This window comes from Undibacterium sp. Di27W (genome assembly GCF_049340345.1).
Classification (GTDB): Bacteria; Pseudomonadota; Gammaproteobacteria; order Burkholderiales; family Burkholderiaceae_D; genus Undibacterium.
This window is the reverse complement of sequence record NZ_JBMPOS010000004.1, coordinates 57,672-115,342: the sequence shown is the minus strand read 5'-3', so window position 1 is coordinate 115,342 and position 57,671 is coordinate 57,672. Positions and strand designations below refer to the sequence as shown.

The 57,671-nt window shown below is 50.8% G+C and carries 50 protein-coding genes (2 of these 50 cut by a window edge); 23 read left to right on the top strand and 27 right to left on the bottom strand.

The window, feature by feature from the left end:
* The 3 genes from ACO0LF_RS10120 to ACO0LF_RS10110 all read left to right on the top strand — a co-directional run.
* Positions 1–275, top strand: the 3' portion of a protein-coding gene (locus tag ACO0LF_RS10120; RefSeq protein WP_110255111.1) for an NAD(P) transhydrogenase subunit alpha. The gene continues 49 nt to the left of window position 1, outside the view; 275 of the gene's 324 nt are visible here — the last part of the coding sequence; the start codon falls outside the window, past its left edge; the stop codon is at positions 273–275.
* On the top strand, positions 275–1,708 hold the full coding sequence (locus ACO0LF_RS10115; RefSeq protein WP_422977585.1) for an NAD(P)(+) transhydrogenase (Re/Si-specific) subunit beta: 1,434 nt from the start codon (positions 275–277) through the stop codon (positions 1,706–1,708). The genes ACO0LF_RS10120 and ACO0LF_RS10115 overlap by 1 nt, the downstream gene beginning before the upstream one ends.
* Positions 1,709–2,060: 352 nt before the next feature.
* Positions 2,061–2,852: a tetratricopeptide repeat protein gene (locus ACO0LF_RS10110; protein ID WP_423013985.1), complete on the top strand. Its 792-nt coding sequence runs from the start codon at positions 2,061–2,063 to the stop codon at positions 2,850–2,852.
* Positions 2,853–2,914: 62 nt separating this feature from the next.
* Here ACO0LF_RS10110 and rocF read toward each other — a convergent pair whose 3' ends face one another.
* Both rocF and ACO0LF_RS10100 read right to left on the bottom strand, forming a co-directional pair.
* Positions 2,915–3,826 (bottom strand): arginase, encoded by a 912-nt coding sequence (gene rocF / locus ACO0LF_RS10105; protein WP_423013984.1) that lies wholly within the window; start codon positions 3,824–3,826, stop codon positions 2,915–2,917.
* A gap of 34 nt (positions 3,827–3,860) precedes the next feature.
* A complete protein-coding gene (locus ACO0LF_RS10100; RefSeq protein WP_423013983.1) occupies positions 3,861–4,940 on the bottom strand; it encodes an ornithine cyclodeaminase in 1,080 nt (359 codons plus the stop codon).
* 467 nt (positions 4,941–5,407) lie between these two features.
* Between ACO0LF_RS10100 and ACO0LF_RS10095 the strand changes: the two genes are divergently transcribed.
* Positions 5,408–5,863: an Lrp/AsnC family transcriptional regulator gene (locus ACO0LF_RS10095; protein WP_162057814.1), complete on the top strand. Its 456-nt coding sequence runs from the start codon at positions 5,408–5,410 to the stop codon at positions 5,861–5,863.
* A gap of 6 nt (positions 5,864–5,869) precedes the next feature.
* Here the strand turns inward: ACO0LF_RS10095 and ACO0LF_RS10090 are convergent, their stop codons facing one another.
* The 11 genes from ACO0LF_RS10090 to cyoA form a co-directional block, all read right to left on the bottom strand.
* Positions 5,870–6,772, bottom strand: coding sequence for a response regulator (locus ACO0LF_RS10090; RefSeq protein ID WP_423013982.1), 903 nt, complete (start codon positions 6,770–6,772; stop codon positions 5,870–5,872).
* Entirely contained in the window at positions 6,759–7,898 is a 1,140-nt protein-coding gene (locus ACO0LF_RS10085; protein WP_423013981.1) for an HD-GYP domain-containing protein, read from the bottom strand. Before ACO0LF_RS10085 ends, ACO0LF_RS10090 begins: the two co-directional genes overlap by 14 nt.
* Before the next feature lie 220 nt (positions 7,899–8,118).
* Positions 8,119–8,736 carry a LysE family translocator gene (locus tag ACO0LF_RS10080; RefSeq protein ID WP_423013980.1) on the bottom strand — a complete coding sequence of 206 codons (618 nt, stop codon included), beginning with the start codon at positions 8,734–8,736 and terminating at the stop codon, positions 8,119–8,121.
* A gap of 201 nt (positions 8,737–8,937) precedes the next feature.
* Positions 8,938–9,150 (bottom strand): hypothetical protein, encoded by a 213-nt coding sequence (locus ACO0LF_RS10075; protein ID WP_423013979.1) that lies wholly within the window; start codon positions 9,148–9,150, stop codon positions 8,938–8,940.
* A 113-nt stretch (positions 9,151–9,263) separates the two neighbouring features.
* A complete protein-coding gene (locus ACO0LF_RS10070; RefSeq protein ID WP_423013978.1) occupies positions 9,264–9,800 on the bottom strand; it encodes a response regulator transcription factor in 537 nt (178 codons plus the stop codon).
* A 208-nt stretch (positions 9,801–10,008) separates the two neighbouring features.
* Positions 10,009–11,322, bottom strand: coding sequence for an ATP-binding protein (locus ACO0LF_RS10065; protein ID WP_423014219.1), 1,314 nt, complete (start codon positions 11,320–11,322; stop codon positions 10,009–10,011).
* Between the two features lie 122 nt (positions 11,323–11,444).
* Positions 11,445–12,302 (bottom strand): SURF1 family protein, encoded by an 858-nt coding sequence (locus ACO0LF_RS10060; RefSeq protein WP_423013977.1) that lies wholly within the window; start codon positions 12,300–12,302, stop codon positions 11,445–11,447.
* A gap of 17 nt (positions 12,303–12,319) precedes the next feature.
* Entirely contained in the window at positions 12,320–12,889 is a 570-nt protein-coding gene (cyoD, locus tag ACO0LF_RS10055; RefSeq protein ID WP_423013976.1) for a cytochrome o ubiquinol oxidase subunit IV, read from the bottom strand.
* Complete coding sequence (cyoC, locus tag ACO0LF_RS10050) at positions 12,886–13,551, bottom strand: cytochrome o ubiquinol oxidase subunit III (protein WP_423013975.1); 666 nt, start codon at positions 13,549–13,551, stop codon at positions 12,886–12,888. The genes cyoD and cyoC overlap by 4 nt, the downstream gene beginning before the upstream one ends.
* On the bottom strand, positions 13,544–15,550 hold the full coding sequence (gene cyoB / locus ACO0LF_RS10045; RefSeq protein WP_423014218.1) for a cytochrome o ubiquinol oxidase subunit I: 2,007 nt from the start codon (positions 15,548–15,550) through the stop codon (positions 13,544–13,546). The genes cyoC and cyoB overlap by 8 nt, the downstream gene beginning before the upstream one ends.
* Positions 15,550–16,626, bottom strand: a complete 1,077-nt coding sequence (cyoA, locus tag ACO0LF_RS10040; RefSeq protein WP_423013974.1) for a ubiquinol oxidase subunit II — start codon at positions 16,624–16,626, stop codon at positions 15,550–15,552. The genes cyoB and cyoA overlap by 1 nt, the downstream gene beginning before the upstream one ends.
* A gap of 202 nt (positions 16,627–16,828) precedes the next feature.
* On the opposite strand from cyoA, the gene ACO0LF_RS10035 reads away from it, so the two are divergent.
* Both ACO0LF_RS10035 and ACO0LF_RS10030 read left to right on the top strand, forming a co-directional pair.
* On the top strand, positions 16,829–18,133 hold the full coding sequence (locus ACO0LF_RS10035; RefSeq protein ID WP_423014217.1) for an MFS transporter: 1,305 nt from the start codon (positions 16,829–16,831) through the stop codon (positions 18,131–18,133).
* Between the two features lie 348 nt (positions 18,134–18,481).
* Positions 18,482–19,066 (top strand): outer membrane beta-barrel protein, encoded by a 585-nt coding sequence (locus tag ACO0LF_RS10030; protein ID WP_423013973.1) that lies wholly within the window; start codon positions 18,482–18,484, stop codon positions 19,064–19,066.
* A gap of 82 nt (positions 19,067–19,148) precedes the next feature.
* Here the strand turns inward: ACO0LF_RS10030 and ACO0LF_RS10025 are convergent, their stop codons facing one another.
* From ACO0LF_RS10025 to ACO0LF_RS10015, 3 genes are all read right to left on the bottom strand, one after another.
* A complete protein-coding gene (locus ACO0LF_RS10025; protein WP_423013972.1) occupies positions 19,149–19,853 on the bottom strand; it encodes a MipA/OmpV family protein in 705 nt (234 codons plus the stop codon).
* A 75-nt stretch (positions 19,854–19,928) separates the two neighbouring features.
* Complete coding sequence (locus tag ACO0LF_RS10020) at positions 19,929–20,567, bottom strand: response regulator (RefSeq protein WP_423013971.1); 639 nt, start codon at positions 20,565–20,567, stop codon at positions 19,929–19,931.
* Positions 20,564–21,841, bottom strand: a complete 1,278-nt coding sequence (locus ACO0LF_RS10015; RefSeq protein WP_423013970.1) for a sensor histidine kinase — start codon at positions 21,839–21,841, stop codon at positions 20,564–20,566. The genes ACO0LF_RS10020 and ACO0LF_RS10015 overlap by 4 nt, the downstream gene beginning before the upstream one ends.
* 242 nt (positions 21,842–22,083) lie before the next feature.
* Between ACO0LF_RS10015 and ACO0LF_RS10010 the strand changes: the two genes are divergently transcribed.
* Positions 22,084–22,845, top strand: coding sequence for a hypothetical protein (locus ACO0LF_RS10010; RefSeq protein WP_423013969.1), 762 nt, complete (start codon positions 22,084–22,086; stop codon positions 22,843–22,845).
* A 10-nt stretch (positions 22,846–22,855) separates the two neighbouring features.
* On the opposite strand, the gene ACO0LF_RS10005 is transcribed toward ACO0LF_RS10010, so the two are convergent.
* Genes ACO0LF_RS10005 through ACO0LF_RS09990 form a run of 4 tightly spaced genes read right to left on the bottom strand, consistent with a single transcriptional unit; the run spans position 22,856 to position 27,217 of the window.
* Positions 22,856–24,037: an FAD-dependent monooxygenase gene (locus tag ACO0LF_RS10005; RefSeq protein ID WP_423013968.1), complete on the bottom strand. Its 1,182-nt coding sequence runs from the start codon at positions 24,035–24,037 to the stop codon at positions 22,856–22,858.
* Positions 24,038–24,041: 4 nt separating this feature from the next.
* A complete protein-coding gene (gene pepP / locus ACO0LF_RS10000; protein ID WP_423013967.1) occupies positions 24,042–25,409 on the bottom strand; it encodes a Xaa-Pro aminopeptidase in 1,368 nt (455 codons plus the stop codon).
* Positions 25,410–25,411: 2 nt separating this feature from the next.
* Positions 25,412–26,125, bottom strand: coding sequence for an N-acetylmuramate alpha-1-phosphate uridylyltransferase MurU (murU, locus tag ACO0LF_RS09995; protein ID WP_423013966.1), 714 nt, complete (start codon positions 26,123–26,125; stop codon positions 25,412–25,414).
* Between the two features lie 18 nt (positions 26,126–26,143).
* Positions 26,144–27,217 carry an aminoglycoside phosphotransferase family protein gene (locus ACO0LF_RS09990; protein ID WP_423013965.1) on the bottom strand — a complete coding sequence of 358 codons (1,074 nt, stop codon included), beginning with the start codon at positions 27,215–27,217 and terminating at the stop codon, positions 26,144–26,146.
* 147 nt (positions 27,218–27,364) lie between these two features.
* Between ACO0LF_RS09990 and ACO0LF_RS09985 the strand changes: the two genes are divergently transcribed.
* From ACO0LF_RS09985 to rsmA, 4 genes are all read left to right on the top strand, one after another.
* On the top strand, positions 27,365–29,671 hold the full coding sequence (locus ACO0LF_RS09985; protein WP_423013964.1) for an LPS-assembly protein LptD: 2,307 nt from the start codon (positions 27,365–27,367) through the stop codon (positions 29,669–29,671).
* 311 nt (positions 29,672–29,982) lie between these two features.
* On the top strand, positions 29,983–31,347 hold the full coding sequence (locus ACO0LF_RS09980) for a peptidylprolyl isomerase (RefSeq protein WP_423013963.1): 1,365 nt from the start codon (positions 29,983–29,985) through the stop codon (positions 31,345–31,347).
* Entirely contained in the window at positions 31,347–32,390 is a 1,044-nt protein-coding gene (gene pdxA, locus ACO0LF_RS09975; RefSeq protein ID WP_423013962.1) for a 4-hydroxythreonine-4-phosphate dehydrogenase PdxA, read from the top strand. Before ACO0LF_RS09980 ends, pdxA begins: the two co-directional genes overlap by 1 nt.
* A 30-nt stretch (positions 32,391–32,420) precedes the next feature.
* Positions 32,421–33,203 carry a 16S rRNA (adenine(1518)-N(6)/adenine(1519)-N(6))-dimethyltransferase RsmA gene (gene rsmA, locus ACO0LF_RS09970; RefSeq protein WP_423013961.1) on the top strand — a complete coding sequence of 261 codons (783 nt, stop codon included), beginning with the start codon at positions 32,421–32,423 and terminating at the stop codon, positions 33,201–33,203.
* 7 nt (positions 33,204–33,210) lie between these two features.
* Here the strand turns inward: rsmA and ACO0LF_RS09965 are convergent, their stop codons facing one another.
* Positions 33,211–33,651: a response regulator gene (locus tag ACO0LF_RS09965; RefSeq protein WP_423013960.1), complete on the bottom strand. Its 441-nt coding sequence runs from the start codon at positions 33,649–33,651 to the stop codon at positions 33,211–33,213.
* A 191-nt stretch (positions 33,652–33,842) separates the two neighbouring features.
* On the opposite strand from ACO0LF_RS09965, the gene pgi reads away from it, so the two are divergent.
* On the top strand, positions 33,843–35,489 hold the full coding sequence (gene pgi, locus ACO0LF_RS09960; RefSeq protein ID WP_423013959.1) for a glucose-6-phosphate isomerase: 1,647 nt from the start codon (positions 33,843–33,845) through the stop codon (positions 35,487–35,489).
* Between the two features lie 269 nt (positions 35,490–35,758).
* Here the strand turns inward: pgi and ACO0LF_RS09955 are convergent, their stop codons facing one another.
* Together ACO0LF_RS09955 and ACO0LF_RS09950 are read right to left on the bottom strand one after the other, a co-directional pair.
* Positions 35,759–36,178: a VOC family protein gene (locus ACO0LF_RS09955; protein WP_423013958.1), complete on the bottom strand. Its 420-nt coding sequence runs from the start codon at positions 36,176–36,178 to the stop codon at positions 35,759–35,761.
* 89 nt (positions 36,179–36,267) lie between these two features.
* Positions 36,268–38,640, bottom strand: coding sequence for an ATPase, T2SS/T4P/T4SS family (locus ACO0LF_RS09950; RefSeq protein ID WP_423013957.1), 2,373 nt, complete (start codon positions 38,638–38,640; stop codon positions 36,268–36,270).
* A 317-nt stretch (positions 38,641–38,957) separates the two neighbouring features.
* On the opposite strand from ACO0LF_RS09950, the gene ACO0LF_RS09945 reads away from it, so the two are divergent.
* The 3 genes from ACO0LF_RS09945 to ACO0LF_RS09935 all read left to right on the top strand — a co-directional run bounded on the left by ACO0LF_RS09945 (position 38,958) and on the right by ACO0LF_RS09935 (position 43,826).
* A complete protein-coding gene (locus ACO0LF_RS09945; RefSeq protein WP_423013956.1) occupies positions 38,958–39,722 on the top strand; it encodes a 3',5'-cyclic-nucleotide phosphodiesterase in 765 nt (254 codons plus the stop codon).
* A gap of 108 nt (positions 39,723–39,830) precedes the next feature.
* A complete protein-coding gene (locus ACO0LF_RS09940) occupies positions 39,831–41,471 on the top strand; it encodes a GAF and HD-GYP domain-containing protein (protein ID WP_423013955.1) in 1,641 nt (546 codons plus the stop codon).
* An 87-nt stretch (positions 41,472–41,558) separates the two neighbouring features.
* Positions 41,559–43,826, top strand: a complete 2,268-nt coding sequence (locus tag ACO0LF_RS09935) for a CHASE2 domain-containing protein (RefSeq protein ID WP_423013954.1) — start codon at positions 41,559–41,561, stop codon at positions 43,824–43,826.
* 19 nt (positions 43,827–43,845) lie between these two features.
* Here the strand turns inward: ACO0LF_RS09935 and ACO0LF_RS09930 are convergent, their stop codons facing one another.
* Positions 43,846–45,099 (bottom strand): benzoate/H(+) symporter BenE family transporter, encoded by a 1,254-nt coding sequence (locus tag ACO0LF_RS09930; RefSeq protein WP_423013953.1) that lies wholly within the window; start codon positions 45,097–45,099, stop codon positions 43,846–43,848.
* 88 nt (positions 45,100–45,187) lie between these two features.
* On the opposite strand from ACO0LF_RS09930, the gene ACO0LF_RS09925 reads away from it, so the two are divergent.
* On the top strand, positions 45,188–46,630 hold the full coding sequence (locus ACO0LF_RS09925) for a PLP-dependent aminotransferase family protein (RefSeq protein WP_423013952.1): 1,443 nt from the start codon (positions 45,188–45,190) through the stop codon (positions 46,628–46,630).
* Positions 46,631–46,633: 3 nt separating this feature from the next.
* On the opposite strand, the gene ACO0LF_RS09920 is transcribed toward ACO0LF_RS09925, so the two are convergent.
* Complete coding sequence (locus tag ACO0LF_RS09920; protein ID WP_423013951.1) at positions 46,634–47,563, bottom strand: LysR family transcriptional regulator; 930 nt, start codon at positions 47,561–47,563, stop codon at positions 46,634–46,636.
* Positions 47,564–47,715: 152 nt separating this feature from the next.
* On the opposite strand from ACO0LF_RS09920, the gene ACO0LF_RS09915 reads away from it, so the two are divergent.
* From ACO0LF_RS09915 to ACO0LF_RS09900, 4 genes are all read left to right on the top strand, one after another.
* On the top strand, positions 47,716–48,555 hold the full coding sequence (locus tag ACO0LF_RS09915; protein WP_423013950.1) for a phytanoyl-CoA dioxygenase family protein: 840 nt from the start codon (positions 47,716–47,718) through the stop codon (positions 48,553–48,555).
* Between the two features lie 10 nt (positions 48,556–48,565).
* A complete protein-coding gene (locus ACO0LF_RS09910; protein ID WP_423013949.1) occupies positions 48,566–49,390 on the top strand; it encodes a sugar phosphate isomerase/epimerase family protein in 825 nt (274 codons plus the stop codon).
* A gap of 80 nt (positions 49,391–49,470) precedes the next feature.
* Positions 49,471–50,544 carry a hypothetical protein gene (locus tag ACO0LF_RS09905; protein WP_423013948.1) on the top strand — a complete coding sequence of 358 codons (1,074 nt, stop codon included), beginning with the start codon at positions 49,471–49,473 and terminating at the stop codon, positions 50,542–50,544.
* 363 nt (positions 50,545–50,907) lie between these two features.
* Positions 50,908–52,029 carry a hypothetical protein gene (locus ACO0LF_RS09900; protein WP_423013947.1) on the top strand — a complete coding sequence of 374 codons (1,122 nt, stop codon included), beginning with the start codon at positions 50,908–50,910 and terminating at the stop codon, positions 52,027–52,029.
* 154 nt (positions 52,030–52,183) lie between these two features.
* On the opposite strand, the gene ACO0LF_RS09895 is transcribed toward ACO0LF_RS09900, so the two are convergent.
* Together ACO0LF_RS09895 and ACO0LF_RS09890 are read right to left on the bottom strand one after the other, a co-directional pair.
* A complete protein-coding gene (locus tag ACO0LF_RS09895; protein ID WP_423013946.1) occupies positions 52,184–52,741 on the bottom strand; it encodes a 2OG-Fe(II) oxygenase in 558 nt (185 codons plus the stop codon).
* A gap of 15 nt (positions 52,742–52,756) precedes the next feature.
* On the bottom strand, positions 52,757–53,326 hold the full coding sequence (locus ACO0LF_RS09890) for a 2OG-Fe(II) oxygenase (protein ID WP_423013945.1): 570 nt from the start codon (positions 53,324–53,326) through the stop codon (positions 52,757–52,759).
* Between the two features lie 156 nt (positions 53,327–53,482).
* Here ACO0LF_RS09890 and ACO0LF_RS09885 point away from each other — a divergent pair, with 156 nt between their 5' ends.
* The 3 genes from ACO0LF_RS09885 to ACO0LF_RS09875 form a co-directional block, all read left to right on the top strand.
* The gene (locus ACO0LF_RS09885) at positions 53,483–54,235 is read left to right on the top strand and encodes an NUDIX hydrolase (RefSeq protein WP_423013944.1); all 753 of its coding nucleotides are present in this window, start codon (positions 53,483–53,485) and stop codon (positions 54,233–54,235) included.
* 261 nt (positions 54,236–54,496) lie between these two features.
* Positions 54,497–57,448 (top strand): LodA/GoxA family CTQ-dependent oxidase, encoded by a 2,952-nt coding sequence (locus ACO0LF_RS09880; protein ID WP_423013943.1) that lies wholly within the window; start codon positions 54,497–54,499, stop codon positions 57,446–57,448.
* Positions 57,449–57,450: 2 nt separating this feature from the next.
* A protein-coding gene (locus ACO0LF_RS09875; protein WP_423013942.1) for a tryptophan 7-halogenase crosses the window boundary here: on the top strand, positions 57,451–57,671 show its 5' end (the start). Its footprint extends 883 nt past the window's final position; the window shows 221 of its 1,104 coding nt (coding positions 1–221); the start codon lies at positions 57,451–57,453; its stop codon lies off the right edge, out of view.

Below are 57,671 nucleotides of genomic sequence, written 5' to 3'. Positions count from 1 at the left end.
TTTATGTCGGTTACCATGTGGTGTGGACAGTAACACCAGCTCTGCACACGCCTTTGATGGCGGTGACCAATGCCATTTCTGCCATCATCATCGTCGGTGCCATGCTGGCCGCCGGTTTGACTGAGGGCGTACTGGCCCAGGTCATGGGCACGGCAGCTGTGGCTCTTGCGGCAGTGAATGTATTCGGCGGTTTTCTGGTCACCCAGAGGATGCTGGAAATGTTCAAGAAAAAAGAGCCTAAAGCGATTGCCCATGCTGACAAGGAGGGCAAATAATGAGCATGAATCTGGTAACGATGCTGTATCTGATCGCATCCGTTTGCTTTATCCAGGCCCTCAAAGGTTTGTCCCATCCTTCCACCGCACGTCGTGGTAACAGCTTTGGCATGATAGGCATGGCAATCGCAGTCGCGACTACCATCGCCCTGATCGTCAAGCTGAAAAACGAAAGTGCTGGTGCAGGTCTGGGTTACGGCCTGGTTGCCATTGGCGTCATCGTTGGTGGCGGCATAGGTGCGACGCTGGCCAAACGCGTAGAAATGACCAAGATGCCGGAACTGGTCGCAGCGATGCACTCATTGATCGGTTTGGCCGCGGTGTGTATCGCCGTGGCGGTTGTGTCTGAACCCTGGGTATTCAATATCGTCGCAAGAGACCAGCCTATTCCTTTCGGTAACCGCCTGGAATTGTTTATCGGTACTTTTGTCGGTGCGATTACCTTCTCTGGTTCTGTCATCGCCTTTGGTAAATTGTCGGGCAAGTACAAGTTCCGTTTGTTCCAGGGCGCGCCAGTCAGCTTCAGTGGCCAACATCAGTTGAACCTGGTATTGGCAATTGCGATGCTGGGTTGCGGTATTGCCTTCTGCGTCACGCAAAGCTGGACACCTTTCATCATCATGACTGCCCTGGCTTTTGTGCTGGGTGTGCTCATCATCATCCCTATCGGTGGTGCTGATATGCCGGTGGTGGTATCAATGCTGAACAGCTATTCTGGCTGGGCTGCTGCGGGTATCGGTTTCTCGCTGAATAACTCCATGCTCATCATTGCCGGTTCGCTGGTGGGTTCATCCGGTGCCATCCTGTCTTACATCATGTGCAAGGCGATGAACCGTTCTTTCTTCAACGTGATACTGGGTGGTTTTGGTGGCGAAGCTGCTGCCGCTGCTACCGGTGACCAGGCACAGCGTACCGTCAAATCCGGTTCTGCTGATGACGTGGCTTTCCTGCTCGGCAATGCCGAGACTGTCATCATCGTTCCTGGCTATGGTCTGGCGGTAGCACGTGCCCAGCATGCCCTGAAAGAACTGACAGAAAAACTCACGCACAAAGGTATTACCGTGAAGTATGCAATTCACCCTGTGGCAGGGCGCATGCCTGGTCACATGAATGTCTTGCTGGCAGAAGCTGAAGTACCGTATGACCAGGTATTCGAGATGGAAGACATTAATAGCGAATTTGGTCAGGCCGACGTGGTGCTGGTACTGGGTGCGAATGACGTGGTTAATCCTGCGGCCAAAGATCCTAAATCGCCTATCGCTGGCATGCCTATCCTGGAAGCCTACAAAGCCAAGACCGTCATCGTCAACAAGCGCTCCATGGCTTCTGGCTATGCAGGTCTGGACAATGAATTGTTCTACATGGATAAAACCATGATGGTGTTTGGCGATGCCAAGAAAGTCATAGAAGATATGGTCAAGGCCGTAGAATAAGCAATTTGCCTCTTGCTGCAAAAAGCCCGATTGTTTATTCAGTCGGGCTTTTTTTTACTACTTTGGTATAGACCCCTGTATATCTAAACATTGTTACTATGCTAGTGCGTGATTAAGCTCAGTTGTTGACGATGAGCAAGAACAATAAAAGGTAGATGATAAGCAAGTTATAAGCTTGTAATAAAGATGGCATGCCAGGCAAATATGGTCAGAACCTGCTGCCAAGCCTGAAAAATAAATGATTGAACTTGCTATAAAAAATAATAACAAGTAAATGGTAATAAATTAATTTTATTGCTATTATGTTTATTGGTGTTTGGTATGAGTCTGACGCAAAATCCAATGGAGACTGATGATGAAGAAATTGCCTATCCTATTATTACTAGCTTCGTTCGCGGCTTATGCGGATGATATGAGTGACGCAGCCCGCTTTTATGCTAACAAGGATTATTCCCGGGCCATACAGCTTTACAGCAAACTGGCACAGTCCGGTAATCCTGACGCACAGGAAATGCTGGGTGAAATCTACTGGTTTGGTGACGGTGTAGAGGCTGATGTAAATACTGCGGGCTTGTGGTTCAAAAAAGCTGCAGACAATGGGCAAAAGAAAGCGCAACAATTCCAGGCTGTAATACAGGAACGTCAGGTCAAGGCTGCCGAAATCAGTTATTACACGACAGGTTTTGATGGTCGCGATGTCAGTCTTAGCAAATTTAATTGCGTACAGCCAAGTATCCCTGCCGTTTCAAAAACCATAGAAGAAATCAAGACCATCAGTGCCAGTGTTGATGCATGGCATGCTTGCTATAACCGCTTTGTCAGCAATTTTAATTTATCCTTGCCAGCTGGTGCAGCGATTCCAAAAAGCGTCAGTGTCTTGATGAATGATGCTGAAGTTGCTCAAGCGACTGCCTTGATGGATAAGAAGTACACAGCCATTTCCAGCGATGCAAGCAAGATTGCGGTAGACATCGATCAAAAACAGCGTGCCTGGAAACAGACGACAGAAGAATTTATCGTGGCTGATGCTCAAAAAAGAAAAGTGGAAAGTGATCGGATGCAAAACGAAATTGCGGCTGAGAGTCTGAAAGGGCTGGCATATGTTTCTACAGCAAGAACTTCCTCAGCACCATCCAGGAAATAAAAAAACGCATGGCTTGCCATGCGTTTTTTCTTGTTGTGAGTCGTTTGTAAAAAATTACCTTCTTACATCCTGACCAGGGTGGATTTGCCGAACAGGCTTTCTATCAGATCTACTGCCAGTACCGCAGTCTGGTTGCGCACATCCAGGGCGGGGTTGAGTTCCACTACATCCAGTGAAGCCATCAAGCCGGTGTCTGCCACCATTTCCATGCACAATTGTGCTTCGCGGTAGCTGGGGCCGCCGAGTACGGCAGTGCCTACTCCAGGGGCGATGCCCGGGTCCAGACAATCCAGATCAAAACTCACATGCAAATGGGTATTGCTATCGAGATTGGCCAGCACTGAAGACATGACATTGCGCATACCGTATTCATCGATATAACGCATGTCGAATACCTGCATACCCATTTCATGGATGAACTTACGCTCGCCATCATCGACACTGCGTATGCCTATCAGGCGGATGTCAGTCGGTTGTATAGCGGGCGTCTGGCCGCTATAGTTGATCAGCTCTTTAGGACCGTGACCCATGAGGCAGGCGACCGGCATGCCGTGGATATTACCGCTAGGGCTGATAGTCGATAGATTACTGTCGGCATGCGCATCAAACCACAGTACGCGCAGCTTCTTGCCAACGCGGCGGCAATGTGCTGCCACCGCACTGATGGAACCTATCGCCAGACAATGATCACCACCGAGCATCATGGGCATGTGGCCATCTCGCAAGGCCTTGTCGACGGCATCATACACGGCCTGGTTCCAGTCTATCGCCTCTTTCAGGTGGCGCAGGCCATTCACTGGTTGTTCCCAGGGATTGGCAGGACCATGCAAATTGCCATGGTCGATGACTTTCAAGCCGCGTGCCGTTAATGCCTCGTTCAGGCCAGCCACACGTAATGCGTCGGGCCCCATGCCCGCGCCTCTGACGCTTGCGCCTACATCGGTAGGCGCTCCAATTAAGGAAATGGTTTTCATTCGTTTCTAGTGTAATGCCCTGTCAGGATAGACTTCAGGCGTTTATTGGTACTGCACATTCTGTATTGCTACGGGCAGGGCTGGCAACATTTGTGCTTGTTGCTGCCATTCCCATACCAAACAGGTCTTTCGGGTTCATCATTTCAGGTATCAGATCCAGTACCGGTGAATTGGCCTGCATGACATATTTTTCCAGATAACGCATGGCAGAAAAATCTTCCAGCGCAAAACCTACAGAATCAAATACCGTCACTTGCTCTGCATTACTGCGACCAGTGGCATTGCCTGCCAGGATAGTCCACAACTCGGTTACCTTGAAGTCCGCCGGCATTTGCTGCAATTCGCCTTCTATACGCGATTGTGGTTCATATTCCACCACCACGTGTGCCTTACTTAAAATATCTGCATGCAATTCTGTCTTGCCTGGGCAATCACCGCCTACGCCATTGATATGCATGCCCGGTTCTATCATGTCCGGGGTCAGTATGATGGCATTGGTTTTGTCTGCTGTCACCGTGGTCACGATGTCCGCGCCCTTGACTGCCTCGGCAGTGGAATTGGCGCGTATCACGCGTAATTCTGGATACATACGCAAATTATGAATTAATTTGTCAGTTGCTGCAGGGTCTATGTCATATACACGCAACTCCTTGATGCCCAGCATGGCATGAAAGGCTACTGCCTGGAACTCACTTTGCGCACCATTGCCTATCAATGCCATGACACGGCTATCTGGTCTGGCCATATAGGTAGCCGCCAGGGCGGAAGTGGCGGCAGTGCGTATGGCGGTTGTCAGTGTCAGTTCTGATAACAGGCGAGGATAGCCGGTATTTACATCAGCCAGTACGCCAAAGGCAGTTACCGTCAACAAACCAGCCTGGGTGTTTTTTGGGTGACCATTGACGTATTTGAAGGAGTATTGGCTACCGTCAGAGATAGGCATCAGTTCTATGACACCCACGTCTGAATGGTTAGCTACCCTTGCTGATTTGTCGAATGAATGCCAGCGCAAATAATCTTCCTTGATCATGCCAGCCAGACGCGCAATGGCATCTTCCAGCCTGGTCTTTTTCAAGTGATTTTGCAGTTCTTTTGTGCCGATGAAGGTCACCATGTTGTTCTCCGTATGTTTTTAAAGTTGGACTTTCGCAAAACCGCCCCAGCTGCGTTGCAGCGCTTCTCCTAGGAGCCGCGTACTAAAGACTGTCTTCGTCGCTACGCCTTGCTGGGACAATTTTGCGTAAGTCCAAAAGGACTTGCGGGAACACATTTGAGAGGCTATTGCGAAATCACCCTGGTTTTCCTGATGTTGCGAGACTTCTAAGTTGCTCCTTGCGAGAAGGGCAAAGCTTGCTGAAATCCACCAGACCCATTTCGCATCAGGCTCTTGCGCACCTGTTGTGCTATGTATTCTGTTAACCATTGTAGCCAGCCGGGCAAAGAAATAGATTGCTAAATAAGATGTAAATTTCATGTAAATAGAAATTAAGTTTCATATTTAATTAAATAATGTGTTTAAATTTCTCATTTAACGAAAATGACAAAATATCCTGAAAACCAGGATGAAATCGGGAGATGAAAATGGACGTGTATGACCGCAGCATCTTGCGCCATTTGCAACAAGACGGACGCATGAGTAATTTAAGCTTGGCCGAGCGTATACATTTGTCGGCACCACAAACCCTGCGCAGAGTCAGGACACTGGAAGAAAAAGGGGTGATACGTGCCTATGTAGCGCAGGTTGCGCCAGAAGCGCTGGGCCTGGGGGTGATGGCTTTTGTCAATTTGTCACTGGATCGGGAGCAGTTTCGCAATGTGCGTGAGGTAGAGCGGCAATTGAAGGCTTTCCCAGAAATCATAGAATGCCACACCATCTCTGGCGACTTTGATTACATACTAAAAGTCGTTGCTAGTGATTTGAAAAGCCTGTCACAATTCCTGACGGATACCCTGATGCAGGTGCCAGGCGTTGCCTCTTTACGGTCCATGATATGCATGGAAGAAATCAAGCCAGTCAGTGGTCTGCCCATAGATTGAACCAACCTATCTTTTCTTGCGCAGATTGCGGTAACGTTCTGCCCGACTGGCTATCGTAGCAATCAGTTTTTCCGGGTCTATGGGTTTGCCTAGAAAGTCATCCGCGCCGGTTTCTATGGCGACCATTTCCTTTTCTATTTCTGTCGATAGAAAGACGATAGGGATATCAAGGTAGCGATTGTTTTGCCGTATGATCTGCGCCATTTCCAGGCCATTGCAGACCGGCATATTCAAGTCTGTCAGCACCAGCTCAGGCTTGAATTTTTTCAGGGCATCAAGAATTTCGCTTGGGTCGTTGATTGCTTTCACATGCATGCCTGCGCTGCTGAGTATGGCATCGTAATAACTGGCCAGCATTTCATCATCATCCACGACCAGGATGCGGTAGGCCAGCACTTCGTTCTTGGCGATTTTTTCATCTATCTTGGCACTCAGGGCTTCGACATCCAGGGGTTTTAGAAAATAAGCTGCTGCGCCTTCCCTGACCGCCGCCAGCCTTTGCATGAAATCATCGATGGCTGAAACGTAAATAATGGGGAAATTACTAATAATACGGTTACCCATTTTCTTTCTCGTGGCCTGACCCGCCGGGCTATCCACATCAACCACCAGGGCTTGCGGTAATCTGACCAGAATGGCAGATTGCAACTCATCTGCCTCTTCAAAACAGACTACTTCGTGATGATACATTTCCAGCGTCGTCGCCAATTGTAATGCCGCATCAGCATCGGAAAAATACAAATAAACCAGGCTGCGATAGTCGGATCTGTTCAAGTCTTCAAAACTTTCGTCGCTACCAGCTTGGGCAGACTCAGGGAAATCGTTGTTCATGATGATCGCTAGTTGTTGCTCGTGAGTGAGAGGCTGGCCAGCCATGCTGGTGTCAGCCTGCGTGTCATAATCTGGCAATATCACCCCATAGATGGCGCATGGTGAACTTGATGGGTACCTGATCGCGATGCAAGACCTCGCGTATGGCCATCAGGGGCTTTTGGGTGTCGCGCTTGAGCGGCATGGAAAGAGGCGTGCCACGTGGGCCCAGCAAGGCATGTACAAAAGGTGTAGTCGTGGTCTCACCTTTGCCTGTCACGACGGCAGTTTCACCACTCTCCAGCCTGACGAAAGTGCCTATGGGATAAGTGCCCAGTTCCTTGATGAAGACAGTGACCAGCATGGGATCTATCTTGGTCTTGCCTTCTACCAGGATATCGCGCAAGGCTGCATTGGGCAGCATGGACTTGCGGTAGCTGCGGGCGCAGACACGCGCACAATAACGGTCAGCCAGTGAAATGATCTTGGCATTTTGCGGGATATCAGCACTGGTTTTCCTGGCGGGATAGCCACTGCCATCTTCACTTTCATGATGATGCAAAACCCAGGACAGCCAGTCTTCATTATCCACACCGGCAGCACGCAGCATGCTGACGCCTGCTTCCGGGTGCTGGGAAATCAATTCCTGTTCTGCCGCATTCAGGGTTTCACTTTTTTCTTGCAGCTTCTCTTGCTGTCTCAGCATGGCGACATTCATGGTCAGCGCAGCAGCGGCCAGCAAGAGCATTTCATCGGCAGGTTTTTTCAGGGTGCGGGCGATCAGCAAGGAAACGACTGCGGTATCGACAGAATGGCGTGGGCCGTAATTATCATCCTGGTTCAAAAGGATGCAACCCAGGGCTACATCCGGGGCCATGAAAACCGCAGCACCCATTTTCTTGGTCAAGGAAATCAGTTGGGCTGGCACATCTGCTTCCGTGCTGAGGTTGTAGACCAGCCTGCGTAATTCTGTACGCACGGTATTGATGGTACGCACGACGGAGGGGGCTTCGCTGGCTTTTTCTACTGTTTTGCCATCGCGCTGGCTGGCTTCAGATTTGCCGGTATCGGCGAACAGTCCGCGTTCTACCAGGGCCGATACCTGACCGGCATTGGTGACTATAAAACCCTTGCGCAATAAGAGACTGCCATCACTGCCATACACATCCCAAGGCAAGGCTTGCCCTATGACGATGTCAGACATCCCTATGCGTCTGGTTGACATGCCTACCTCTGCAGGTGAGTGATGCGGGAGAAACAAACCATGCTGTTTTGCCAGTAACTGGCTTTATCCGCAAGGCATCTCATTTCTATCGATGCCATGTGCATCCCTGATGCTAGCAGAAATCATCAGTAGTACTTGTTATCAAATGTCAAGAAGAGGGGACTCTGTTGCTGTGCCGCACTTGTGCACTGCACAGCAATGTCGTGATGGGCAGCGGGATTTATACCGTGCGCCTGGCACCCGCCAGAGCACAACCGAAAAATACAAAGGTGACGGCTCCGATTTTATTCATGGACGAACCACCTTTTTCTGAAGTCAGCCAGGACTTGGCACGGTGGGCGAAAATTGCGTAGCTGCTATGGATGACGACAATCAGGCTACTATAAGTCATGACCAGTACAGCAAACTGCAAGCCATAGCTCATGCCAGGATCAATGAATTGCGGGAAAATCGACAAGAAGAAAAAAATTGCCTTGGGATTGGTTATTTGCAAAGACAGACCTTCCAGGAAACGCTTCTTGAAACTCGCTTCATGCGCATTGCCTTCAGTGAAACGAAATGCCGGGGCACGCCAGAGTTTGATGCCCAGGAAGATCAGGTAAGCCGCGCCCAGCAGCTTGAGTACGGTAAATGCAGTGGCGGACGCCGCCAGAATGACACCCACACTGGTAGCAGAAATTGCCGCAACGATCAGTGCACCAAAAGCAATACCCAGGATACCTCCAAAAGTACCACGCATGCCATAACGCGAGGCATTTGTCAGTGTCATGACCACACCAGGACCGGGGCTGAATACGGTGGCTGCGGCCATCAGCAGGAATAAGGGATACAGTTTCATGGGAGGCTCTGTTTATGCAAGGAGAGAAAATGCTACTCTCGAACAATGCCGCAAAAAAGATACAGATTTTTGCGCAACAGGCAGGGCAGGGGGGAGGGTAGGAGCGGCTTTAGTCGCGAACAATTCTGGAATGTTTGCACAGTTTGTTCGCGGCTGAAGCCGCTCCTACGGGGGAATGGCGCTTATTTGATGACGCGAAGATTAATGTGCCTTGGCGAAGCGCAGGGCAAATTTCTTGAAGTTGCGATAGCTGGCACCCAGATCTTGCAAGGCATCTATGGAATCGGCCATGGATGCACCTTGCTCACTGAAATTGCTTCTGAATTCTTCAAATGCAGCTTCCAGCACAGCAGCCAGTTGGTGGTTGTACATACGTCCAAAATTCAGATGACGTCTTTTGATGCGCATTTTCATGGTGTTTCCTTTCAATTGAAGGGCGGATTATAGAGTAATCCTGGTGAAGCTGGTATTTACTGATTTTCCTCTGACAGCCCCTATTGTTTTGTTGTTAAAAATATAGGGGCAATTTATTTAATTCTTTGTTTTTCCAGCTTGCGTGCCAGCGTGCGTCTATGCATGCCTAGTCTGCGCGCTGTTTCAGAAATATTAAAGTCGGTTTCGGCCAATACTTCGTGGATTCTTTCCCATTCCAGATTTTTGATGGAAGTGGAGCGATTGGTAATTTCTACCTCTGCCGTACCGGCGATATGGCCAAAGGCAGCTTCAATATCATCGGTGTTGGAGGGTTTAGACAGGTATTGGCAAGCACCCAGTTTGACCGCTTCGACCGCAGTTGCAATACTGGCAAATCCTGTGAGTACCACGATCAACATGTCGGGATTGTGTTGATGCAAAAGCTGTACGCAGGCCAGGCCGGATGAGTGGCCATTCAACTTCAAATCAACCACAGCGTAAGCTGGCATATGAGCTGTTAATAGTTTTTCAGCATCTTCCTTGCTGCTTGCATGTAAGACAGTGTAACCGCGCCGCTCAAACGAACGGCCCAGTGTACGGGCAAAAGCAGTATCGTCTTCGATAATGAGTAGCAGACGATTTTCTGGCATAGTGAACAAATTCCTGAAGTTAACACTGTATTTCGATGAGGCGCAGCAGAGCTGCTATTTCAACTCTTATGCAGCTTTTGAGCAGCTCTTGTGACATTGTAAAGTCTTTGTTAGTTTGACGCATTGACAACCCGGACGCGCTTGCTACAACTATACAACGAGCATCGCAGGCTCAAAATTGCGGCGCGTATAGCTTAATCAGCGCTTCCTAAAGCATGATCGCCGACAGTGGCAGGCTCAATTGTACGATGGCCCCACCCTCATCGCGATTGGATACTGTGATATGACCACCCAGCTTGCGCGCCACGTTGACGACAAAAAACAAGCCCAGTCCGCTGCCAGGGCGACCCTTGGTTGACTGATAAGGTTCTCCCATGCGCGCCAGGATGTCTGGATCGAAACCCGGCCCACGATCGATGATGGTAAATATCAATGACTCGCCTTGATGCCTGGCTTCCATGCTTAGCCAGTCCGGGGAGGCTTCCAGCGCATTATCAAGCACGTTGCAAACCATTTGCTTGAGCGCGGTATCAAAGACGATGGGAATATCTTCTTTGATCAGATTATCGAAAGCAAAGAACACGATGGTCCGGGTAGACATGAATTCTTTGGTCAGATCATTCAGGAAGGTATTGATCGTGGTTTTGACAGCAGATTCGCCACGCGCTTCCCCGGCAGATAGCAGGATGCCGCTGACTATGCTTTTGCAGCGCTGTAGTTGCGTTTCCATTTCACTGATTTCTTCCAGCAGCTCGGGGTTTTTCTTGAACTCAGGCATGCGTCGCCAGTCACCCAGGATGACCGAGAGCGTCGCCAGTGGCGTACCCAATTCGTGCGCTGCGCCAGAAGCCAGCAAACCCATGCGCACGATATGATCTTCTTCGACTGAGCGCTGGTGCAGATCGGCCAGCTGGGCATCCCGTGCATGCAGGTTGTGACCTATGCGGGTGATAAAGAACACCAGCAGGGCAGCATTGAGCATAAAGCAAATCACAAAGCCACTGACATATAAACGCGATAGCCCGCCGTTTTCACCGGGTGGCAGCGGCAGAGGCTCAGAAAACAGTGATAGCCCAGCCAGGCAGATACTGGTGATGATGACGATGATCCAGGTAGACCAGGCTTCCAGCAAGACAGCGCTTAAGATCACTTGCAGGAGATACAGAAAAGCAAAGGGATTCGATGTGCCACCACCAAAATACAATTGTGCGGTCAGGCTGAATACGTCGATCAGCAAGGCAAAAACCAGTTCGCTATTGGTCACATAGACGCGTTCATGCCAGCGTAAATGGCTGGCAATATTAAAACCTATCAGGCAGATGAGCACCACCAGCATTTTGAATAAGGGCAGGTGTATGCCAAATCCAAACATGACGATGAGTATGGTGGATAACTGACCAAACACAGCGAGCCAGCGCAACTGTATGAGTTGCAGCATATTCTTGTGGCCCGCTGAGTTCTCATACTCTATCGCGATGGCAGACTGTTTTTCTGGTGTTTTTGTTGCGGTTTTTGCCACTATTCCTTGCCCGATACGATGAAGAAGTATTTTTCTTATCATGCTTGCCATGTCCCGTTATTGTGCTTTTTAGTGCATGCTAACAGATCATGGGCTATATGTTAAATTGGCAATTCCAGCCTGGTTTATGCTGTGTTTCCTGTATTGGCTGCGCTGACATTCTTTCTATCCCGCATGACATAGGCCCAGGCTGCTGCCGTCATGGCTGCCAGCGAGAACCAGACCAGGGCATAAATTAGATGGCTGTTGTGAAAATGAATCACGGTCAAGCCTGCCACAGGGGCGTTGGCTGAAGCCTCATTTTGCTGGGCATAGGGGGAATAGGGGGCATTGTTTGCCGGGCTTGCATCGGCATCGATAAAGAAGGGTGCTGATCTGGCCAAGCCAGTTGCAGCTGTAATGGCGCTCACATCGCGTGAATACCAGCGATTGCCAGCTGCATCATTTTTCCTCAAAAAACCTCCGCCGGGCTCTGTCATACGCAGCAGGCCAGTGACCTGGATGGTGCTGGTGTCAGATGTAGAGAGGCGATCTTTTTCTGATGATGCTCTGTAAGATGCCGCCATTTTTTCCGGGATAAACCCACGGTTGACCAGGATGACAGTCTGGTCTGCCAGCGCCAGGGGCGTCATGACCCAAAAGCCGCCACCCAATTCTGTGGATGCTAGGACCAGTATAGTTTTCTCATGCAAAAAAACACCGCTAGCCTGTACATGGCGATACTCGTCCGCGCTTGCAGTGATGTGTGACCATGCTGGAAAGCCGGGCGCAGGCACGGGCGTTGCGTGCACACGCTGATCAACCCGTTCTATCAGATCGAGTTTCCACTGGAGGCGCAGTACTTGCCAGGTGCCCAGTGAAATAAAGCCTGCAAAAATCAACAGCATGCAGGTAGTGAAAGCTAGCCTGAATAAGCGGGAATGGCGAGAAGGGTGTTCAGGCTGAGCTGCGTTTGACGGCAGATCAGCCTCCTTGCTTGCCATTCCTGGTTCCAGCTGATTCATTGCATGGAAGGTATAGGCTTGCTAGCGTCCGCTGCGGTACTGGACGCTGGTACTACCTCTGCCGGTACTACGTCTGATGTTGCTGCCGGCGTCAATTGCGCAGCAGGCCTGGACATAGGCATGGGTGCGGCATTGATGGACTGCGGCTTTGTTTCCATCTCATGCATCATGCCGGGCATCATATTGTGATTCAAATGGTACATCACCCACAGTGATCCACTCATCATGATAAATACCAGCATGCCTGTGAACAGCAGGGCCAGCATGGTCCAGCCACCTTCGGATTTGCTATTCATGTGCAGGAAATACACCATGTGCACGACGATCTGTATTGCTGCAAATACCAGCAGGACTATGCCTGTAGTACTTGATTTGTTCATGACTTTGTCCATGACCAGCCAGAAGGGGATAGCGGTCAAAATCACAGCCAGGATAAATCCTGTTGCATAGTCTTTCAGGCTGCCATGATTGGCGTGCATGTGGTCATGGTGGCCGTGATGATCATCGTGGTGACCATCATGATGATCGCCATGACCATGCGCCATGTGTTCTTGGTGTGCGCTCATGGCAAGACTCCCATCAAATAAACAAAGGTAAATACACCGATCCAGATCACGTCCAGGAAATGCCAGAACATGGACAGGCACATCAGTCGCCTGCCATTTTCAGGAGTCAGGCCATGACGACCTATCTGGAACATCAGGGTAATCAGCCAGATAATACCGAAAGTCACGTGCAAGCCATGCGTACCAACCAGCGCAAAGAAAGACGTCAAAAAGCCGCTGCGGTGTGGGCCTGCACCTTCATGTATCAGGTGGGCAAATTCATACAATTCCAGGCTGATAAAACCGGCACCCAGCAAGCCAGTGATGGCCAGCCAGATCAAGGTGGCTTTCACGCGCTTGCGCTGCATTTCCAGCATGGCAAAGCCATACGTGATGGAAGATAACAACAGCAGGGAGGTATTGATGGCAACCAGCGGCAGGTCAAATAATTCTGCGCCTGTAGGGCCACCTGCATAGTTACGACCCAGTACCGCATAGGTGGCAAACAGGCAGGCGAAGATCAGGCAATCGCTCATCAGGTAAAGCCAGAAGCCGAGCAGGGTGCCGTTTTCCGGATGGTGTTCCTTGACATAGAAATCGCTGCTGACATGTTTGACAGGCTGCGAAGCTGCACCGGTATTCAAGTTCGTGCCCTCGTTGGGGAAAGTTGCGGTATTAGACATGGCTGGCACCTAGCAGGCGAGTACGTTCATCTTCTGTGCGGATCACATCGGCAACAGGGATATAGTAATCGCGCTTGTAATTAAAGGTATGGACGATGATGGCCGCCATCATGGCAACAAAGCCGAGGATGGCTGGCAACCACATTTGCCAGATCAAAGCAAAGCCACATGCCGCGCTCAGCAAGGCGATGATGAAGCCAGCACCGGTATTCTTGGGCATGTGTATAGGTACAAAACCATCCGTTGGCCTGCTGTATTGATTGCTCTTCATATCAGCCCAGGCATCGTTGTCATACACCTTGGGTGTAAAGGCAAAGTTATATGGCGCTGGTGGCGAGGATGTAGACCATTCCAGTGTACGGCCACCCCATGGGTCACCCGTAAAGTCACGCAGGGATGCGCGGCGCTTGAAGCTGACATATAACTGGATGATGAAAGACGCAATACCCAGGGCAATCAGGACGGCACCGAAAGCTGCGATCTGGAACCAGATTTGCAGAGATGGATCTTCAAAATGGCTCAAGCGTCTTGTGATACCCATCAGGCCCAGTACATACAAAGGCATGAAAGCGAAATAGAAGCCTATGGTCCAGAACCAGAAGCAGCATTTACCCCAGAAATCATCGAGTTTGTAGCCAAAAGCTTTAGGGAACCAGTAGTTGATACCTGCGAACATACCGAACAGCACACCACCGATAATGACATTATGGAAGTGGGCAATCAGGAACAAACTGTTATGCAAAACGAAGTCAGCAGGCGGCACGGCCAGCAAGACACCTGTCATACCACCGATGACGAAAGTGATCATGAAACCTATGGTCCACAGCATTGGCAATTCAAAGCGGATACGGCCACGGTACATCGTGAACAGCCAGTTGAATATCTTCGCTCCGGTAGGGATGGAGATAATCATGGTCGTAATGCCGAAGAATGAATTGACACTCGCGCCTGACCCCATCGTAAAGAAGTGATGCAGCCATACCAGGTAAGACAAAATCGTAATCACCACGGTTGCATATACCATGGAGGTATAGCCAAACAAACGCTTGCTACAGAAGGTCGAGACGATTTCAGAAAACACACCAAACGCAGGCAAGACCAGGATATAAACCTCAGGATGACCCCAGATCCAGATCAGGTTCACATACATCATGGCGTTGCCGCCCAGATCATTGGTGAAGAAATTGGTGCCGAACATACGATCGAGCGACAGCATGCCCAATACCGCAGTCAATACAGGGAAAGCTGCAACGATGAGTACGTTGGTGCACAGTGCAGTCCAGGTAAACACCGGCATCTTCATCATCGTCATGCCAGGTGCGCGCATTTTAATGATGGTGGCGATCAGGTTGATACCCGACAGTAAAGTACCGACACCGGCGATCTGCAATGACCAGATATAGTAATCAACACCCACATCCGGGCTGGACATGATGCCAGACAGCGGTGGATATGCCAGCCAGCCAGTACGGGCAAATTCACCCACGAACAGCGAGACCATCACCAGGCCGCCGCCAAAGGCTGTCATCCAGAAGCTGAAATTGTTAAGGAAAGGAAAAGCCACGTCGCGCGCACCGATTTGCAGTGGCACGACATAGTTCATCAGGCCAGTCACCAGCGGCATCGCCACGAAAAAGATCATGATCACGCCATGCGCGGTAAAGATCTGGTCATAGTGATGTGGTGGCAAGAAACCTGCAGTATCACCAAATGCGATTGCCTGTTGCAGTCGCATCATGAGGGCGTCGGCAAAGCCGCGCAACAGCATCACTATGGCAAAAATCACATACATGATGCCTATCTTTTTGTGATCGATACTGGTAAACCAGTCACGCCACAACATGCCCCAGACACGGAAATACGTCAGCGCACCAAGCAGCGCAATGCCACCGAGTGCGACAGCGGCAAAGGTCGCAAGCAGGATAGGTTCATGAAAGGGAATCGCTTCCCATGAGAGACGGCCGAAGATCAGCTTCGTCAAATCGATATGGTCTTGCATCATTTATTTCCGATGATAAGAGGAGATGCTTCTGGAGATGTTTTGCAAATGTCAGCGTCCAGAGTGGCGGACAAGCGTGCTATGCGTGCTGCGTTGTCTTGTGCCAGGCGTTGCGTGAATAAATTGGTGAAATCGCGTTTTGCTTCAGATGCGGCATAGGCTCTGGCATTTGCCTTGGCGTCGTTCATCATCATCTTGTCCATGCACACTTCACCCGCAGCTACACAGCGATTCAGGATGGCATGATATAAATCTGCATCGACGCTGGCGTAGTGACGTACCGGCTCACGCTCGCTGGGCTTTTCCAGTAGCTGATAAGTCTTGCGGTCCAGTGTCAGGGTTTTGGCTTTGGCAGCCTGTACCCATTGTTCAAAATTCTGCGTGCTCATGCCATGGAACTTGAAGTGCATGCCAGAGAAACCTGCACCGCTATAGTTGGCTGAAAAACCATCGAATTCACCCGGCTTGTTAATCACGGCATTGAGCGTCGTCTGCATGCCTGGCATGGCATAAATCTGACCAGCCAGTGCGGGAATGAAGAAGGAGTTCATGACATTCGATGCAGTAATCTTGAAGCGCACAGGCACATCGACGGGTGCTGCCAGCTCATTGACTGTGGCAATGCCAAGGTCTGGATAGATGAACAGCCATTTCCAGTCCAGTGCGACAACCTCGACGTTGAGGACCTTCGCATCGGCAGGAAGAGGGCGGTTTTCATCCAGGCGTGACAACTTGCGATAAGGGTCCAGCGTATGTGTGCTGATCCAGGTGATGAGCCCCAGAGCAATGATAATCAGCAAGGGCGCACCCCAGATCACCAGCTCCAGTTGAGTGGAATGGTCCCAGTCTGGTTCATACTTTGCAGAGGTATTATTTTTTCTGTAACGCCAGGCAAACAGTATGGTCAAAAAGATCACTGGTACGATGATCAGCAGCATGAGCAAGGTAGATACCCAGATCAAATGGCTTTGCTGGGCGGCGATATCGCCTGATGGATTCATTACCACCGTGTTGCAACCCGCCAACAAAATTGCAGAAAAAACAGCAAATCCGCGTCGAGCAAATAAGGGAATCATATTGAGATAGGTCAATGGATATAGAAATTTGTGCTAATGTACCCTTACAAAAAGGCCTTGGCGATTGGACGTTTTGTCCCAGTTTTCAAATAAGCATCAAAAGTGACGATCGCACAGGAGCCAGACTATAATTTTTGAGACAATATGAGGGACCATCATGGCTAGCATCAGCACCAGTGAAAATGAACTGCCCTCCAGCTCTATGGCAGATACTGCAATCAGGAATAGCAAGAACAATCATTCCGATCATTCCTCCATTGCCCCTGGCGAAATCGCCATAGGCGTCGTCATAGGACGGGCCTCGGAATATTTCGACTTTTTTGTCTACGCACTGGCTTCAGTGCTGGTTTTCCCCCAGGTTTTCTTTCCATTTGAACAAAGACTGGAAGGCACGCTGTATGCTTTCGTGATTTTTTCATTTGCTTTCCTGGCACGTCCGTTTGGCACAGTGGCCTTTATGGAAATCCAGAGACACCTGGGACGTGAAGCCAAGCTCACCATCGCCCTGGTGTTATTGGGTGCGTCTACTGCTGGCATTGCATTCCTGCCAACTTATTCACATCTGGGTGTCACTTCCATCATCTTTTTGTCTTTGCTGCGCATAGGGCAGGGTTTTGCGCTGGGCGGTTCCTGGGATGGGCTGCCGTCCTTGCTTGCTTTGAATGCACCGGAAAACAAGCGTGGCTGGTATGCCATGCTGGGTCAACTGGGCGCGCCAGTAGGCTTCATGATCGCGGCTGGCTTGTTTGCCTATATGCTGGCCAATTTGTCGACTGAAGATTTCCTGGAATGGGGCTGGCGTTATCCCTTCTATGTCGCCTTTGCGATCAACGTGGTGGCCTTGTTTGCCCGCTTGCGCCTGGTTTCTACTAATGAATACAAGCATTTGCTGGATGAACGTGAACTGGAACCAACCAGTATTATCGAAATGACCCGTTCACAAGGCCGTAACCTGCTCATCGGTGCGCTGGCCGCTTTGGCGAGTTACGCACTGTTTCATCTGGTCACGGTGTTCCCATTGTCATGGATTACGATTTACTCTAAACGGTCTCTGACTGAATTCCTGGAAATACAGATGCTTGGCGCTGTATTCATGATACTGGGGATTATCATTTCAGGACTGGTTGCAGACCGTATAGGCCGTCGCAAAATGCTATTCATACTGGCATTGATGATTGCCGTGCTGAGCGGATTCGTGCCCGCCTTGCTCGATGGTGGTGAGCTGGGGCAGGATATCTTTATTCTGCTGGGCTTTGGCATCCTGGGTTTATCCTATGGTCAGGCATCGGGTGCGGTGACTTCTAATTTTGCTCCCAAGTACCGTTACACTGGCGCTGCTCTGACATCTGATCTGGCATGGCTGGTCGGTGCTGGCTTTGCCCCTTTGGTGGCGCTGGGTCTGTCCTCGCATTTCGGGCTGGAGTATGTCAGTCTCTACCTGTTATCCGGCGCAGCATGCTCCATAGCGGCACTGAGCCTGAATCGCGCTCTGGAAATCAGGAATTAGTCGACAGCTCATCTTTGCTTAAGTGAGTATCATCATTTTCAAAGACGGGATTTAGGCAAATCCCGTCATTTTATAGAAGCGGCTTTAGCCGCGATCGTTTTGCAGTAACGGTTCTTTCCGTTTATGCAAGGCATTCGCGGTTAAAGCCGTTCTTACATATCCTCAGATATAAAAAATCCCGGCAAATCAATATTTCAAATTCCACAACAGCCAGTCCAACCATGACTTCTGGCACTGTTGATATCAAAGTCTATCCCCTAAGCTAGCCTGGTTTTTGCAATCATGCCTGGTGAGAGAAATTTTCGCCAGCGCGGCAAAAATCTTTCTTTCATCTTAGAGGATTCATCAATGAAACGTATTTTCTGCTTATCCCTGGCTTTTGCTGCTGCCTTGAGCAATGCCAGCCATGCTCAGGATGTGTATGTCGGTGCCAGCATCAGCAATAGCTATTCCAGCAATCTTAATTTCACTGACGCTGGCAAGCAATATGATTTCAAGAGTAAAGACAAGGCCATACCCATGAAGATTTTTGTTGGCTATGATGCTAACCAGAATCTGGGTGTGGAGCTCGGTTATAAGAATTTTGGCAGGACCACGATAGATCCCATACCCGGATCAGGCACTACCTTGACCAGCCATGCGAATGCCTGGTATGCCGCAGTCAAGGGCAGCGTGTTGTTGAGCGAGGACTGGTCTTTGTTTGGCAAGCTGGGTGCAACCCATACCAATACCGGCTTTGCAGGAACTGGCGGATTGCGTGCACTGAGTAGTTCCCCTGACAAGGCGGATTTATATGTCGCTTTAGGAACTGCTTATAAGCTCACCAAAAATCTTGATTTAACGCTGGAGCTGGAACATTTTGGCACGGCCAAGGAAAAAAACCTGAAGTTCAATATGGATGGGTTTTCGGCGGGTATCCGTTACCGGTTTTAATCGTTTAAATTGGGACCCGGATTTCGTTGCAGGCGGCGCCAACTCTTGCAATGAAACCGGGAAGTAGTCCGACGTCCACAGCTCAATAGTGGTAAGTCAGTGAGCTCATCAGGCTGACCGTATTCGTTTTAGTCGTTAAAGGGCTGCTGGCAGCACTGCCCCACAATCGATTGATGCTGAGACGTGTGGAGAAATCATATTTAGGGCTCAATTCCATATTCCAGCCCACTTGCAGATAGGTGTTCTTGATACCTGCTGTAGCGGCATATGCGGGTAAACCGCTGTTCATTGTTTGTTCAGGGCTGATACCAAAATAGGATTGCATATAGCGCCGATTCGCGAGTGTCAGGCCCACCTCTGCTGACAGGCTCTGATGTGGTACCAAAGGCATGCTGATCCAGCTTGCCAGATGCAGGCGTATACCCTGGTGCAGGCTACCTGCACCATAATCCAGGCGCGAGCGAAAACCAAGCTGATGGTCGAAACGATAATTGAAGTAAGCACCTGGAGTAAATACCAGTGATGAAGATGCATTACGATCTGTGCTTTTGGGCTGCAATTCATAACTCAGCAATGGGCCATATTGCAGATGCTGGGGTGAGGGCAGGCGCAGTCCGATTTCCCCTGGAGCGAGAAAAACGCCATTGCTCCAGACGACCGAAGCAAAGGGCACCAGGTAAAATTTTTGCTTGTCACTTCCTTCATAGCTGGGGGCTATCAGTGCCGCTACGCCCAGGTCTATGTCGGTAGAGCCTTCCGGCATCATGTCGGGTGTTTGTGCATGCACCGCATGCACCATATGACAAAGACTGCTGCAAAACAGTAGTAAGTATTTTTTCTTGAGCATGATGTCAGATATTAATCAAATACAGCCCAGTTCTATGCCGCGCAAGGCGGCACGCATGCGGTCGCGTACAGCTAATTTGGACAAGATGCTGGACACATGATTTTTGATGGTGCCTTCTCCCAGTCCCAGTGCTGTGGCAATTTCATGATTATTCAAACCCGCTGCCATCAAGGCCAGGGTTTCAATTTCACGCTCTGTGAGGCTGTCACGCAGGCGCTTGTCTTCACTGGCTTTGGCCGTACCCGGGTTTTCGTAGGAGGCGCGGGTGCGTTCTGTCAAGGCGGGGCGGAACAGGGTGGCTCCCGTCGCGACACGGCGTATGCCCTCGGCCAGTCTTTCCGGCGAAATATCCTTGAGTAAAAACCCCTTGGCACCGGCCCGCATACCAGCAAACAAGACATCGTCATCGTCAAAAGTCGTCAACAGTATGGTGGGGGGCAAGTCTGTCTGGGTTTGTAATAATTCTATGCCTGTGCATACTGGCATGCGTACATCGAGCAAAAGCACATCGGCCTGGGTTTGGCGGATGATGGCAACCGCCTCTTCACCATTGGCAGCTTCTGCGACGACACGGATGTCATCCGTCAGATTAAGCAGGCCACGTATGCCGCTGCGCACCAGCATCTGGTCGTCGACCAGGATCACTTTGATCATGCCAGTGTCCTTTCATTGGGTATATTGATCTTCAGCATGAAGCCAGCTTCCGGGTGATTCATGGCGAGCAAGCTGCCGCCAAGTTCAGCAATTCTTTCGCGCATGCCTTGCAAGCCATTGCCTTCTTTTAATTGCTGGCAGCCTTGGCCATTGTCATGCATCAGGACTTGTATTGTTTTCCCACTTTCGATAGACGTGAGGTTTATGCGCATGTGGGTGGCCAGCGAATGACGCATGGTATTGCTGATGGCTTCTTGTATGCAGCAAAACAAAGTATGGGCACTGGCAGGCGTGTGCAGCTTAAGTGCACCTGTAAAACTGAGCTGTATTTCTGGCTGCGGAATACCGGCGCACAAGCTTTCCAGCGCATGGCGCAGATCTATGTCTTGTTCGCGCCTTTCCTTGCCTACGATGTCCCTGACTTCTGCCAGTAAACTACCGGCCAGTTCTGAAGACAAGTTCAAGGACTCCAGCCTTGCTTCTTCCGTTTGCCGCAGAGCCAGGTTCAGATGCAGGTTCAAGGCAGTCAGGTGATGACCAACGATGTCATGTAAGTCACGGGCTATGCGCATGCGTTCAGAGACACGCACGGTTTCTGTCAACAGGGATTGGGTTGCCAGCAATTCTGCATTGGTTTTGGCCAGTTGCAAACGGCCACGTCGCTCCAGTATGCTGACGTGGCAGGCGGCAAACACCATGATTTGCAAGACTAACTCAGCACCCTGATACAGCAGGAAGATTTTCATATTTTCATTTGCGCTGATGATGGCAGAGGCAGACCAGATAGCTATGCCAGCATGCAGCAGCATTTGTGCCAGCAGCCACAGTAAGCTTTTCCTCAGCGGGTAAATGCAAGCCAGCTCGGCAGCGACTATATATAAAAAAGCTGAATTGACGCTGCATGCGATAAGCAGCTGCAATAGCAGTAGTACAGTATCTCTGGACTTGGTTCGCTGGTCTGTCAATAACAGATTGACACCTCTGCAAACCAGCCATAGCAAGACTGAAAAGCCCAGGCTCAGCAGTGTATAGCTGTAAAAAAACAGATGATAAATCAGATCGTTTCTATCTGATCCTGCGCTGGTCAGGCTGGGGGGCTTGGTGAATTGCCCGGCTATCCAGATCACTGATTGTCCAAGCAGGCTGCGCATATCATCGACTTGAGGACCACGCAGCCACAATAGCAAGCTTTCCAGCCCTGTAATGAAAAGGCTTAAGGCTATCCCCGCAAAGATGTAGCGATTGCGGCGGATATGGTGGATGAGATTTCTCAATGAGGGCCCGGAGTAGTGAAAGTTGCAGTGACGGTTTCAGTGATAATTTTGATGGCAGTTGAGCATCTATTCAGGGCTATAGGCAATCCGGCGCAATTTTACGCTAAGCATTAGACCACGGGGGAGTGCCAGAAGTCATGGGTCAAAAATTCTCTTAAAAATTCTCTTTTATGCGCGGGTAGTTCGAATGAGGATGCTCTACAATGCCTGCTCTGCCTCAGTGCTATTCCGGTTTCTCATACATGAAGCAATCTCTGTTGCTACTCCTGGTTTTCTTGCCTTGCTGGACGATGGCTGAAAATGACAATGAACTTCAAAAGGTTGAAATTGCAGCTTTACGCAATGCAGAATGGGGTAGTTATCGCCATGCCTACAAGGCCTTTAGCTTCTTCGCGACTTATACACGGACCAGGCCCTTGATACAGGCACATATGCAGCTACGTCCATTGCCAAATGCCAGGGATATCCCCATGACTGGTTTGCAGCTACAACTGGTAGGAGAAAAAACCAGGCTCGATATTGCTGTCGATGCCCTGGGGCGTGCCAGTCTGCCCCTACTTAAGACAGCTTATGATGAAGATGCAGTCTTGCGCCTGAATCGCCCGCAAGGGCAGTTTTACTTCAGCGGGCGCTATTCGATCAAGGAGCGCGAAGATAGTATTTATGATGTTGTAGAACTGCGTTCAGCCTGCGAACAATTGCTCAGCGCCCAGCGTGAATCGGGTTATCGCATCCGGCTGATAGGCAAGAAATGTGCGGGCATCAAATTTGTCTATGCACTCAGTGATAACAAGAGTGATAGTAAGAGTGACACCAAGATCGCCATCACTTTCAAGGATGCCGCACAACTGGTACGTGACTTGCCAGTCAGTGAAGCTTCGCCATTTGAAGATGACTCCATGGGCAAGTACAGGGTAGCTGTCTACAAATTTTCTGACTGGCCAGCGCTGGGGAAAATCATGGCGACCAGCAAGCCGCTGGCCATAGGGACATTGTACGATTAGCAGTGTGGCTTCAGCGCCAGCCAAACATCATCTGTTCTGCCAGCATGCGTTTTGCTGGCTTGAGCATATCCAGCGCACCCAGGCCCAGGCCCAGCAATGCCTGGCTGAATGAGCCATCGGGGCTGCTGGCAAATACACGCGCCATGCTATCAGTGAGGCGTATGGTCAGTTTTCTGTCGGCCTGACGTTCAGCCAGATAGGTTTGCAAGGCGGCCGCAGTGTCGCTGCTGGCAGCGTCATGCGAGTGCCTCGTCAGTGCACGGGCCAATACCAGGCTGTCACGCAAACCCAGGTTCAGACCTTGTCCTGCGACCGGGTGCAGGGTTTGCGCGGCGTTGCCGATGGCGACTGTGCGGGCAGTGGCATGTGCCTGTGCATTCAGGCCCAAGGGATAAGATACACGCGCCGAGGTCTTGATGAAGTTGCCTAGACGATGGCCAAAGGCAGTTTGCAGGGCCAGCCTGAATTGCTGCTCATCCAGTGCCAGCAAGTGTTCTGCCTGCTCAGGGCGTACACACCAGACCAGGGCATAACCATCTTCCTGCGGCAACAAAGCCAGCGGGCCTTGTTCAGTGAAGCGCTCAAAGGCGCGCCCGGCGATCTGGGCATCGCTATTGACATGGGCGATGATGGCGGTTTGCTGGTAATCATGGCGCTGGCTGCGTTGCTCCTGATCGCCAAAAGTGCCACCTTCCGCCTGTATGACGATGCTGGCACTGACATGGCTGATTTCCCCTGTGTCTGCATGGCGCAGTGTCAGGCGCACATGGTCAGTGGCTTCTTCCAGAGTGGTCACGCTTAGCGGCCTTTGTATGCGTATGCCATTACAGTCTATCGCTGCCTGTAGTGGCCGTATGATGTCACCATAGCGGGCTACATAACCCAGGTCAGGCACTGCATAATCAGCTGCCCGCATCAGGCTGCGGCCAAAATGGCCACGACGTGAAACATGGATTTCCTGGATGGCAGTTGCCTTGACAGGCCAGGCACCAGCGGCCTGCAGGATTTGCCTGCTGCCATAGGAAATAGCAATAGAGCGTGCATCATGTGCTGCCTGCTCAGCGGTCTTGGCATCGTAAAGTGCAATGCGCTCAGTTGGGTAACCCTGTTGTTGCAACAACAAAGCCAGCGCCTGCCCTACCGGGCCTGCGCCACAAATCGCGATATCGACATCATTGAGAGTGTGAGTCATGTTTTTAGCCTTGGGACCTGGCCATTTCTGCTTCTATCTCTGCTACGGTTTTTGGTGTGTCGCGGCTCAGGTTGAGATGACCATCAGCCGTAATCAGGATGTCATCTTCTATGCGTATGCCTATATCCCAGTATTCTTGCGGCACCCCTTCAGCAGGGCGCACGTAGATGCCAGGCTCTATGGTGATGACCATGCCGGGTTGCAGTTGACGGTAAGCCTTGGTATCGCCGGTTTTTTCTGCAATTCTGTAGTCACCTACATCATGCACATCCAGTCCCAGCCAGTGGCCGGTGCCATGCATATAGAACTGGCGGAAAGCAGCACTGGCGATGGCATCGTCGACATTGCCGACCTCGTTTTTATCGAGCAAGCCACAATCAAGCATGCCCTGGGTTAATACGCGCACAGCCGCCTGATGGCCATCCATATACTGTGAGCCAGGGCGGGCGCATTCTATGGCCGCCTGTTGCGCAGCCAGCACGATTTCATACAGGCGTCTTTGCGCGGGGCTGAATTTGCCATTCGCCGGGAAGGTACGGGTAATATCAGATGCATAGCTATCAAACTCACAGCCAGCATCGATCAGGACCAGGTCGCCATCCCTGATCTGCGCCTGATTGCTTTGATAATGCAGGATGCAGGCATTGGCACCAGTGGCGACGATGGAACCATAAGCCGGTGCCTGTGCACCATTGCGGCGGAATTCATACAGCAGCTCGGCTTCCAGTTCATACTCAAATTTGCCGGGCTTTGTGCTACGCATGGCACGTGCATGCGCCGCGGCAGAAATGCTGGCGGCACGCTGCATCAAGGTGATTTCTGTCGCATCCTTGAACAGGCGCATTTCATCGATCAGCTCACGCACATCCAAAGTGAGCGACGGCGCTTTGATACCGCTGCGACCCTTGTCGCGTACGGCTTGCAGGCTTTGCTGCACCTGGCTGTCGATATGGGGCTCTTGCGCTGCGCTGTAAAACAATTTGTGCGCATCACTGAGCAGTGCAGGTAATTTTTCTGCCAGACTGAGGATGGAGTAAGCCGCATCGAAAGCAAATTCTTTGGCTGCAGCCTCAGGCCCATAGCGAAAACCATCCCAGATTTCATGTTCGGGATTTTTCTCGCGGCAAAATAAAATTGATTGCTGCGTATCTGCAGTGGCGATCAGCACGATCACTGCTTCAGGTTCAGTGAAGCCAGACAAATAATAAAAATAACTATCGTGGCGAAAAGGGAAATAATTATCGCTATTGCGTATCCATTCGCGCGCTGTAGGTATGACAGCCACACCACCACCTTGCGCCTGCATCTGCGCCATCAGTTGCTGGCGGCGCGCAGTGTAGGCAGCAAATTTGGCAGTCGTGTTGACACTCATGTTTATCCTTTGAAATTCAAGGGCGCATTCAGCGCTTCAAGTTGATCTGGGGTGCCCAGATTATGCCAGTCACCACGGTATAGCTCACCGCCTATGCGGCCTGCATCGATGTATTCACGCAGCAGGGGGCCGAGTTTTGCGTGGTCACCCGGGCGTATCGAGGCAAACATTTCAGGGCGATAGACTCCGATGTTGCCAAAGGTAAGTCTAGGCGTGCCTTCATTCGACAAACCCATGAGTGTCAGGGCAAAGTCGCCAGTCGGGTGAAAGCCAGGGTTCTTCACCATATACAGCCAGGCGATATCACGTTTGTCTGCCGGATGTGGATTACCCCAGGGATCATTTTCTTCCAGGGTATTCAAGCATTCTGCAAAATTGAAGTGAGGGATGTAGATGTCGCCAGATACCACGATAAAGGGATCATCACCCAGCAAATGCAGGGCCTTGGCAATGCCACCTGCGGTTTCCAGCGCCTGCTCTTCGGCTGAATATTGTATCTTTGCACCAAAGCGCGAACCGTCACCAATGGCATCTTCTATCATATGGCCCAGATGGGCATGATTGATGACCATTTCAGTGATCCCGGCTTTCACCAGGTTAAGGATATGCCAGACGATCAGCGGCCTGCCGCGTACTTTCAACAAAGGCTTGGGGCAGGTATCGGTCAATGGGCGCATACGTTCGCCGCGCCCGGCGGCAAGTAACATAGCTTTCATGATTTTTATTGCCCCGCCTTAGAAGGTATAGCCAACTTGCGGCGCATTGTCTTGCAACTCATCGAGCAAGCGCAGCAGTGGGATCAGTTCCTTGTAGCGATGGGAAGTCTTGCGCACATATTCCATGACGGTAGGGATATCGCCCAAAAACTTATCCTTGCCATCCCTGTGCCACAGACGGGCAAACAGACCGAGGATTTTCAAATGCCGCTGCAAGCCCATCCATTCAAAATCGCGGTAAAAGCTGTCAATGTCCGGTGCTACCGGCAAACCGGCACGCCTGGCTTTTTCCCAATAGCGTATGGCCCAGTCGAGTACGATTTCTTCATCCCACTGCACATAGGCGTCGCGCAACAGCGATACCAGATCGTAAGTGATAGGACCATACACCGCATCCTGGAAATCGAGAATGCCAGGGTTGCCCTTGTCCATCCACATCAGATTGCGGGAGTGATAGTCGCGGTGCACATACACTTGTGGCTGTGCCAGGGCGCTTGCCAGCAAATGATCAAATACCTTTTTGAGCGTGGCTTCCTGGGCTTCTGTCAGATTCACACCCAGGTGCTTGCCTATATACCATTCCTTGAAGATATTCAGTTCGCGCAGCAGGAAAGCCCTGTCATATTCCGGCAAGACCTCGGCCTGGCTTTGCGCCTGCAACAGGATCAGGCTGTCGATGGCATCCAGATACAGCTTGTGGGCATTGTCGCTATTGAGGATATGTCCATAGGTATTGGTGCCCATGTCCGTCACCAGCATGAAACCCTGTTCCAGATCGTGTGCCAGTACTTCAGGTACTGTCAGGTTGATACTCTTTAATAAATTTGCCATTTTAATAAAGGCAGCGCTATTCTCCGTCGCGGGTGGAGCATCGACAGCGATCAGGCTGCCACCGTTTTCTGTATCAATTCTGTAATACTGACGAAAGCTGGCATCAGCCGAGGCAGTGCGGATACTGGCTGGCTGCAGGGCGTGGCCACTCAGGTCAGTCAGACCGGCAAGCCAGGTTTGCAGGGCAAGTTTGCGCTGTTCCCGGTCTGGTGCGACGGGTACAGGAGTAGCAGAATTTGCAGGGATTGCTGTAGAAGACATGTATAAATTTTAATAGAAGTTAGTTTGTCTGCATACTTCAAGTGGTTTTGCCAGCATTTAACCTATAATAGGCGACTGATTTCTGGCATATTGTCTGTATGACATCGTCCAGCATTGTTGGCAAAACGCTTATTGACCACTGAATTCATGCGCAGGAAACCCGTATTATCTCACTCACCGCTGTTGTTTCCTACTATCCCGGCGATTCTGGTGTCGGTTTTGGTGCCTGCCTATTTTTCTCAGGCAATGGCCCAGACCATACCCTCGGACAAGCCTGAGGATGGGCAGGTAAAAACACAGCCGCAAAAACGGCCTGATGAAATGTCAGCCAAAGAGCTGCTGCAAGATCAAAAGCGGCTCGACAAACTCAGCGAAAAGCAAAAGCAGGATGACAAGAACGCGCCTGTCACGATACGCTCAGGCAGTTTTATAGGCAGCCCGGAACGCTATATCAAGTTCGAACATGATGTCGAAGTCATCAAGGGTGGCACCCAGATCAATGCTGACGAAGCCACTTACCGTAACCTCGACGACGAGGTAGAGGCTATTGGCAGGGTCAATATGCAGCGCTATGGCGATTGCTACATAGGCGATAGCGTGCGCATGAAGCTGGATGCGAATTCCGGTTTTGTCAGCAATCCCGTCTACAAACTCTTGCGCAACAATGCCCAGGGCCATGCAGCGCGTATCGATTTCCAGGATGAAGAGCGCTCTCTCATCACGCGTGGCACCTATAGTACTTGCGAGGGCCTGAACCCTGATTGGTATCTGGAATCCGACACCTTGAATCTCGATACCGGTCTTGATCGTGGCACGGCAGGCAAGTCTGTGATTTATTTCAAGGGCGTACCTATACTGGCAACGCCTTCACTGACTTTCCCCTTGTCCGGTGCCCGCCATTCCGGCATTTTGCCGCCTACCTTGGGTGCTTCATCCAAAGGTGGCCCGGAAATCATGGTGCCTTATTATTTTAATATTGCCCCCAATCGTGATTTGACGGTCTATCCCAAGCTGATTGCCAGACGTGGTTTGCAACTGGGCCTGGAAGGGCGTTACCTGGGTGAGACTTATTCTGGTGAAACCAGTGTCGAAGGCTTGCTCAATGACAGAGTCACCAATACCAACCGCTATGCGGTGGCGTCTATCCATCAGCAGCAACTATTGCCGCAAATGGTTTTGTCCTGGAATATCAATTCAGCCTCGGATGATGATTACCCGGCAGATTTTTCGCGCACCATCACCAAGACAGCCCAGCGCCTTTTGCTGCGTGAAGCCAATCTGACGTATTTTGGTTCCTTCTGGAATGTAAATCTGAGGACCTCGAATTACCAGGTGTTGCAAGATCCGGTTTCTCATATTGACCGCCCCTATGACCGTTTGCCGCAATTGCAATTGCATGCAGAACAGCATGATGTGGCAGGGCTGGACTGGTCGCTCGATACCATATTGACGCGCTTCTGGCATCCTACTATGGTACGGGGTGACCGTACGGTGATCAATCCACAGATTTCCCTGCCTTTGGTACAGGCTGGTGTGTTTGTCATTCCCAAGATATCCCTGCATGCCACCAGTTATCATCTGGTCAATCCTGAGCCTGGCAAAGAGTCAGACTTCCATCGCGTAGTGCCCACTTTCTCTGTCGACAGTGGTCTGGTATTTGAACGCAAGACGACGATGTTCGACAAGGAATTGACGCAGACGCTGGAACCGCGCCTGTTCTATGTGAATACGCCTTACCGCGATCAATCGCGCATGCCGAATTTTGATAGCGCGGTCGCCGACTTTAATTTTGCCCAGATTTTCAGTGAAAACCGCTTTACCGGTCAGGACAGGATAGGTGACTCCAACCAGATCACGGCGGCCCTGATTTCTCGCTTCATTGAAGGCAATGGCGATGAAAGCCTGAAACTGGCTATCGGCCAGCGTTTCTATTTCAATACGCAAAAAGTCACGCTGGATAATACAGTCAGCCCCAGCCGTTCAGATTTGTTGCTGGCAGCCATAGGCAAAATATCAACAACGCTGACAGGTGAAATGGCCCTGCAATTGAGCCAGACAGACAGGCAATCGGTGCGTGCCAACTATGGCATACACTGGCAGCCCTCACCGAAAAAGATCTTGAACCTGGAATATCGTTACCAGCGCAACAGCCTTGAACAAGTGGATGTCTCCACTCAATGGCCCCTGGCAGACCGCTGGTATGCGGTAGGCCGTAGTAATTATTCCATGATGGATAAAAAACTGGTGGATGGTTTGCTGGGTTTTGAATACAAGGCAGATTGCTGGTCTTTGCGTTTCCTGGCACAGCGTTTTGCTACTACCAGCGTTAACAACACCTCCGGCTTCTCGATACAGCTGGAGTTGAATGGTTTGGCAAGATTAGGATTTGGTGCCAACCCGCTTGATGCTTTGAAGAAGAATATTACAGGATACCAGTCTGCTAATGATCGCTAAGAACCTGCTGACGATCTTACTGCGCAAGCGTGATCGGGGCTCATGCGCTGCTCAAAATGCTCATGTACTAGAGTACATTCCGCTTTTTGCGCTGCTCTTCACTCCCGCTGACGCTCGCTCGCAACAGATCGTCAACAGGTTCTAAGCATTAGTCAGAAATGAATAATTTGCTGTATTAATAATAAGTATGCACTAGCCCGCTGTTTGTGAAACGGGGGCGAACGTGTATATTGCAACTTTTGCCCGCTTTGTAGCTCTATAACGGGAATGGCTTAACAGGATTTTGGACCGATATGCGACATTTATTGCAAATGAAACAAAGTAACTTACTTTCTAGCTTATTCACTGCACTGGCAGTTTCTGCTGGTTTGCTCATCAGCACGACAGCCTCGTCACAAGTCAAACTCAGCCCTGTTGCCCCGCCTAAAGCGCAAAGCAAATCGCAGCTGGTGAATAGTATCGTTGTGGTAGTGAATGATGAAGTCATTACGCGCCAGGAGTTGAATGAACAAATCCTGGCAGTGGAAACGAATTTGAAAAGGCAGGGCACGCCCTTGCCAGACCGCGCTGCTTTGCAAAAGCAGTTGCTGGAACGCATGATTGTTGACCGTGCGCAAATGCAAGTCGCCAAAGAAAATGGCATGCGTGTCGATGATGTCATGCTGGATCGCACCATGCTGCGTCTGGCTGAGCAAAACAAGATGTCTTTGCCAGAATTCCGTAATCAGATCGAGCGTGAAGGCACGTCTTACGCAAAATTCCGCGAAGAAATCCGCGATGACATCCTCAAGCAGCGCATACGTGAACGTGAAGTCGATAGCAAGATACAAGTATCTGAAACCGAGATCGATAATTACCTGGCCGCAGATGCGAACAATAAAGTTGCCAAACAGGAATTGAATCTGGCTCATATCCTGATCAGCATTCCAGAAAAAGCATCGGCCGAACAAATCGCGGCACGCCGTCAGCGCGCTGAAGAAGTCTTGCAAAAGCTGCGTTCAGGTGGCGACTTTGCCAAGACAGCCGTGACGTATTCAGATAGTTCTGAAGCTTTGAAAGGTGGCGACATAGGCTGGCGTGAGCAAGACCGCTTGCCACAACTGTTTGTCGATGCCATCAGCAAGGTCAAGGTCGGCGAGATTTCTGAGATCGTCCGCAGCCCTAATGGTTTTCATATCGTCAAGGTCAATGGCAAACGTGCTGCCAATGACAGCAAGGCCGCAGCGGCTGTGCAACAAAGCCATGCCCGTCATATCCTGATCAAGGTCAGCCAGATCGTGACGGCAGCCGAAGCTGGCCAAAAACTGAAAGAATTCAAGCGCAAGATAGAAGCCAAGGAAGCGACTTTCGAAGAGCTGGCCAAGACACATTCATCGGATGGTTCCGCCGCCAAGGGTGGCGATCTGGGCTGGTTGTATCCAGGTGATACCGTGCCTGAATTTGAACAAGCCATGGATAAACTGGCGATCAATCAGATCAGTGAACCCATTACTACCCAGTTTGGCGTCCATATCATCCAGGTGACTGAGCGCAAATCGGATGAATTGTCCAAAGACAGGCAACGTATGGCCGCTCGCCAGGCAGTGCGCGACCGCAAATCCGATGAAGCCCTGCAAGACTGGCTGCGTGAAATCCGTGACCGTGCCTACGTCGATTATCGTCTGGAAGACAAATAATGCCACAGCCCAGTTTGCCGGTCATCGCGGTAACCGTAGGCGAACCGGCCGGCATAGGGCCAGAAATTGCAATACGGGCTGCCTGGCAGTTAAGGCATGAAGTCAGGTCAGTACTGATAGGCGACACTGCCTATCTGTCCATGCTGGCAGCCGAGCTGGACCCCGCCATCAGCATGATGGGGGTATCACTGCAAGCCTTGCGTCATCAGGGCTTGCCCGCTTCTGGCAATGAGCGCCTGACTATCATCGACAGCCCCTTGAGTGCCTTTGTCATCGCCGGTCAGCTGGACCCGCGCAATGGCCGTGCTGTTTTACAGACCCTGGATGTAGCGATAGAAAGCGTGCAGCGCAAATGGTGTCAGGCTGTTGTGACGGCACCGCTGCAAAAAAGCACCATCAATGATGCAGGCGTTGCTTTTAGCGGTCATACCGAATATTTCGCCGAGAAAACCTACACCGGCCGTGTCGTCATGATGCTGGCCAGTGAAGCCAATGATCATCTGCCGCAAGCTTTGCGGGTGGCACTGGCGACTACCCATTTGCCACTGCGCAAAGTTGCTGAAGCCATACAGTTCGATGACTTGTGGAAGACCCTGGAAATCATTCATACAGATTTGCGCAGCAAATTTGGCATAGAAAACCCACGCATCCTGGTGGCTGGCCTGAATCCGCATGCCGGTGAAAACGGCTATCTGGGCATGGAAGAGATTGAAGTCATCACGCCCGTCATCAAAAAAGCCCAGGCGGCTGGTATGCAGGTCAGTGGCCCTTATCCTGCCGATACCCTGTTCCAGCAAAAATACCTGGAGCAGGCAGATTGTATCCTGGCCATGTACCACGACCAGGGCCTGCCAGTACTCAAGCACGCGAGTTTTGGGCTGGGCGTGAATATCACCCTGGGCTTGCCGCTGATACGCACATCGGTCGATCATGGCACTGCCCTGGACCTAGCTGCCAAGGGCACCGGTCATGCCGATGTCAGCAGTATGCTGGTGGCAATACGTGTCGCCGCCAGTATGGTCAACAAGCAAGAAAATAAGTAAAAAACAAGCAAGAAAATAAGTAAGAACACTATGAAACATATCCCTCGCAAACGCTTTGGCCAGAATTTCCTGACCGATGAACTGGTCTTGAGCAATATCACGCGCGTCATCAACCCGCGTCCTGGACAAACCATGGTAGAGATAGGCCCTGGCCTGGCTGCCATGACCCGCCAGTTGCTGGATGGCTTGACGCAATTGCATGTGGTTGAGCTGGATAGGGACCTCGTCGCCAGACTGAAGAAAAATTTCTCGCCAGAGAAGCTCATCATCCACGAGGGTGACGCCCTGCAATTTGATTTTGCGTCCATTCCTGTGCCGGAAGGGCAGAAGCTGCGTGTGGTGGGTAATCTACCATATAACATCTCCAGCCCCTTGCTGTTCCACCTGGCCGAGATCGCACCGCTGGTGGAAGACCAGCATTTCATGCTGCAAAAAGAAGTCGTGGAACGCATGGTCGCTGAACCCGGCAGCAAGACTTATGGCCGCCTGTCGGTCATGCTGCAAGTGCGCTATCACATGGAATTGATGTTCATCGTCCCGCCTGAGGCATTCGATCCACCACCCAGGGTAGAGTCAGCCATCGTGCGCATGATACCCAAGCCGGGTGCCCTGCCTTGCGATATCAAGAAACTCGAAGAAGTGGTCACCAAGGCCTTTTCTCAAAGGCGCAAGGTAGTGCGCAATTGCGTCGCTGGTTTGCTGACAGAAGCTGATTTGATCGCTTGTGGCGTTGACCCACAACTGCGCCCGGAGACTATTGCACTGGAAGCCTATGTTGCCATGGCTAATTTGCTGAGTGCCCGCCAGGTCTGAAGCCGTTTTACAACAATCCGCTATTGCGCCAGGCCTTCCTGCGATCTATCAGGGTCTTCAATTGCTTGTGGGATTTGTTGACCGAATAATGCACGGATTGCAGCAGGGTAGCGGGGTTGAAGGGTTTGACGATGAAGCCATTGGCCCCTGCCTTGATGGCCTTGACCACGGTTTCCTTGTTATTGCTGCCGGTGACCATCAGCACCACAGTGTCGGGTGAAATTTTCTTGATGTGCTCGAGAATTTCCAGGCCACTGATATCCGGCATCATGACATCCAGGCAAACAACTTCAGGGATGGTCTTTTCCAGCCAGTCCATTGCCGCCACGCCGCTCGATGCTTCTCCTATGACATTGAACGCCTCGCTATGCAAGATGTGACGTAGCATGGATCGGCTGATATCGTTATCATCAACGATAAAGATGCCTATGTCCTGTCTGTCTAACATGATCATCTGTTTCCCCTGCTCATCAGAGATGTATGAATTTCTGCTACTAATTCTGTTTACGATAAGTCCAGTTTGCGTTTTTGTCTGCAAAAATCTAAATAAGTTAATTAATGTTTATTTTAGCAATAAATAAGCTGGCTACATGCATAATTGCCTGACCTATAATCTGAGGCATACATTTCAGGAATAATATGAATATTACCCACACCCCCGAATGGCAAGCCCTGCTGGCACATCAACAAAGGCTGGAGCATCAGCATCTGCGCGAATTGTTTGCTGCCGACACTGACAGGTTCAGGCATTTTTCTGTGGAACTCGATGGCTTGCTGGTGGATTATTCCAAGCAGCGCATAGATCAGCCTACCCTGGACAGCCTGATGGCACTGGCCCGCTTGTCCAAAGTAGAGGGCTGGCGTGACCGCATGTTTGCGGGCGAAAAAATCAATATCAGTGAAGACCGCGCGGTCTTGCATACCGCTTTGCGCCATACGGACTTTACCCCTTTCCCCAATGAGGCCGAAGATGTCATGCCCAAGGTCAGGGCAGTGCGCAAGCAAATGCGCGACATCGTCGAACGAGTGCGCAGTGGCTTGTGGCGCGGCTTCAAGGGCGATGCGATACAGACTGTGGTCAACATAGGCATAGGTGGCTCAGACCTGGGGCCCAAGCTGGCCACGCGTGCCTTGTCTGCCTTCCAGCATCCTGGACTGGCTTTTTATTATGTCTCGAATCTCGACAGTGCCCATCTGGCACCGCTGCTGGAAAAACTTGATCCGCGCACGACCCTGTTCATCGTCGCTTCCAAAACTTTCACCACGCAAGAAACCAGCATCAATGCCCAGACTGCCCGCACCTGGCTGATGGCTGCAGCGATGGAAGAGTGGGCAGTCAGCAAGCATTTCATTGCAGTGACATCCAGCCCGGCCAAGGCGCATGAATTTGGCATACCTGATGCCAATATCCTGGAAATCTGGGATTGGGTAGGCGGCCGCTATTCACTTTGGTCGGCAGTCGGTCTGTCAGTTGCCCTGGCGATAGGCATGAATGGTTTTGAACGCTTGCTGGCTGGTGCAGAAACCATGGACAAGCATTTTCGCCAGGCACCGCTGGAAAAGAATTTGCCAGTTTTACTGGCCCTGATCTCGATCTGGAATACCAATTTCCTGGGTGCTGAAACCACGGCCATTTTGCCGTATAACGAATCAATACGCCATCTGCCTGCCTTTTTGCAGCAGCTGGAGATGGAGTCAAATGGCAAGACCGTAGGCCGTGATGGTGAAGCCCTGACTTGCCGCGCCAACCCCATCGTCTGGGGTGAGATAGGTGTGAATGGCCAGCATGCTTTCTTCCAGCTTTTGCACCAGGGTGGCTGGCTGATCCCTTGCGACTTCGTAGTGGCAGCTTCCAGCGATTATCCTTTGCCGGGCCACCAGGCACCCTTGCTGGCAAATTGCCTGGCCCAGAGCGCAGCCCTGGCCTTTGGCAAGACCGAGGCGCAGGCCCGTGAGGAGTTATCACAGGCAGGTCTTAGTGATGCGCATATCGCCAAGCTCTTGCCGCACAAGGTGTTTGCCGGTAACCAGCCATCGACGACCATACTCATGCCCAGCCTGGACCCCTTCCAGTTAGGCATGCTGCTGGCTTTGTATGAGCACAAGGTGTTTGTACAGGGCGTGATCTGGGGTATTAATTCTTTTGATCAATGGGGGGTGGAATTGGGCAAGCAACTGGCTAACAGGCTCTTGCCAGCCATCCTGGGCAACCAGGATTATGATGCCCATCTGGATACATCGACCAGTGGCTTGATTGCTTATTTCCGCAGACATGGTCACGTTTGATGCGCATGGGAATTGAAAAAAAAGGTTAAAATTTCTCGAAAGCATGTTGTCAAAGTTGACGCAAAGAATCTTGCTTGATATAAGGAAACTTCTTAAATCAATTCAGGATGCGCCTATGTGGACAGGAATTTTTGGTGTTGCCTCTATCGTTATCGTAGTGAGCATGGTGGCCTTGATACGCGCCATGAATAAAGAGGCCCGTCGCTCTGATCATCAGAATTGAATAAAAAACGCAGACCAGGGTCTGCGTTTTTTTATCTGTAACCTGATTACCAGTTGCCGGTATTTGGCATGGAAGCCCAGGGCTCGGCAGGGGGCAAGGGCTCACCTGCCTGCAGTAACTCTACCGAGATATTATCCGGGGAGCGCACAAAAGCCATATGGCCATCACGCGGTGGGCGGTTGATGGTAACACCATGATCCATCAGGCGCTGGCATAGCTGGTAGATATCATCGACGCGGTAAGCCAGGTGGCCAAAATTGCGGCCACCGGTATATTCTTCCGGGTCCCAGTTATACGTCAGTTCGACCTGGGCATCATGGTCGCCAGGGGCAGCCAGGTAAACCAGGGTAAAGCGACCTTTGGGATATTCTTTCTGGTGTACCAGTTCCAGCCCCAATGCGTCGCGGTAAAAACGCAGGGAAGCCTCAAGGTCGGTGACGCGCACCATGGTGTGCAGGTATTTCATGCTAGCCTTTTCAAAAGTAGACCACTCTCCAGCTTGCGCTGGAGAGTTGGTAAAGTTCAGGCAGAGATTTTAGCTGAATTTGCAAAAACCTATTTGATGCAGACGATGCGCACCTGCTTCATGTCCGTGATCCCCGACATGACTTTTTCTATGCCATCCATCTTCAGGGTCAGCATGCCATCGGCCAGGGCGGCTGTCAGCAATTCCGAGACGCGGGCATGGTCTTGTATGAGTTTCTTGACCATGTCGTTTGCCACCATCAGCTCATGCAAGCCTACGCGGCCTTTATAACCATTTGAGCAATGTTCACAGCCTACGGCCTTGTAGAAAGTGAATTTGCCGGTCTTGTCGGCATACAGGCTTTGCCAGGTAGTGAATACCTTTTTCTTGGCTTCCAGAGGGTTTTTGACAAAGGCATCGGTATTCAGCAATTCCTGGCAATATTCATCCAGCAAAGCCAGCATTTCTTCTTTTTCAGGATGGTAGAGTAGCTTGCACTTGCCACACAGACGCTTGGTCAGGCGTTGCGCCAGGATGCCCAGCAAGGCATCGGCAAAATTGAAAGGGTCCATGCCCATGTCGAGCAAACGGACGATGGATTCTGGTGCGCTATTGGTATGCAGGGTGGCGAAGACCAGGTGACCAGTCAGCGAAGCTTCCAGGCCTATGGAAACAGTTTCCTTGTCGCGCATTTCACCGACCATGATGATGTCAGGGTCGGCCCGTAAAAAAGCCCGCATGACAGTGGCAAAGTCCATGCCTGCCTTGCGGTTGACTTGCACCTGGCGCAAGCCTTTTTGGGTGATTTCTACCGGATCTTCAGCCGTCCAGATCTTGGTCTCTGAGGTATTCAAATGACTAAGCACTGAGTGCAGGGTCGTGGTCTTGCCGGAACCGGTAGGGCCGCAGACAAAAAACAGGCCGTAGGGTTTGCCCACTACCTGTTTCAGGCGTTCCAGGTTATACGGTAATATGCCCAGCTTCTCCAGCGGAATAGGCTCACCCGCGGCCAGTATGCGCATGACCACATCTTCCATGCCGCCGGAAGAGGGGATGGTAGCGACCCGTAATTCTATATCCAGGGGCCCATATTTCTTGAACTTGATCTTGCCATCCTGGGGCTTGCGGCGTTCCGAGATATCCAGGTCGCACATGATCTTGATGCGCGCCAGCAAGGCACTGCGGTAGCTGGCCGGTATTTCTATATACGGTGACAGCGAGCCATCCTTGCGAAAGCGTATCAGGGTTTTTTCCTTGCCTGGCCGTGGTTCTATATGGATGTCGGAGGCGCCCTGGTGATAGGCATCGATAATGATTTTATTGATGAGTTTGACCAGTTCATTCTCAACTGCCGCAGAGACTTCCACCACGGCCTGGCCAGTATGTTCTTCATCCTCATCTTCCATGCCGGACAAGAGCTCATCGACAGAGCCACTGTCGCTGGCACTGCCAAAGAACTGGTCTATGGTCTGGCGGAATTCTTTCTTGGTGGTGACACGATAATGTATCTTGGAGGTGGCAAATACATGGTTGACCACATGGGTGGTATTGGTATGTTCAGGGTCTATGGCCAGTACTGTCAGGCCATGCTGGTCTTCCATGATGGGTAACCAGGAATTTTGCTCCACATACTGGCGCTTGAGTTTTTTGACCAGGTCCACCGGGATAAGGCGGTCAGCCTTGTATTCTTCATAGGGCACATTGAAATACTTGGACAAGGCTTGCCCCAATATGCTGCGCGACACCTGGAATTCATCGATCAGTACATCTTCGAGGTCTTGCAGATTACGGCGTGCCGAGCGAACGGCCAGTTCGAGTTCAGGGGCGGAGAGTATGGCTTCCGAGACCAGGAAATCGAACTTGGTGCGCGGCGTATTGGTCGGTAGCACCTTGCTTTTTTGTGAAAATGCCACGGCCAGGGTTTCGCACAGGGCTTGCACACCTTCGGCAGCAATGGCATTGAAGGCATCCCCCAGGCGATGATTGATGAATTGCACGACGCCCAGCAATTCCTTGCTTTGCGCATCAATAATCGGGGCGACCAGCATTTGCTTGGTGCGGTAACCGGTGCGCTGGTCGACGGCGCGCTGGAACTTCAGGGTAGGGGAGTGCGAGCGCAGTTCATCATCATCATAGACATCGCGCAAGCTGATCATGCTCTTGGTCAGCGCCACATGACCGGCGATGCTTTGGTCGGATATCGATAAACGCAAGTCTTTGAAAGAATTGAGCCCGGTCTTGATCTTGGAGATCAGGGTGATCTTGTCCTGAGCGACAACATAGATGGTCAGCCGGTCACACTCGAACAGATTGCAGATGTCGGGCGACACATCCAGCATGATCTGGTCCAAAGCATCTGCACCATGTATTTTGTTTGTCAGTGCCTGGAGATTCTTGAAAAATTGCAGCCTGTGATCAAGATTCTCTTTGGAAGCATTTGCGACTTGAGCAGTTACCACCATCCGTTTTCCTTGAATTGTGACTTTCAGCTTTAATTATCGGCTAAAGCATAGGAATTATTGCAAGATACTGTAAATTATTATTCTCTTAAGTCAATTTTTACAAAAATGTATCACGGAAGTCGAATGTCTGACTACAAAGTCAACTCTTTATGGCGCAAAGCCACAAATTAGCCTATCTTCAGGAAAGGAAGGAGACTCTTGAACTCTCTTGCCCTCAGAGAAAGTGTTAAGCTGCTTCTGAAGCTAAGACCGGATGAACATTGGTCTTAAGATAACAAAGCCACGGGTGGCATCAGTGGCCTACTATTTTTGTATTTATGAACTTACAAATTCTTGGCTGTGCAGGCGGCATAGGTGGTAGCGAGCCTTACACAACCAGTTTATTAATTGATCAAGATGTCTTGCTCGATGCAGGCACAGGCTTGTCACGGCTCAACATAGAGCAATTAGTGGCAATAGATCATGTGTTTATCAGCCATTGCCATCTTGATCATGTCGCCGGATTGGCCCTGCTGATGGATGCTGCATTTGGCAAACGCAGCAAACCAGTGACCGTGCATGCCACGGCAGAAGTCTTGCATGCCCTGAAGACCCATATCTTCAACTGGATTATCTGGCCGGATTTCAGCACTTTGCCGAATACCGACAAGCCATCCATGCAATATCAGGAAATGCAGCCAGGTACTACCATCAGCCTGGGTGACAGGTTGATTACTTCACACACCGTCAACCATACCCCGGGTTCAGTTGGCTATTGGGTGCGCACTGCGGACAAGGGCTTTTTGTTTACTGGTGATATGGCGAGTACGCCAGCGCTATGGGAAAGCCTGGCCGGGCAAGCTGCGCTGGACATGGTGATAGTCGATTGCTCCTTCCCCAATGCCGAAGCAGAGCTGGCCCTGATTTCCAGGCATTTTTGCCCGTCTTCCCTGATGAATGACATCGTCGCTGTACCCGAGTCCGTAGAGTTTTATATTTATCATTTAAAACCCGGGCAGGAAGTGCAAATCATGGAAGAACTGAGGCAAAATGAGCATAGAATTTTCAACATACTGAAGGTCGGTGAGCATTTCGAATTTTGAAGTTCCTGGCTAAAGTCATACACTGTTCATGTTGCTGAAATACAGTAATATCAAAATAATGCGAATACAGTTTGCCACAAACCTGGAAAAGATCTGGAGAAAGTGATTATGACTGCACTAAGCAGTAGCGAAATTGCGCAACGCCTGGAAAAGCTGACCGAGCTGAGCCTGGAGCTGAGCAGTAATCACGACACGCCTCTGTTGCTGGAAAATATACTGCGCTCGGCTAAAAGCATCACCTATGCCGATGGCGGTACCCTGTACCGCACCAGCAAGGACAAACAAAGCCTGTGCTTCAATATTTCCCTGAATGACACCCTGAATATGTATCAGGGTGGCGTCAAGGGACAGACGGTAGATATCCCCAATATTCCGCTGGTCGATGCCTATGGCAGCAAAAACCTCAATGCCGTGGCCGCCTATGCCGCCAACTATAAACTGTCGGTGAATATCCAGGATGTGTATACCGTCGGCGTATTCAATTTTTCTGGTACCCGCAATTTTGACCAGCAATTCCATTACAAGACCAAATCCCTGCTGACCGTGCCCATGCATGACCATGAGGGCGAGCTGATCGGCGTGCTGCAACTCATCAATGCCACCGACCCGGAAACTGGAGAACCGCGCGCCTTCAGTGAAACTGACCAGCGTTTTATTGAAGCCCTGGCTTCCCAGGCGGCCATTGCCCTGACTAACCAGCAACTGATATCGCAACTGGAGAATTTGTTTGTCTCACTGGTACACCTGATCAATATAGGTATCGATGAAAAATCACCCCATACGGGCAGGCATTGCCAGCATGTGCCAGAACTGACCATGTTGCTGGCCAATGCCGTACATGAAACTGAAGACGGGCCATTGGCACAATTCGCCATGACAGACAAGGACCGCAAGGAATTGTGGATGGCTGGTATCCTGCATGATTGCGGCAAGATTTCCACTCCTGTGCATGTCGTCGAAAAATCCACCAAACTGGAAACCATATTTGATAGGGTGCATTTGCTCGATACCCGCTTTGAAGTCTTGAAGCGTGATGCAGAAATCAAAGTATTGAAAAGCAAATGCTCTCTCTATCAGGCAAGTGTCAATAATGAAAACCTCATCGCCGAACTGGAACTGGGTTTGCAAACTGAGCTGGCCAAGATCGAAGATGCCAGGAATTTTTTACGCCATTTGAATATAGGATCAGAAAGAACCAGCCCCGAAGATTTACAACGCGTGACCGATATCGCCACATGGCAATGGACTGATGCGCAAGGTGTGGTGCAGCCCTTCCTGAATGCTGATGAAGTCGAGAATCTCTCGGTACGTGCGGGCACCCTGAATGCCCAGGAACGCGCCATCATCAATAATCATATTTCCACCACCATCAAGATGCTGGAAGCCTTGCCCTGGCCCAAACACCTGCAAAATGTGCCTGAATACGCTGGTGGCCATCATGAACGCATGGATGGTAAAGGTTATCCACGCGGCTTGCGCGGTGAGCAAATGTCAGTACAGGCCAAGATCATGGCGATCGCCGACATCTTTGAAGCCCTGACGGCCAAGGACAGGCCCTACAAGGATGGCAAGACCTTGACCGAATCCTTGCGCATACTGGGTAGTTTTGCCCTGAATGGTCATATAGACCCGGATTTGTTCGATATCTTCGTCAGGAGAAAAGTCTACCTGACTTATGCCGAACGCTTCATGGACAAGGCACAGATCGATGAAGTGGATGCGAGTCAGATCCCTGGATATAAAGCCTGAGTAGTACGGCAGCATCAAAAAAGATTTGTTGATCCAGGGCGCAGGGCCATCATCCTGACTTGAGCAGCATTTTAATGCGGAGGTAACTTGCGTAGACCGGTCAATAAAATGGCACGTTGGGTGGCTTGCCTGCTGTTGATTATCGTCGCGGTTTTGCAGGCAAATGCTTTTCTTCCTGTAACCCTGGTGGACAGGGTTGATAATTTTATCTACGACATGCGCATGCGGGTGCAACCTGTCAAACTCAATAATGCCATCGTCATCGTCAATATTGATGAAAAAAGCCTCAAGGAATATGGGCAGTGGCCCTGGAAACGCAATACCCTGGCCACGCTATTGGAAAGACTGACAGATGATTATCATGTCAGAGCGGTGGGTATAGATGCCGTTTTCCCTGAGCCTGACGGTAGCTCAGGACTAGGAGTTTTGGAAGACCTGGCGAAGAAGGAGCTGAAAGAAGATCAGCATTTCCTGAGCCAGATGGGTGGCCTGAGGACACAACTGGACTTCGATGACAGGCTGGCCAAGACGCTGGCTGGACGCCCCATCGTCCTTGGCTTTGCCTTGTCCAATGAGGTGGATGACCTCTCCAAGGGCTTATTGCCGACCCCGGCCTTTACTGATGCAGAACTCGGTGGCCGCCATCTTGAATCGGCGGTGTTTGGCAAATACATCAGCAATCTTCCGGTCTTGCAAAAAGCAGCTATCGCAGGTGGTTTCTTTAATCCTTCCCCTGATTCTGATGGCGTAATTCGTCGCGTTCCCTTGCTCGCCAAATTTGATACTGGATACTATGAATCGCTGTCCCTGGCCACGGCCAGGGTGGCGCTCAATGCCAGCAAGATCAAACCAGTGTTCCTGCAGTCAGATGGTGTGAATTCGCAAAATTATTTGAATGAATATGGCAGCATAGAAGCGATCAAACTCAATTCTTCTCCCAATCTCACGGTTCCTTTAGAACCTTTACTGACCGCATTGATACAATACAAAAGCAAGGGTGGCCCACGCGGTGGTGGCTTTGTGTATGTATCCGCCGCCGATGTGTTAAAGAAAGTTTTGCCAGAAAATAAACTGGCCAATAAAATTGTCTTAATAGGCACGACATCCGCGGGTTTGAAAGACTTGCGGACCGCCCCCGTGGGCCTGGATTTTCCGGGAGTGGAGATGCATGCCAACGTGATTGCCTCCATACTTGACGGTGACTTCAAGCAGCGCCCCGATACCAGCCGTGCTTTCGAAGTGATGCAGATTATTTTGCTGGGATTGTCGTTGACATTTGCATTGACCAGGTTCAAGGCTCTGGCAGCGATCTTCTTTACCTCAGCCACCTTTGTGATAGTTATTGGTTTCAATTACTGGATGTACCAGTCCTTCGATCTGGTGCTGCCGCTGGCATCTGCACTGTTACTGATATCTGCCTTGTTTGTGTTTAATCTGGCCTGGGGTTATCTGGTTGAATCCAGAAAACTGCGTGGTGTGGTCAGACGCTTTGGTGAATATGTAGCGCCGGAACTGGTTGCCGTGATGGCAGAAGAGCCGGACAGCTACACCATGGCCGGTGAAATCCGCGAGCTGACTGTGATGTTTTCTGATGTGCGTGGTTTTACGACGATTTCTGAAACCCTGAGTGCAGCAGATTTGCGTGAATTCATCAACATCTACCTGACCGCCATGTCAGAAGAAATACGCGGCAATCGCGGCACTCTCGATAAATACATAGGCGATTGCGTCATGGCTTTTTGGGGAGCACCAGTGCGGCTGGAAGATCATGCCAGGCTGGCCGTTGCCAGTGCCCTGAAAATGCAGACTATCGCGCAAGGCCTGAGTGCAGACTTTGTCAAGCGCGGCTGGCCCGCCCTGAAGATAGGGGTGGGCTTGAATACCGGCGAAGTACGTGTCGGCGATATGGGTTCGCAGATCAGGCTGGCATATACCGTCATGGGCGATGCGGTGAATTTGTCTTCACGCCTGGAAGGCATCACCAAGGTATATGGGGTAGGCGTGGTGGTGGGGGAAGCGACGCAATCTGCTGCGCCAGAATTTGCCTATCGCGAGTTGGACAGAGTCAGGGTCAAGGGCAAGACCAGGCCTATCTCCATCTTTGAGCCTCTTGCTATCGCAACCACCATCGATGATACCCAATCTGCCTTGCTGGAACTCTGGCAGCAGGCACTTGATGATTTCCGTGCCCAGCAATGGGATGCCGCAGAGAAGTCCTTCCTGTCGTATCTGGAAGTACGTCCAGACGACCTGGCTGCCCAGGTCTTTCTTGAACGTATCGCCCACTACCGGCAAACCCCCTTGCCTGCCGACTGGGATGGAGTCGCCACCTTTGTCAGCAAGTTCAGTGAGTGAGCTTCAAGCAAGGTTTCCCTTATTTTGATTTCACACGCAGCAGATAATAGCTGATGACACCAAGAACGATACCCCAGCAGGCAGAGCCCAGGCCCAGCAAACTGATATTTGAAGCAGTCACAATAAAGGTGATCAGCGCTGCTTCACGTTCTGTCGTTTCCTGCATGGCATTCACCAGACCATTTTGAATTGCTCCCAATAAGGCCAGCCCAGCCACTGTGCTTACCAGTGCATGTGGCAAATGCAGGAACAGGGCAGTCAGGGAACCTGCAAAGCTGCCTATCAATAAATAGAAGCCACCACAAGCCACACCAGCGACCCAGCGTTTTTCTGCTTGCTGATGGGCTTCTGGCCCTGTGCATATCGCCGCAGTGATCGCTGCCAGGTTCACACCGTGGGAGCCAAATGGAGCCAGCAAGATACTGACAAAACCGGTGGCACTGACCAGTTTGCTGGTAGGGGCCTGTTCATACCCGGCGGCCCGCATGACAGCTACGCCGGGCACTTGCTGGCCAGTCAGGCAAAGTAAGGCCAATGGCAAGCCCAGGCTGATGATGGCACTCAAAGAAAATTCCGGCGTAGTCCAGACCGGCATCGTCAAACCCAAATGCACGGCTATGGCCTGGCCCTGATTACTGTCACCCCAACCAAGAACACTCCAGAGCATGACGCCACTCAGCAAGGTCAGCACGATGGCATAGCGTGCACTGCGTCGTTTGAATATCAGGTAGGCTGCAAACATGGCAGTCACCAGCAATGGCGCACCTGCCACCTCGCTGCGCGCATTGGCAAATACATCGACACCAAAGCGAAACAGGATGCCCGCCAGCATGGCTGCACACAGGCTCTTGGGTATTTTTGCCATGAGCTTCTCGAAGATACCGGTAATACCTATCAGCCAGATTGCTGCTGCCGCGATCAGATAGGCACCTATGGCCTGGTGATATGGCACCGTCGCCAGACCAGTCACCAGCAAGGCTGCACCCGGCGTATTCCAGGCACAGATCACTGGTATTTTGTGCCGCCAGCTCATCCAGACACCCACCAGTCCAGAACCTATGGAGATAGCCCATATCCAGGAGCTGGTTTGCGCCGTAGTCAGTTTTGCACTTTGTGCAGCTTGCAAGACCAGCAACATGGGCCCTGCATAGGAGATCAGTACGGCGATCAAACCAGCCAGTACCGCAGGAAAAAAATCTGCCGCCGTAGCGGCAAAACCCGGCTTGACAGCATTTGCCGGGGCAGGGAGAGGGGGATAGTGTGGTGTATTCATGCATACAGTCTAGTGCAGTGCAGGCTGGCATTTACTTACAGTAGTAATCTGGCTTATGCTATACAGATTCAAATTTCAGGTATCTGTTATGCAGCACAGTTACAGACAACTGGCAGACGCCATTGGTGCCGATATCCGCGCCAGCCGCTATCAGGTCGGTGAGCGCCTGCCATCGGTACGTCTGATTGCAGAGACGCAGCAAGTCAGCGTTTCTACTGCCATACGCTGTTATCGTTATCTTGAAAGCCAGGGCCTGGTCGAAGCGCGCAATAAGTCTGGCATCTATGTCGCTGACTGGAAGACCAGGCAGGCAACAAGCACAGCTACGCAGAAAAAAATCAGCCAGGCAGCACCTGCAGTTGAGTACGACAAGCTCATGTCCCTGCAACACAGAATGACGGAGCTATATTCGCTAACGGCACAACCCCTGCATCTGGGCCTGCATCTGGCCAGTGCTGCGCCAGAATGGTATCCCTGTGAAGCGCTGGCAAAAATCGCCCAGCGCCTGCTGCGGCAAGATCCTTTGCTGATCGGTGTCTATCCCGCTGGTACGGGTTTGCCAGCCCTGAAAAACAGCCTGATACACTGGTTGAAAAATGCAGGCATGGATTTGCAGGTCAACGATCTGCTCATCACCAATGGCAGCACAGAAGCCCTGAGTGTGGCCTTGCGTGCTGTCGCCCAACCAGGTAACGCCGTTATTGTTGAATCTCCCGTGTATTTTGGTTTGCTGCAAATGCTGGAGAATCTGGGCCTCAAGGCCATAGAAATTCCCTGCGTGCCAGGCCAGGGCATCAGCCTGGAAGCACTGGAATATGCACTCGAACATCAGGGCACGGTACGCGCCATCGTCGCCATGCCGAATTTCCAGAATCCCCTGGGTTGCACCATGCCTGAAAAAAACAAGAAGCGCCTGCTGCGTCTGGTCGAACAATATGACCTGGCCTTGATAGAAGACGATGTCTTTGGTGACCTGTCGCACCAGCAGGAAAGACCACAAGCCATCAAGGCCTGGGACAAGCAGGGCAGGGTCATCTATTGCGGCTCTTGCAGCAAAAGCCTGGCCCCGGCATTTCGCATAGGCTGGATAGCGGGTGGCCGCTATCAGGCCAGGATCAATTCATTAAAACTCAGCGCTTCTCTGATCACCCCCTTGTTTGAACAGGCGGTGTTGGCCGAGTTCATTGACTCAGGGGCCTTGCCATCTCATTTGCGCAAGTTGCGCGAACGTCTGGCAGCCAATATCCCTCTGGCGACTGCGGCCATAGCGCGCTATTTTCCTATGGGCACGCAAGTCATCAGCCCTGCAGGTGGCTGGTGGTTGTGGCTGGAGTTGCCTGAGCATATAGACAGCCTGGCTCTGCTGCGTCAGGCAGTCGCCAAAGGCATCGCATTTACACCCGGCAGTTTGTTTTCTGGTTCAGGCAAATACGCAAACTATCTGCGCATGAACATAGGGCGGCCTTGGGGGCGGGAGATGGAGCAGGGTATCAAGACTTTGGGTAAGCTGGCGCAAGAGTTCAGCTCCTGAGATTCAGATCAGTTTTGCTGTTATCAATGCCTTATCCCATTCCGGCACAGGCTGATACTCTTCCACCAGAAAATCAATCAACGCCCGCACCTTGGGGCTGACCTTGCGGGTAGCGGGGTAAAGTGCGGTGAAGTCATTCAGTGGCAAGGCCCAGTCTGGCAAAACTATGATCAGATTGCCTTCGATTAAATCACGCCATGCTAAAAAAGTCGTGTCATACACTATACCCAAGCCACGCAAGGCGGCCTGGTGCAGGACCTTGCCATTGTTGGAGGAAAAGCCTGGCGTGATATCCACCGCCAGGGTTTCGCTTTCACGCTCAAAATGCCAGGTGTTGCCCTGGGTAAGATGGCTGAAGTGCAGGCAGCGATGCTGGTTCAATTCTTCCGGGTGGGCTGGCATGCCATGTTTTGCCAGATATTCAGGGCTGGCGCACAGCAGGCCACGGCAGGGAGCCAGCCTGCGTGCATGCAAGCCGGGGCTGTCGGGGATGCCACCTACCCGTATGCTGAGGTCAAAGCCATGTTTGAACGGGTCCAGCAGGTTGTCATCCACATGCAATGTCGGTTGCAGTAAGGGGTGCAGCAGGGTAAAGCGGGCAAGGGCATCGGCCAGCCATTCGCTGCCAAAGCTATTTGGTGCCTGTATGCGTATGCCACCGGACAGCTCATTGCCAGCCTGGCTGACCACCAGCCGCGCGTGGCGTGCATGTTCCACGCTGGCACTGCAAGGCTCCAGGTAAGCCTGGCCTAGCTCGGTCAGACTGACTTCGCGGGTCGATCTGTGCAGCAGGCGTGCACCCAGTTCCGCTTCCAGTTGCATGATGTGCTTGCTGACCATGGCGCGGCTAATGCCCAGGTGGCGTCCGGCTGCGCTAAAACTGCGCTGCCTTGCGACTTCGACGAAGATTTCCATTGCTTTTAGTTGATCCATGAAAGCCATTGTCTATAGGTTGAATACAATCTGTCAATCATTGTGGGTATTGTGCGCAACAAATGAAATTCGCTACACTTGATGCATATCAAGCTGAGACCTCACAAAAGTGATGGTTTTTTGCTTCCCCCGATTCACAGCCAGGAGTCAGCATGCTCAGCACAGAACAAATCGCTCAATTTCAGCAAGACGGCTACGTCGTCGTCCCCAATTTCAAAAATGCCAAAGAAATCGCTGCCCTGCGTGAGCGTGCAGCCAAAATCGTTGATGAATTTGATCCTGCTTCTTCCAAATCCATCTTCACGACCAGGGAGCAGGAAAAAAAGATAGATCATTATTTCCTCAATTCTGCCAACAATATCAGTTGTTTTTTTGAAGAAGAAGCTTTTGATGAACAGGGCAAGCTGCGTCAGGCCAAGTCACTGTCCATCAACAAGATAGGTCATGCGATACATGATCTTGATCCCGTCTTCAGCGCGTTTTCGCGCGGCACTGCGCTGGCCAAAGTAGCAGAGCAACTGGGTTTGCAACACCCGCAGATTTACCAGTCCATGTATATCTTTAAGCAGCCTGGCATAGGTGGGGAAGTGCGCTGGCACCAGGATGCGACTTATTTTGAAACAGATCCTGTCAGTGTCACCACCTTCTGGTTTGCACTCGAAGACGCGACGCTGGAAAACGGCTGTATGTGGGCAGAACCGGGCGGGCATCGCACACCCATGCGCGAACGCTTCGTGCGTGAAGGCGATCAGGTGCGGGTAGAAAAACTCGATAACATGCCCTGGCCAGATGACAGCACCGCCATCCCGCTGGAAGTCAAGGCAGGCAGCCTGGTCTGCTTTCATGGCCTGTTGCCACATTACAGCGCACCGAATCGCTCAGCAGTTTCACGCCATGCCTATACCCTGCATGTAACGGATGGAACGACCAATTATTCGCCACAAAACTGGATACAGCGCGATGCCAGTTTCCCTGTTCGTGGTTTTGTCTGAGTAGCGAACGATGAATTCTGAAATATTGATTTTCGCCCCGCACTGGGGAAGCGCTCACCTTAGCCGTGAAGCTTTTATTGCCCAAGTATTGGAAGCTGGTTTCGATGGCATAGAAATGTCTTTGCCCATGGATGTGGCTGAACGCGATGCGTGGACAAGTGCAATTGCCAACGCAGGCCTGAAGCTGATCGCCCAGCAGTGGGAAACCGTCTTCCACAGCGATTTTGCAGCACATAAGCAAGCCTTAAATGATTTGCTACGCAATGCCTGCGCAGCTAAACCCCTGTTCGTGAACACGCATACTGGCAAAGACTTTTACAGTCAGGCACAAAACAGCGAATTGCTGGATCTGGCTGACGAGATAGCTGCTGAAACCGGTATCACCATCGTCCATGAAATCCACCGCAGCCGCTTCAGTGGTCATCCTATGTTGCTCTTGCCTTATCTTGAGCAGCGTCCACAATTGCCATTGAATGCAGACCTTTCTCACTGGTGTTGTGCCTGCGAATCCCTGCTGGAAGACCAGGCGCATATACTGGAAAAAGTATTCCCTCATGTGCGCCATATCCACGCCCGCGTCGGTCATAGCCAGGGCCCGCAAGTCAATGATTTCCGCGCACCTGAGCATGCGGCAGCCTTGCAACAGCATCTGTCATGGTGGGATGCCATCATCCGCCAGCAACGCGATTCTGGCAAACAGCAAATTACTTTGACGCCTGAGTTTGGCCCTGCGCCTTATACAGCTAGCCTGCCATATACGAATCAGCTAGTGTCCGATGCCTGGGAATTGAATGTGGCGATGATGCACGTGCTGCGCGAGCGTTATCAGGGATGAATGGGGCTTGAGTCTGTCATTTATCTGTGACACCGTAGTATGCTGCTGGTTATTTAGTATGCTGATTTCAGCTCAAGGATATGATGAAAACTGTGACTGAAACTTATGTATTTACGTGGAAAAAACATCGATATTCTTCGATAGAATTTCTGATTTCATCCATGCTTTTCCTGAGCGTATGTGCAATAGGAATTTTCCTGTTCATGTACGGGGACATATTAAAGCAAGCGCAGGTCGAGGAAATGTCGCCAAGATTCTTGATTTTTCTTGTGATCCTTGTCTTCCACTATGCGAACATGAAATTTCTTCGTTCTGCAAGATTAATTGTCGATAGTTCAGGTGTAAGGCTGGAGCAGTCTCACGGTAGTGCTTCGGCAATTTTGAAATTGTTTGAAAGAAAAGCGCTATGGGCCGAACTGAAAAATGTCAGCTACATCTCAGCTTTTCAAATCATTCATCTGCGCTCAAAGCCAATGTCGCAAGCCTTGAGCATCCGGGTTAAAGACTGGCAGTTAGAAAAGACGGGTGGCACTTTGCATGCCAGAGATGCTGAGCTTGATTTGATCAAGTTTTTTCGCGAACTGGAAGTTTTTGAATCATTTCCCAAGAATAGAAATCTTGATTCGGCCAGCTTTGATTTGAGTGAACACTCCGCGACAAAAAATCTACTGCTGGTAATGGGCTGTCTGGTCGCATATAGTTTCATCGACGTGATGCTACAACATGAGGGATATGCCTTTTTTGACCCTGTGCCGCATGTCACCTTAGGCGTATTTGCCACAATTATTGTGGCTTACTTACTATACAAAGCGCGAATTCGTGATTTTATCCCTTCGGGTATCATCCTTATCCTGGCATTAATGGGGGGCATGACATGTGGTATCGCCAGTTATGTCGCAGGCATACGCATTAATCAACTTGCTGGCGGCCCTTTGCTGGAAGCCAGATATCACCGTGACACAAGTTGCCTGAACTTGCTGCCTGAAGATAAAAACCTGCCAGTTGTCGAATATGGCAACATCCCTGTGAATTATTGGTGCAGCAAGCGTGTGGATGAAGTTCTGCTCATCAAAGTACGCAAAGGATTGTTTGGCTCGTATCAGTTTGATCTCAGAGAGCAGACACAGGCAATTCGCGACCATAAAAATCCATGATATGAAGTTTTTATAATCAGTTTAAAAAAAAGAGAATCGCTGCCTGCGCTTGTAAGTATTCCAGCGAGCTAACATCGCCGCCTGCAGTGCGCTTCCGGCAAGCGGGAGTGCACATTATTGCCAGAGTTTGGCATCATTCCCAAACGTAAATTTGCGATATGCCATCAGGACGTATCCTATTCCTGGAAATAGGATCGCGCGATGAAGAATTCTCTGCGTAAACCTCAGACAGGGAAATAAAAACCTTATTTCCATTGAAGCAAAATAGTCATGATGGATCTGGCTATCCTGAATTGTCTTTTTATGACAAGGTATTCATCTTTTGTCTATACTGTAGCTCCATTCTAATGGAGGAATCGGTACATGCAAGATCATCAACAGAGATATACCTTTATTCGCGGCAAGAGCGCCTTGTCAACGCGGGAAAAACTGATACTGTTTGTTCCAACTTTATTACTTGTGGCAGTAATCATCTGGATGAGTTATTGGGAATTGCTCAAGCCTGAAGACTTGAAAAAAATTCTGCTATCAGACAAGGCCTGGCAAAGAACTTTTCCCATGCTTTTACCCATGGTGCTGATCGTTTTTTTTCAAATTGCTATCCAATTGGCTTACCGTTCAACGAAGCTTGTTATTGATAGCAAGGAGATGTTTCTGGAGTGGCCATCTGACTCAGTATTTGCCAAATGGAAGTTCCTTGAAAAGAGGATAGCGTGGGCAGACCTGAAAAATGCAACTTATCTGCCTAGTTTTGGGGCTGTACATCTGCGCTCGAAAACAAGTTCGCTCCCATGGGGAATACGACTTAAAGACTGGAAAACATCTGGTACTGATGAACTCTCACAATATGCAATAAAACCTGCCGGAACTGATTTACTCAGCGTCTTGCGCGAGCAGGGAATTTTCGAGACAGCGTCTGAAGGTGAAGATCCACGCCTTGCCGCGATGACATTTGATTTAATGAAGCACCCGGTAACGAGAAACATATTAATAGGCGTTGCTGCCCTCGTTGTTTATTGCTTTGCCGATGTCATGATGCAGCAGGAGGGCTGGGCATTTTTTAATAAAGACTATCTGCTTCCTCATATTATTATTGCTGTTGTGGCGACGCTCTTGCTAGCCTGGGTGGCCTTGACATCTGAGAAGAGCAAGCAGGCTCCCAAGGGGATTATTGCAGCGATGATCGTGCTTTCCAGCTTTTCGTTTGTGGTTACCAGCTATGTCGCCGGTATCCGGATTAACCAGTTCGCTGGCGGACCTTTGATCTCGGCTGAATATCATAGGGATGACAGTTGTGAAAACTTAATTCCTGTAGAGAAGAGCTTGCCTGTTGTTGAGTATACTCGCAAGACCAGGGATTATTGGTGCAGCATAGATGCAGAGGATGTCGTCACGGTCAAGGTTCGCAAAGGATTGTTTGGCTTGTATCAATTTGACCTCAGGGAACAGACGAAGGCAATACGCAGTTTTAAGCAAAAATCTTAAGATTGTCTATCCTTTTGAGAAATAGTGTAGCTGGCCTGAGTCAGTTGGTATGGTGCGCTGTGCGCACTAACTTCTTGACGCGAAATTGCGTTCAGCTTATCGATGATGAATTGATATTGAGACAGGCATTTATCTAAGAGATCATGTATGCAGATCATTTTTTGAATGCCAGCTTCTTGTACATGATGTCAGTGCGCAAGACATATTTAATTCCGGTATCGATAGCTGTTCCCTGGTGTGCTAGCAAGTGAGGAAAAATTAATGCCATGCCTGTTTCAGGTTTGATGTCTGCAAAACGGAATGCGGTATGGCCGCCATGATAATCTGCATTCAGGTAAATCAATAAAGTAAAGAAACTGCTTTCTACTTCTGATCTCTTGAAATGGAGATCGTGATGCCATTTGAAATATTGGCCAGTCTCATAACGATAAAAACGGAAGCGCTCATTCAAACCCGATAAAGTCCATTCTTTCAAGGTCGCTGGCAGGATTAGATGGCTGCGCTTGTACATGGAGTCGGCAAGTGCGGTGTCATCGAAAATAATGCGCTCATTATTGCGCACCTGTTCTCGTCTGCTTGCATCCGCCTGAATTTGTATATCAGCTTTTTCATAGCCCATCTGATTGCTGCAAGATATCATGCGCTTGCATTCTTCTTCGGTCAGGAAGTTTTTGATACTATATACACCTGAACCATGCTCATCGATTTTCATAAGATTTTTAAAACTCTATGCTGCATGTATTTCTGAGCTTGGAGCCTTTTTGTACATGACATCCGTACGCAAAACATATTTGACGCCGCTTTCCACAGGTGCACCCTGATGCAACATCATATGCGGGAAAACCAGGGCCATGCCTTTTTCTGGCTGTATGGTTTCCCAGCGGAAGGATGTGCTGCCGCCTGTGTAGTCACCATTGAGATAAATCAGCAAGGTCAAAAAACTGACTTCATCTTCATTGCGGGCATAATTGCCATCTTTATGCCATTTAAAATACTGACCTTCTTCATACCGGTAAAAGCGAAAGCGTTCATTCAGGCCCAGTAGAGTCCATTCTTTTAATTCTGCAGGAAGGAACAGCTTTGCTCTTTCAAAGATAGCGGCTGCCAGGGGCTTGTCATCAAAGATGACGCGGTCATTATTGCGTACATCCTTATACATGCGCATGCCTGTGTCAGTTTGTATCATGGCTTCTTCATAGCCCATTTGTTCGCTGCTAAAGATCATGCGTTCGCATTCTTCTTCAGTGATGAAATTTTTAATGCCAAATACACCAGCACCGTAGTTATTGAGTTCCATATCGTTCTCGATTTGTTTCGTACTGACTATAATATAAGGAACTTTGTTGTAAATTTCAACTAAGTTAGTTTTAAATATTTACGAACTTAGTGGCGGATTTGTACTAAATCCAGCTTTCGCTTACAATGTCAGCATTGAATACTCAGGGGAAAAAGCATGGCGACTGTTAAGCAAAGCGAAAAAGAATTTCTGCTCAATTACAATATCCATGACTATGATGTCCCGTTGACCAGCGTAGACCTGGTGATTTTCACGATCAGGGACCAGGCTCTGCAAGTCTTGCTGGTCAAACGGGGTGACCATCCTTGCAAGGGGCAATGGAGTTTGCCTGGTGGCTTTATCGATGTCCACAATGATATCGACCTGGATGGCGCAGCGCTGCGCAAGCTCAAGGAAAAGACCGGCGTAGAAGCACCTTATCTTGAGCAATTGCAGGGCTTTGGTAGCCGCAGCCGTGATCCGCGTGGCTGGTCTACTACCTTTGCTTACTTCGCCCTGATCTCCTCTGACCGCATCACGCTTAGTCATGGTGGCAATGCAGATGCGGTGCGCTGGTGCCCGGTTGAATCGGACGAGGGTTTGCCCAAGCTGGCCTTTGATCATGCGCAAATACTGGATATTGCAGTCCAGCGCCTGCGCAACAAGGTGGAATACACCTCTTTGCCAGCGCATCTATTACCGGAAGAATTCACGCTGTCTGAGCTGCAGCGCGTGTACCAGGTCTTGCTGGGGCGTCTGGTCGACAAGAGTGCGTTTCGCAAGCGCATCAGGGAAGGCGACTTCCTGGAAGAGTTGCCGGGTAAATGGCGTCTGGGCAGTAATCGTCCGGCGCAGTTGTATGGCTTGCGCAAAGGGCAGGGTACTGTGTATTTCAACCGCCTGATGACGGGTGAGGTCGGGGCCAAATAGCTTTTCCTGCATCTTTAGTTTGGGGCATTTTGAGTTAATGCCCCAAACCAACATCGTCAAGTTTTGTCAAAAATGCACATTCGTGCACATCTAAACTTGACGAAAATTTAATATTATCAAATAATCATCCTGCATTCCTGATTTTCATGTTTGCCGGGCACGCCTTGCTATGCGTGTCCGGCAAATGTCCGTGTCAACAATGCGCACCAGCCAAAACTAAAGCTAGCACGTGCACATTCAGTACAAAAAGGGAGACAGTGTATGAGTAAAGATCAAGACCCCATTCCGCCATGTTTTGACCAGGCCAACCAGGCACCTGAGCGTCTGACCGAGATGTTTGTCGGGATAGCGCAAGGAAACCGCATCAGGCTGGGCCAGCGTCCGGCAGAGCGTGCAGTGTTCCGCAAATTGCATGGGGTTGCCAGCGCCAGGCTGGTGATGGAAAAGAAAATACCGGCCAAACTCAAGGTCGGTGTTTTTGCGCATGAGAGCCTAGATGCCTGGGTCAGATTTTCCAGTGACACCACGCCAACTTCGCCTGACCTGTATTCGACTTTGGGCATAGGTATCAAACTGTTTGGCGTGCCCGGCCCCAAGGCGCTGGGTGATGATGGCGATACCGCTGACTTCATCATGCAAAATTTCCCGGTCTTCTTTGTCGATAATGCCAAGGAGATGGTGGAGTTTACTTATGCTGGCGTGGTCGCACAGGATTATCCCGGTTACCTGAAAAAACATCCCAAGACTGCAAAAATACTGGACCAGATGGAAAAGGTCGAGGGCAGTACCCTGACCACGACTTATTGGGCCATCCTGCCTTTTCATGCCGGGCAAAAAGACTATGTCAAATATCGCCTGGAGCCGGTCACTCCACCAGAGAACGTGCCAAATGATGAGCGCGATTATCTGGCGGTGGATATGTGCAATCGCCTGGCCAAACGCGAATACCAGTTCCGCTTCATGGTACAACTGCGCACCAATCCCAAGACCATGCCGCTGGATGAAGCAACGGTGGAATGGCCAGAATCAGAAAGCCCTTTCATCCATGTCGCCACCCTGATCTTGCCGCAGCAGGATATCAGTGTGCGTGGTCAGTCTGAATATGGCCAGGGCCTGGCCTTCAATATCTGGCGCGTGCCACCGGTGCAAGCACCGACAGGCTCCATCGCCGAGGCGCGCAAAGTCGTCTATGCAGCAGGTGCAGATGCCAGGCATGAAGCCAATGGCCAAAGCCTGCAAGACCCACGCGAGCCGCGTTCCCCGACTGCGGGCTGTCCCTTTCACGCGCTTGCGCAGGCAAAGGCAGAACCCGTAGTCAAGGACACTTGCATCGTCAAGGCCGTGATTTATCCAGCTATAGGTGTGGCGCGTGTAGGCACCAGTGAGAAGGAATGGTTCCTTGGGCCAGAAGTGCCTTATCCCAAACCAGAGGCCCCCGGTTATTACCGAGACGCCCATAAAAAACTCAAGCGTCAGGGGGCCAGGTTTCGCGTCTATGGCGTGAATGCCAAAGGCGAGATCGTCAAGGAACTCAATGCTGACAATGCCAAGGTAGAGTGGCAGGTACAGCTTGCCAATACCAAGTCAGCCTGGTATGGCTTCCAGCTGGCGCTGGATATCCCTGAAGCCGCCTCTGCACCACAAACCACCTTGCGCAATGCGGCAGTGCCGGACAGGAGCATGTTGTCCATCACGCCCAAGCAAAGAAAAGTCAGCGGCAAAAAATCTAAACCGCAGCGTTTTGATGATGGCAAATTCATGGACAAGCCTGTGTATCTGGGCGAGGCTTTTACCGATGAACAAGGTCGTTTGATTGTACTGGGTGGGCATGGAGTATCCGCCTCTTACGACAATAGCCGCGCCATCACCTTTGCCAATAATGAAGGCTGGCATGATGATACTGCTGACGGCCCCATCAATGCCAAGGTTGTTTATGAAGGTCTGGAGTTGATGGTAGAGCCGTCCTGGGTCGTGGTCGCCCCACCCAATTATGCGCCGCAAAGAAAATCAGTGCGCACCATGTGGGATTTGATGCGCGATGTCGCCATCACTGCCGGCACCTTGCCCAAACCAAAACGCCCCAGCTTTACTTTCGACATCCTGCCGCTGTTTGAACGCCTGCATGGCTTGCAATGGGTGAATGCTGGCTTTAATGCAGGCTTTGGTTGGAAGGGCGCGATTGACCTCACCAGTGCAGATGCTCTGTCTCGCCTGGCCAGCAATAATACCGCCTATGTAGAATTACGCCGTACCATCGCCAACCAGTTCCGCAATTATGAAGTCGATGCCTGGTCACCCAAGCCCTGGCCATGGTTGTATGGCGATGCCATGGCTATCCCCGCTGCGCAAACACCAAGACAAAATGCCTCGCTGACGGCAACTCAACTGGCGATGTTGATGGAATGGGCAGAAGGCAATTTTGTAGAAGATTATGACCCCGATCGCAAACATGCCGAACGCATAGACCAGGTGCCGCTGGAACAGCAGGGCGACACCCTGACGCAGGCGGCGCTAGACTTTTGCCTGGCTGACGCCTTCCACCCAGGTTGTGAAATGACCTGGCCGGTACGAGCCAGCACCATGTATATGGCACCGTTCCGCTTTGCTCATGCCGTCGATGGCTGGATTGCACCGGGCCTGGGTGAGATACTCACCAGCGACGGAGTCACCATACCTAACGGCCCCTTGTACGGCCAGCAGGCTGGCGGCATCACCCGCTGGATGGCTGTGCCATGGCAGACAGATACTGCAAGCTGCCGTTCAGGTTACGATAAGTCTTATGACCCTTATGTACCAAGCTTCTGGCCTGCCCGTGTGCCCAACCAGGTCCTGACCAAGCAAAACTATGCCGTCGTCATGGATGAGAAAAAACCGCTGGGTGAAAGGCTGGCCGCATTTGCCAACCGCGCCTCATGGATCAACCCACTGGGCAGCACCAGCTACACCGACCAGATCAATAATATGATTCATCATTTTGATCATCTCGGTGTGGTTGAAGTGCATCCTGGTCCGGCTGATCATCAGCACTTCCCGGCTGAGTTTGAAGTGGAAGACCAGCACCTGCCTATCGCCGACATGCCTGCACCAAATGCTCAGCACGTCGCACATGAGGAGCATGCCAGGGTGGGGGCAGCAGAAGTGACGAATGCTGAATCTGTCGATATCATGACGATAGAAAAAGTACGCCGCTTCCCGCGTGGTTTGCATCGTTAGACGTGGGAACGTTGCAGATAGATGCCTTGGTACTGGGGGCAGGGCCTGCGGGCTCTGCCTTTGCCTTGAACCTCGCACCATTTCAAAAAGTAGTCATGCTGGAAGCATCACCGCCAGCAGTCATGCGCATAGGCGAATCCCTGCCAGCCGCAGCCGGTAAGCTGCTGGCTGACATGGGATTATATGAAGCATTTTTGCAGCAAGCTCATCAGCCTGCGCATTT

Excerpts from the sequence above, each read along its gene's own strand:
- rsmA (WP_423013961.1), top strand. The coding sequence starts at position 32,421 with ATGAAACATATCCCTCGCAAACGCTTTGGCCAGAATTTCCTGACCGAT.
- ACO0LF_RS10030 (WP_423013973.1), top strand. The coding sequence starts at position 18,482 with ATGAAACGTATTTTCTGCTTATCCCTGGCTTTTGCTGCTGCCTTGAGC.
- pepP (WP_423013967.1), bottom strand. The coding sequence starts at position 25,409 with ATGAGTGTCAACACGACTGCCAAATTTGCTGCCTACACTGCGCGCCGC.
- ACO0LF_RS09890 (WP_423013945.1), bottom strand. The coding sequence starts at position 53,326 with ATGGAACTCAATAACTACGGTGCTGGTGTATTTGGCATTAAAAATTTC.
- ACO0LF_RS10060 (WP_423013977.1), bottom strand. The coding sequence starts at position 12,302 with ATGGCAAGCAAGGAGGCTGATCTGCCGTCAAACGCAGCTCAGCCTGAA.
- ACO0LF_RS10010 (WP_423013969.1), top strand. The coding sequence starts at position 22,084 with ATGAAGCAATCTCTGTTGCTACTCCTGGTTTTCTTGCCTTGCTGGACG.
- ACO0LF_RS09955 (WP_423013958.1), bottom strand. The coding sequence starts at position 36,178 with ATGAAATACCTGCACACCATGGTGCGCGTCACCGACCTTGAGGCTTCC.
- ACO0LF_RS09945 (WP_423013956.1), top strand. The coding sequence starts at position 38,958 with ATGAACTTACAAATTCTTGGCTGTGCAGGCGGCATAGGTGGTAGCGAG.
- ACO0LF_RS10070 (WP_423013978.1), bottom strand. The coding sequence starts at position 9,800 with ATGCCAGAAAATCGTCTGCTACTCATTATCGAAGACGATACTGCTTTT.
- ACO0LF_RS09930 (WP_423013953.1), bottom strand. The coding sequence starts at position 45,099 with ATGAATACACCACACTATCCCCCTCTCCCTGCCCCGGCAAATGCTGTC.
- ACO0LF_RS09880 (WP_423013943.1), top strand. The coding sequence starts at position 54,497 with ATGAGTAAAGATCAAGACCCCATTCCGCCATGTTTTGACCAGGCCAAC.
- ACO0LF_RS09885 (WP_423013944.1), top strand. The coding sequence starts at position 53,483 with ATGGCGACTGTTAAGCAAAGCGAAAAAGAATTTCTGCTCAATTACAAT.
- ACO0LF_RS09920 (WP_423013951.1), bottom strand. The coding sequence starts at position 47,563 with ATGGATCAACTAAAAGCAATGGAAATCTTCGTCGAAGTCGCAAGGCAG.
- ACO0LF_RS09965 (WP_423013960.1), bottom strand. The coding sequence starts at position 33,651 with ATGTTAGACAGACAGGACATAGGCATCTTTATCGTTGATGATAACGAT.
- ACO0LF_RS09905 (WP_423013948.1), top strand. The coding sequence starts at position 49,471 with ATGATGAAAACTGTGACTGAAACTTATGTATTTACGTGGAAAAAACAT.
- ACO0LF_RS09915 (WP_423013950.1), top strand. The coding sequence starts at position 47,716 with ATGCTCAGCACAGAACAAATCGCTCAATTTCAGCAAGACGGCTACGTC.
- ACO0LF_RS09940 (WP_423013955.1), top strand. The coding sequence starts at position 39,831 with ATGACTGCACTAAGCAGTAGCGAAATTGCGCAACGCCTGGAAAAGCTG.
- ACO0LF_RS10100 (WP_423013983.1), bottom strand. The coding sequence starts at position 4,940 with ATGGTGACCTTCATCGGCACAAAAGAACTGCAAAATCACTTGAAAAAG.
- ACO0LF_RS09990 (WP_423013965.1), bottom strand. The coding sequence starts at position 27,217 with ATGTCTTCTACAGCAATCCCTGCAAATTCTGCTACTCCTGTACCCGTC.
- ACO0LF_RS09950 (WP_423013957.1), bottom strand. The coding sequence starts at position 38,640 with ATGGTGGTAACTGCTCAAGTCGCAAATGCTTCCAAAGAGAATCTTGAT.
- ACO0LF_RS10020 (WP_423013971.1), bottom strand. The coding sequence starts at position 20,567 with ATGATCAAAGTGATCCTGGTCGACGACCAGATGCTGGTGCGCAGCGGC.
- pdxA (WP_423013962.1), top strand. The coding sequence starts at position 31,347 with ATGCCACAGCCCAGTTTGCCGGTCATCGCGGTAACCGTAGGCGAACCG.
- cyoB (WP_423014218.1), bottom strand. The coding sequence starts at position 15,550 with ATGCAAGACCATATCGATTTGACGAAGCTGATCTTCGGCCGTCTCTCA.
- rocF (WP_423013984.1), bottom strand. The coding sequence starts at position 3,826 with ATGAAAACCATTTCCTTAATTGGAGCGCCTACCGATGTAGGCGCAAGC.
- cyoD (WP_423013976.1), bottom strand. The coding sequence starts at position 12,889 with ATGAGCGCACACCAAGAACACATGGCGCATGGTCATGGCGATCATCAT.
- cyoA (WP_423013974.1), bottom strand. The coding sequence starts at position 16,626 with ATGATTCCCTTATTTGCTCGACGCGGATTTGCTGTTTTTTCTGCAATT.
- ACO0LF_RS10005 (WP_423013968.1), bottom strand. The coding sequence starts at position 24,037 with ATGACTCACACTCTCAATGATGTCGATATCGCGATTTGTGGCGCAGGC.
- ACO0LF_RS09895 (WP_423013946.1), bottom strand. The coding sequence starts at position 52,741 with ATGAAAATCGATGAGCATGGTTCAGGTGTATATAGTATCAAAAACTTC.
- ACO0LF_RS10110 (WP_423013985.1), top strand. The coding sequence starts at position 2,061 with ATGATGAAGAAATTGCCTATCCTATTATTACTAGCTTCGTTCGCGGCT.
- ACO0LF_RS10035 (WP_423014217.1), top strand. The coding sequence starts at position 16,829 with ATGGCAGATACTGCAATCAGGAATAGCAAGAACAATCATTCCGATCAT.
- ACO0LF_RS09980 (WP_423013963.1), top strand. The coding sequence starts at position 29,983 with ATGAAACAAAGTAACTTACTTTCTAGCTTATTCACTGCACTGGCAGTT.
- murU (WP_423013966.1), bottom strand. The coding sequence starts at position 26,125 with ATGAAAGCTATGTTACTTGCCGCCGGGCGCGGCGAACGTATGCGCCCA.
- cyoC (WP_423013975.1), bottom strand. The coding sequence starts at position 13,551 with ATGTCTAATACCGCAACTTTCCCCAACGAGGGCACGAACTTGAATACC.
- ACO0LF_RS10080 (WP_423013980.1), bottom strand. The coding sequence starts at position 8,736 with ATGAAACTGTATCCCTTATTCCTGCTGATGGCCGCAGCCACCGTATTC.
- ACO0LF_RS09910 (WP_423013949.1), top strand. The coding sequence starts at position 48,566 with ATGAATTCTGAAATATTGATTTTCGCCCCGCACTGGGGAAGCGCTCAC.
- ACO0LF_RS10095 (WP_162057814.1), top strand. The coding sequence starts at position 5,408 with ATGGACGTGTATGACCGCAGCATCTTGCGCCATTTGCAACAAGACGGA.
- ACO0LF_RS09925 (WP_423013952.1), top strand. The coding sequence starts at position 45,188 with ATGCAGCACAGTTACAGACAACTGGCAGACGCCATTGGTGCCGATATC.
- ACO0LF_RS10085 (WP_423013981.1), bottom strand. The coding sequence starts at position 7,898 with ATGTCAACCAGACGCATAGGGATGTCTGACATCGTCATAGGGCAAGCC.
- ACO0LF_RS10115 (WP_422977585.1), top strand. The coding sequence starts at position 275 with ATGAGCATGAATCTGGTAACGATGCTGTATCTGATCGCATCCGTTTGC.
- ACO0LF_RS09985 (WP_423013964.1), top strand. The coding sequence starts at position 27,365 with ATGCGCAGGAAACCCGTATTATCTCACTCACCGCTGTTGTTTCCTACT.
- pgi (WP_423013959.1), top strand. The coding sequence starts at position 33,843 with ATGAATATTACCCACACCCCCGAATGGCAAGCCCTGCTGGCACATCAA.
- ACO0LF_RS10075 (WP_423013979.1), bottom strand. The coding sequence starts at position 9,150 with ATGAAAATGCGCATCAAAAGACGTCATCTGAATTTTGGACGTATGTAC.
- ACO0LF_RS09900 (WP_423013947.1), top strand. The coding sequence starts at position 50,908 with ATGCAAGATCATCAACAGAGATATACCTTTATTCGCGGCAAGAGCGCC.